General features: G+C 73.1%; 46 protein-coding genes and 1 tRNA gene. 19 read left to right on the top strand and 28 right to left on the bottom strand.

The genetic code is table 11. The features are described 5' to 3' along the window. Positions 1-78: 78 nt before the first annotated feature. Positions 79-1488 (bottom strand): choice-of-anchor A family protein, encoded by a 1410-nt coding sequence (locus ACFVHV_RS24530; protein ID WP_380353421.1) that lies wholly within the window; start codon positions 1486-1488, stop codon positions 79-81. Between the two features lie 300 nt (positions 1489-1788). Here ACFVHV_RS24530 and ACFVHV_RS24535 point away from each other — a divergent pair, with 300 nt between their 5' ends. The 3 genes from ACFVHV_RS24535 (at position 1789) to ACFVHV_RS24545 (ending at position 4192) form a co-directional block, all read left to right on the top strand. Next, positions 1789-2496 carry a 4'-phosphopantetheinyl transferase superfamily protein gene (locus tag ACFVHV_RS24535; protein WP_359907205.1) on the top strand — a complete coding sequence of 236 codons (708 nt, stop codon included), beginning with the start codon at positions 1789-1791 and terminating at the stop codon, positions 2494-2496. A 247-nt stretch (positions 2497-2743) separates the two neighbouring features. Next, on the top strand, positions 2744-3226 hold the full coding sequence (locus ACFVHV_RS24540; RefSeq protein WP_359907208.1) for a hypothetical protein: 483 nt from the start codon (positions 2744-2746) through the stop codon (positions 3224-3226). Positions 3227-3304: 78 nt separating this feature from the next. Next, the gene (locus tag ACFVHV_RS24545; protein ID WP_380353423.1) at positions 3305-4192 is read left to right on the top strand and encodes a helix-turn-helix domain-containing protein; all 888 of its coding nucleotides are present in this window, start codon (positions 3305-3307) and stop codon (positions 4190-4192) included. Between the two features lie 16 nt (positions 4193-4208). On the opposite strand, the gene ACFVHV_RS24550 is transcribed toward ACFVHV_RS24545, so the two are convergent. Beyond that, entirely contained in the window at positions 4209-4631 is a 423-nt protein-coding gene (locus ACFVHV_RS24550) for a hypothetical protein (RefSeq protein WP_380353480.1), read from the bottom strand. A gap of 155 nt (positions 4632-4786) precedes the next feature. Next, positions 4787-5779, bottom strand: coding sequence for an Lrp/AsnC family transcriptional regulator (locus tag ACFVHV_RS24555; RefSeq protein WP_380353425.1), 993 nt, complete (start codon positions 5777-5779; stop codon positions 4787-4789). Between the two features lie 226 nt (positions 5780-6005). On the opposite strand from ACFVHV_RS24555, the gene ACFVHV_RS24560 reads away from it, so the two are divergent. Then, positions 6006-6809: an inositol monophosphatase family protein gene (locus ACFVHV_RS24560; protein WP_359907219.1), complete on the top strand. Its 804-nt coding sequence runs from the start codon at positions 6006-6008 to the stop codon at positions 6807-6809. On the opposite strand, the gene ACFVHV_RS24565 is transcribed toward ACFVHV_RS24560, so the two are convergent. The 6 genes from ACFVHV_RS24565 to ACFVHV_RS24590 all read right to left on the bottom strand — a co-directional run bounded on the left by ACFVHV_RS24565 (position 6810) and on the right by ACFVHV_RS24590 (position 13908). Further along, on the bottom strand, positions 6810-7718 hold the full coding sequence (locus ACFVHV_RS24565) for an amidohydrolase family protein (protein WP_380353427.1): 909 nt from the start codon (positions 7716-7718) through the stop codon (positions 6810-6812). It lies immediately after the preceding gene. After that, positions 7715-9349 (bottom strand): acyl-CoA dehydrogenase family protein, encoded by a 1635-nt coding sequence (locus ACFVHV_RS24570; RefSeq protein ID WP_380353430.1) that lies wholly within the window; start codon positions 9347-9349, stop codon positions 7715-7717. Before ACFVHV_RS24570 ends, ACFVHV_RS24565 begins: the two co-directional genes overlap by 4 nt. Next, on the bottom strand, positions 9333-10067 hold the full coding sequence (locus ACFVHV_RS24575; RefSeq protein ID WP_380353432.1) for a TetR/AcrR family transcriptional regulator: 735 nt from the start codon (positions 10065-10067) through the stop codon (positions 9333-9335). The genes ACFVHV_RS24570 and ACFVHV_RS24575 overlap by 17 nt, the downstream gene beginning before the upstream one ends. Before the next feature lie 214 nt (positions 10068-10281). Further along, positions 10282-11802 carry a S28 family serine protease gene (locus ACFVHV_RS24580; RefSeq protein WP_359907227.1) on the bottom strand — a complete coding sequence of 507 codons (1521 nt, stop codon included), beginning with the start codon at positions 11800-11802 and terminating at the stop codon, positions 10282-10284. Between the two features lie 224 nt (positions 11803-12026). Continuing rightward, complete coding sequence (locus tag ACFVHV_RS24585) at positions 12027-12881, bottom strand: serine protease (protein ID WP_359907230.1); 855 nt, start codon at positions 12879-12881, stop codon at positions 12027-12029. A gap of 397 nt (positions 12882-13278) precedes the next feature. Further along, the gene (locus tag ACFVHV_RS24590; RefSeq protein ID WP_359907233.1) at positions 13279-13908 is read right to left on the bottom strand and encodes a TetR family transcriptional regulator; all 630 of its coding nucleotides are present in this window, start codon (positions 13906-13908) and stop codon (positions 13279-13281) included. 120 nt (positions 13909-14028) lie between these two features. Between ACFVHV_RS24590 and ACFVHV_RS24595 the strand changes: the two genes are divergently transcribed. The 3 genes from ACFVHV_RS24595 to ACFVHV_RS24605 all read left to right on the top strand — a co-directional run bounded on the left by ACFVHV_RS24595 (position 14029) and on the right by ACFVHV_RS24605 (position 15785). Next, positions 14029-14184, top strand: coding sequence for a hypothetical protein (locus ACFVHV_RS24595; RefSeq protein WP_224277104.1), 156 nt, complete (start codon positions 14029-14031; stop codon positions 14182-14184). 54 nt (positions 14185-14238) lie between these two features. After that, the gene (locus ACFVHV_RS24600) at positions 14239-14622 is read left to right on the top strand and encodes a DUF4190 domain-containing protein (protein ID WP_380353436.1); all 384 of its coding nucleotides are present in this window, start codon (positions 14239-14241) and stop codon (positions 14620-14622) included. A 347-nt stretch (positions 14623-14969) separates the two neighbouring features. Next, positions 14970-15785, top strand: coding sequence for a metallophosphoesterase family protein (locus tag ACFVHV_RS24605; protein ID WP_380353439.1), 816 nt, complete (start codon positions 14970-14972; stop codon positions 15783-15785). Between the two features lie 70 nt (positions 15786-15855). On the opposite strand, the gene ACFVHV_RS24610 is transcribed toward ACFVHV_RS24605, so the two are convergent. The 8 genes from ACFVHV_RS24610 to ACFVHV_RS24645 all read right to left on the bottom strand — a co-directional run bounded on the left by ACFVHV_RS24610 (position 15856) and on the right by ACFVHV_RS24645 (position 26037). Further along, positions 15856-18429 (bottom strand): ABC transporter permease, encoded by a 2574-nt coding sequence (locus tag ACFVHV_RS24610; protein WP_380353440.1) that lies wholly within the window; start codon positions 18427-18429, stop codon positions 15856-15858. Beyond that, positions 18426-19181 (bottom strand): ABC transporter ATP-binding protein, encoded by a 756-nt coding sequence (locus ACFVHV_RS24615; protein ID WP_359907244.1) that lies wholly within the window; start codon positions 19179-19181, stop codon positions 18426-18428. The genes ACFVHV_RS24610 and ACFVHV_RS24615 overlap by 4 nt, the downstream gene beginning before the upstream one ends. Then, positions 19178-19483 carry an SHOCT domain-containing protein gene (locus tag ACFVHV_RS24620; RefSeq protein WP_380353443.1) on the bottom strand — a complete coding sequence of 102 codons (306 nt, stop codon included), beginning with the start codon at positions 19481-19483 and terminating at the stop codon, positions 19178-19180. The genes ACFVHV_RS24615 and ACFVHV_RS24620 overlap by 4 nt, the downstream gene beginning before the upstream one ends. A gap of 269 nt (positions 19484-19752) precedes the next feature. Continuing rightward, positions 19753-20430 (bottom strand): response regulator transcription factor, encoded by a 678-nt coding sequence (locus ACFVHV_RS24625; protein WP_359907250.1) that lies wholly within the window; start codon positions 20428-20430, stop codon positions 19753-19755. Beyond that, positions 20427-21683 carry a sensor histidine kinase gene (locus ACFVHV_RS24630; RefSeq protein WP_359907252.1) on the bottom strand — a complete coding sequence of 419 codons (1257 nt, stop codon included), beginning with the start codon at positions 21681-21683 and terminating at the stop codon, positions 20427-20429. The genes ACFVHV_RS24625 and ACFVHV_RS24630 overlap by 4 nt, the downstream gene beginning before the upstream one ends. Positions 21684-21775: 92 nt before the next feature. After that, entirely contained in the window at positions 21776-24322 is a 2547-nt protein-coding gene (locus ACFVHV_RS24635; RefSeq protein ID WP_380353447.1) for an ATP-dependent Clp protease ATP-binding subunit, read from the bottom strand. Between the two features lie 249 nt (positions 24323-24571). Continuing rightward, complete coding sequence (locus tag ACFVHV_RS24640) at positions 24572-25276, bottom strand: VIT family protein (protein ID WP_359907257.1); 705 nt, start codon at positions 25274-25276, stop codon at positions 24572-24574. Between the two features lie 146 nt (positions 25277-25422). Then, positions 25423-26037 carry an HAD-IA family hydrolase gene (locus ACFVHV_RS24645; RefSeq protein ID WP_359907258.1) on the bottom strand — a complete coding sequence of 205 codons (615 nt, stop codon included), beginning with the start codon at positions 26035-26037 and terminating at the stop codon, positions 25423-25425. Positions 26038-26330: 293 nt separating this feature from the next. On the opposite strand from ACFVHV_RS24645, the gene ACFVHV_RS24650 reads away from it, so the two are divergent. Together ACFVHV_RS24650 and ACFVHV_RS24655 are read left to right on the top strand one after the other, a co-directional pair. Beyond that, positions 26331-26489, top strand: a complete 159-nt coding sequence (locus ACFVHV_RS24650; RefSeq protein WP_380353451.1) for a hypothetical protein — start codon at positions 26331-26333, stop codon at positions 26487-26489. 1008 nt (positions 26490-27497) lie between these two features. Continuing rightward, entirely contained in the window at positions 27498-28754 is a 1257-nt protein-coding gene (locus ACFVHV_RS24655) for a restriction endonuclease (protein WP_380353453.1), read from the top strand. 65 nt (positions 28755-28819) lie between these two features. Here the strand turns inward: ACFVHV_RS24655 and ACFVHV_RS24660 are convergent. Then, positions 28820-28891: transfer RNA gene (locus ACFVHV_RS24660), tRNA-Val, on the bottom strand. 172 nt (positions 28892-29063) lie between these two features. On the opposite strand from ACFVHV_RS24660, the gene ACFVHV_RS24665 reads away from it, so the two are divergent. Together ACFVHV_RS24665 and ACFVHV_RS24670 are read left to right on the top strand one after the other, a co-directional pair. Next, a complete protein-coding gene (locus ACFVHV_RS24665) occupies positions 29064-30473 on the top strand; it encodes a hypothetical protein (RefSeq protein WP_380353456.1) in 1410 nt (469 codons plus the stop codon). A gap of 103 nt (positions 30474-30576) precedes the next feature. Continuing rightward, complete coding sequence (locus tag ACFVHV_RS24670) at positions 30577-30801, top strand: zinc ribbon domain-containing protein (RefSeq protein ID WP_380353459.1); 225 nt, start codon at positions 30577-30579, stop codon at positions 30799-30801. Between the two features lie 16 nt (positions 30802-30817). Here ACFVHV_RS24670 and ACFVHV_RS24675 read toward each other — a convergent pair whose 3' ends face one another. From ACFVHV_RS24675 to ACFVHV_RS24685, 3 genes are all read right to left on the bottom strand, one after another. Further along, positions 30818-31651, bottom strand: coding sequence for an HAD family hydrolase (locus tag ACFVHV_RS24675; RefSeq protein ID WP_380353462.1), 834 nt, complete (start codon positions 31649-31651; stop codon positions 30818-30820). Next, on the bottom strand, positions 31651-34347 hold the full coding sequence (locus ACFVHV_RS24680) for a phosphoribosyltransferase (protein WP_380353465.1): 2697 nt from the start codon (positions 34345-34347) through the stop codon (positions 31651-31653). Before ACFVHV_RS24680 ends, ACFVHV_RS24675 begins: the two co-directional genes overlap by 1 nt. A 162-nt stretch (positions 34348-34509) precedes the next feature. Then, positions 34510-35775 (bottom strand): HpcH/HpaI aldolase/citrate lyase family protein, encoded by a 1266-nt coding sequence (locus tag ACFVHV_RS24685; protein WP_380353468.1) that lies wholly within the window; start codon positions 35773-35775, stop codon positions 34510-34512. Between the two features lie 356 nt (positions 35776-36131). Here ACFVHV_RS24685 and ACFVHV_RS24690 point away from each other — a divergent pair, with 356 nt between their 5' ends. Beyond that, a complete protein-coding gene (locus ACFVHV_RS24690) occupies positions 36132-37316 on the top strand; it encodes a TerD family protein (RefSeq protein WP_380353470.1) in 1185 nt (394 codons plus the stop codon). 138 nt (positions 37317-37454) lie between these two features. Here the strand turns inward: ACFVHV_RS24690 and ACFVHV_RS24695 are convergent, their stop codons facing one another. Then, entirely contained in the window at positions 37455-38195 is a 741-nt protein-coding gene (locus tag ACFVHV_RS24695; protein WP_359914470.1) for a Tellurium resistance, read from the bottom strand. A gap of 340 nt (positions 38196-38535) precedes the next feature. On the opposite strand from ACFVHV_RS24695, the gene ACFVHV_RS24700 reads away from it, so the two are divergent. Continuing rightward, positions 38536-39696: a DUF2637 domain-containing protein gene (locus ACFVHV_RS24700; RefSeq protein ID WP_359914472.1), complete on the top strand. Its 1161-nt coding sequence runs from the start codon at positions 38536-38538 to the stop codon at positions 39694-39696. A gap of 89 nt (positions 39697-39785) precedes the next feature. Here ACFVHV_RS24700 and ACFVHV_RS24705 read toward each other — a convergent pair whose 3' ends face one another. The 5 genes from ACFVHV_RS24705 to ACFVHV_RS24725 form a co-directional block, all read right to left on the bottom strand. Further along, on the bottom strand, positions 39786-40880 hold the full coding sequence (locus ACFVHV_RS24705; RefSeq protein ID WP_359914475.1) for a DUF475 domain-containing protein: 1095 nt from the start codon (positions 40878-40880) through the stop codon (positions 39786-39788). Positions 40881-41027: 147 nt separating this feature from the next. Beyond that, a complete protein-coding gene (locus ACFVHV_RS24710) occupies positions 41028-41606 on the bottom strand; it encodes a TerD family protein (protein WP_359914478.1) in 579 nt (192 codons plus the stop codon). Between the two features lie 227 nt (positions 41607-41833). Next, positions 41834-42409 carry a TerD family protein gene (locus tag ACFVHV_RS24715; protein ID WP_359915653.1) on the bottom strand — a complete coding sequence of 192 codons (576 nt, stop codon included), beginning with the start codon at positions 42407-42409 and terminating at the stop codon, positions 41834-41836. 231 nt (positions 42410-42640) lie between these two features. Beyond that, on the bottom strand, positions 42641-43099 hold the full coding sequence (locus ACFVHV_RS24720) for a peroxiredoxin (protein ID WP_359915651.1): 459 nt from the start codon (positions 43097-43099) through the stop codon (positions 42641-42643). Between the two features lie 133 nt (positions 43100-43232). Continuing rightward, positions 43233-43670, bottom strand: a complete 438-nt coding sequence (locus tag ACFVHV_RS24725) for a DUF3052 domain-containing protein (RefSeq protein ID WP_359913037.1) — start codon at positions 43668-43670, stop codon at positions 43233-43235. Positions 43671-44186: 516 nt separating this feature from the next. On the opposite strand from ACFVHV_RS24725, the gene aceE reads away from it, so the two are divergent. Further along, positions 44187-46937: a pyruvate dehydrogenase (acetyl-transferring), homodimeric type gene (gene aceE, locus ACFVHV_RS24730; protein ID WP_359913040.1), complete on the top strand. Its 2751-nt coding sequence runs from the start codon at positions 44187-44189 to the stop codon at positions 46935-46937. Positions 46938-47083: 146 nt separating this feature from the next. On the opposite strand, the gene ACFVHV_RS24735 is transcribed toward aceE, so the two are convergent. Further along, on the bottom strand, positions 47084-48682 hold the full coding sequence (locus tag ACFVHV_RS24735) for an MFS transporter (RefSeq protein WP_359913043.1): 1599 nt from the start codon (positions 48680-48682) through the stop codon (positions 47084-47086). Between the two features lie 217 nt (positions 48683-48899). On the opposite strand from ACFVHV_RS24735, the gene ACFVHV_RS24740 reads away from it, so the two are divergent. The 5 genes from ACFVHV_RS24740 to ACFVHV_RS24760 all read left to right on the top strand — a co-directional run bounded on the left by ACFVHV_RS24740 (position 48900) and on the right by ACFVHV_RS24760 (position 54276). Continuing rightward, positions 48900-49586 (top strand): TetR family transcriptional regulator, encoded by a 687-nt coding sequence (locus tag ACFVHV_RS24740; protein ID WP_359913046.1) that lies wholly within the window; start codon positions 48900-48902, stop codon positions 49584-49586. A 116-nt stretch (positions 49587-49702) separates the two neighbouring features. Continuing rightward, positions 49703-51016, top strand: coding sequence for a sensor histidine kinase (locus ACFVHV_RS24745; protein WP_380353476.1), 1314 nt, complete (start codon positions 49703-49705; stop codon positions 51014-51016). Beyond that, complete coding sequence (locus ACFVHV_RS24750) at positions 51013-51687, top strand: response regulator transcription factor (protein ID WP_359913052.1); 675 nt, start codon at positions 51013-51015, stop codon at positions 51685-51687. Before ACFVHV_RS24745 ends, ACFVHV_RS24750 begins: the two co-directional genes overlap by 4 nt. Positions 51688-51835: 148 nt before the next feature. Then, on the top strand, positions 51836-52960 hold the full coding sequence (locus ACFVHV_RS24755) for an alpha/beta hydrolase (protein ID WP_380353478.1): 1125 nt from the start codon (positions 51836-51838) through the stop codon (positions 52958-52960). Between the two features lie 26 nt (positions 52961-52986). Continuing rightward, on the top strand, positions 52987-54276 hold the full coding sequence (locus ACFVHV_RS24760) for an acyltransferase (RefSeq protein ID WP_359913058.1): 1290 nt from the start codon (positions 52987-52989) through the stop codon (positions 54274-54276). The last annotated feature ends 195 nt before the right edge of the window (positions 54277-54471 follow it).

The following is a 54471-nucleotide window of genomic DNA, read 5'->3' on the forward strand; positions in this document are numbered from 1 at the left end:
CGAGTCGACCCGGGCGGCCTGCGCCGCTGTTCGGCTGTTCGGCTGTTCGGCCCCTCAACTCCTCAGCCGTACGGACCGTCAGCCGTGGCGGCCGCGACGACGGCGGGCGGCCAGCACGGCCAGGCCGCCGAGGCCGAGCAGGCCGACGCCCGCCACGCCGAAGACCACCGGGGCGTTGCCCGCGCCGGTGGAGGGCAACTCACCGCCGCCACCGGGGTGGTGGCTGGTCGGCTGCCCGGTCGGACGGTGGCTGGTCGGGGCCGGACCGGCACTCGACGTCGTCGCACTGGCCGACGGCGAGGTGGGCGCGGGCGAGGTCGGCGACGGCGACGTGGGGATCGGAGAGGTCGGCGACGGCGACGTGGGGGACGGTGAGGTCGGCGACGGCGACGTCGGGCTCGGAGACGTCGGGGACGGCGAGGTCGGCGAGGGCGAAGGCGTCGGTGAGGTCGGCGACGGGCTGGGCGTCACGACGCAGTCCGGCAGGTCGCCGTCGAACGGGTAGCTGTGGATCTCGTAGCCGCCGGTGCCGGTGTGGATCAGGTTGCCCGCGAGGTACACCCGGCCGTTCATGCCCGGCTGGGCGATGGTCGTGGTGCCGCCGGGGTTGCCGGCCATGACCGAGCCCTGGAACTGGGCGCTGCCGAGGATCTGTGCCGAGGTCGCGGTCGGGAAGTTGTACATGAGCTTCGAGCGCATGTCGGTGGTCTGGTCGCCGGCCAGCCCGGTACCGGTGTAGGTGTTGATGATCGGGCTGTCCCCGAGCATGTTCACCACGACGGTGGCGCCGGCCGGGATGTTGTTGAAGACCAGGCCGATCTGCCCGCCGGACGGCGAGGCGAGGTTCTGGGCGACGTTGAAGACCTGCTTCATGCTGGTCCCGTCACCGGTGAAGGTCGCCTGACTGGAGGAGATGTCGACGGTGCCGGTCGCGGTGGCCCGGCCGACGCAGTCGGAGACCTCCTCGATCTGGGTCAGCACCGTCTGGTACGGCGCGGCGGCGTTCGGGTCCTGGATCGACTCGCCGGTGGGGTCGATGTTCACGGTGCCGGTGACGGAGCCCGCGTGCCGCAGGTTTCCGAAGGCCGGCCCGTGCGAGTCGCTGCCGCCGATCAGGATCGCGTTGCCGGTCACCACGTCGACGTTGCCGCCGGTGGTCACGAAGTCGCTGCCGTTCGGCGGCACCACGCGCGAACCGACACCGACGACGCCCATGTTGTAGATGCCGCCGCCGTTCTTGTCGACGGTCAGGTTCCCCAGCGCGACGATCTTGCCCTCGGCCTCCGCGGCCCGGCCGTTCACGGTGTAGTTGCCACCGGTGAAGACGTTGATGGTGGAGTCGCGGCCGGTGAAGTCGCCGTTGTTGGGCGGCGGCCAGGTGGCGGGGCAGTCGGGTCCCGTGCAGGCGCCCAGCGGCGGGGCCAGCGGAGCGGCCGAACCGACCGTCAGCACCGCGGCCAGCGGCAGCGCGGTGACGGCGGTCGCCACCGCGATCCTGACGGCCCGGCGCCCGCGCGTCGCCGGGGTTCTCACGGCGGTCGTTCTGTGATCCGGCGAACCGGTGGCCTGATCCATCGACAATTCCTCCGTGCACGAGAAAAGGGCGAGACCGGATGACCCGCCACGTTCCATACGATCTGCTGGCGATCCCATAGATCCGGGATATCCAATACCAAAACGGACTTATCGCAGCCTACAGACCCTCAGATCGGATCTGAAACTCATACGTACGGAGCAGGGATCCCCAGGGCGGGCGCCGACCGGCGGCGAGGGCCTAGGTTGGGAGGCATGACCACCGAGGCCCAGGAACAGAGCGCGCCGCTCGTCTCCGTCGCGTCCGCCGACGCCGTACTGCGGCACCCCGAGGCGGGCGAGCACCTGCTGACCGCCATGGAGCGGGAACGCGCCGCGCGCTTCCGGCACGAGTCCGGTCGGATCGACTTCACCGCCGGGCACCTGCTGGTCCGGCTCTGCGCCGCCCGGCTGCTCGACGTACCGGTGGCCGGCCTCGTCCTCGCCCAGCAGTGCCCGGACTGCGGGCTCGCCGACCACGGCAAGCCCTACCTGCCGGACCACCCCGGGGTGCACGTCAGCCTGTCGCACACCCGGGGCGTGGTCGCCGCCGGCGCCGGGTTCCAGCCGGTCGGGGTCGACGTCGAGCTGTCCGACCGGGGCGGCTCGCTGCGTTCGGTCGCCCGCCGGGTGCTGGCCCCGGCCGAGCTCGCCCTGGTCGAGGCCGACCCGGAGCCGGAGCAGGCCTTCCTGCGGCTCTGGGTGCGCAAGGAATCGCTGATCAAGATCGGACGGGCCACCCTGGACACCCTCGGCCGGGTCGACCTCTCCGCCCTGCCGCTGTCCGTCCCGCCGGGCCCGCCGCTGCGCAGCCGGTGGGAGGACCTGCACCTGCTCGACTGGACCGACCCGGAGCACGCCGCCGCCGTGGGCGCCGTCAGCACCGCCCCGCCCCGGATCGTGGAGCTCACGGCGGCGGGCTGAACGGCCGGGCCGGAGGGGGCTCGACGCCGGGCCGGGACGGGACAGGACGGGCGCCGGGACGGGACGGGACGGGACGGGCGCCGGGACGGGACGGGCGCCGGGACGAGTACCGGGCCGGAGCGGGCTCCCCGGCGCCCACCCGCGCGGTGGGCCGGGAAATAAGCGGTGTTAGCGTGCCTGGTCGTGGGCACGCCGAACGCGGGTGCCCGCCCACCAGCTGCCCACCGGATCCAAAGGGTGCCCCGCCATGGCCAAGTTCCTGCTGAGCCTGCACGTCCTCGTGTCGGTCCTGTTCATAGGCCCGGTCGCGGTGGCCGTCAGCATGTTCCCGCGCCGGGCGAAGGCCGCGCTGGCCGGAGGCCCGGACCGGGCCTCCGACGCCGGCGTGCTGCGCGTGCTGCACCGGATCACCCAGGTCTACGCGCTGCTCGGGGTCGCGGTGCCGGTGCTGGGCATCGGCCTGGCCCAGGTGATGGACGTCCTCGGGCAGTCCTGGGTGATCGTCTCGATGGTGCTGACCGCGATCGCCGCGCTCGCCCTGCTGCTCTTCGTGCTGCCCGGCCAGCAGGCCGCGGTGGACGCGCTCGAACTCGACCCGTCGGACGAGCAGCACACCAAGGCCGTCGGCGGCCTGAAGATGCTGCCGATGACCGCCGGGGTGTTCAACCTGCTGTGGGCCGTGGTCGTGGTGCTCATGGTCATCCGCCCGGGGTCGAGCACCGGCGTCTGAGGCCCTGCTCCCGCCGCGCCCTCCCGACCGTCGCGCCCCCTCCCGCCGACCGGGCCCGTTCGAGTACCGTCCTGGGCCATGACGATCATGGCGGGCATGGGCAGCCCGACGGGAACCGGCGTCGGCCCGCTGCTGCGCGGCTGGCGGGAACGACGGCAGCTCAGCCAACTGCAACTGGCACTGCGGGCGGACTCCTCGGCCCGCCACCTCAGCTTCGTCGAGAACGGCCGCTCCCGGCCGAGCCGCGAGCTGGTGCTGCGACTGGCCGAGCAGCTGGACGTCCCGGTGCGCGAGCGCAACACCCTGCTGCTGGCGGCCGGTTACGCCCCGCACTACCGCGAGACACCGCTGGACGACCCGTCGATGGCCGCGCTGCGCGGCGGGCTGGAACGGCTGCTGGCCGCCCACGACCCGTACCCGGCGGTCGTGGTCGACGGGTCCTTCCGGGTGCTGGCGGCCAACCGCTCGCTCGGGTTGCTCATCAACGGCGTCGCCCCTCACCTGCTGGAACCGCCGTTCAACGCGATCCGCGTCACCCTGCACCCCGACGGGCTGGCTCCGCGCATCGTCAACCTGCCGCAGTGGCGGCAGCACCTGCTGGAGCGGATGGAACGGCAGCTGGAGCTGGTCCGCGCCGAGCCGCTGCGCCGACTGTACGAGGAGGTCCGAAGCTACCCCGAACCGCCCGTCGAGGACCCGGCGGGTGGACCTGACGGGAACGGACCGGCCGGGAACGGTCCGGCCGCGGGCGGACCCGTCACGGGCGGACCGGCCGTCGACGGGTTCCCGTTCGCGCTGCCGATGCGGATCCGGCACGAGGGACGGGTGCTCTCCTTCCTCTCCACCATCGCGACCTTCAACACGCCGGTGGACGTCACCGTCTCCGAGCTGGCCATGGAGACCTTCCTCCCCGCCGACACGGAGACGGCACGGTTCCTGCAGGCCGCCGTCGGGCCCGAACGCTAGTCGTCGGGCCCGAACGCTAGGCCCGCTCGCGGGCCTCCCGCCGCAGGGCGGTGAACTGGAGGACGGCGAACAGGGCCACCGCCGCGGCCTGCACCGGGATCCAGACGGACCCGGCGGTGGTCGGCTCCAGCCACACCGCCATCGCGACCAGGCTGAGCACCACCCAGGCGAGGTTGACGTCGATCACGGTCCGCACCCCGAGCACCGGCGGCCGCCGGCGGGCGGCCAGCGCGCCGACCGCGAGCGCGTAGCCGAGGAGCAGCAGCCCGACATCGACCAGGGTGGTGCGGCCGGCGCCGAGCAGTTCGCCGAGCGGGCCGGAGAGGGCCAGGTAGGCCAGGCCGTTGCCGCCGGTGACCAGGGCGTCCAGGGCGAGGGCGCCGCGCACCGTCCGGGGCGAGAAGACGGAACCGGGCCTGGCGGGGGTGAGGGTGTTCACGTGGGCGGACACGGCGGATCGCCTCCTGTCGGGGGTGGGAGCCCGGGACCGTGGCGGCCGCACCGGGTGCCACCACCCTGCCCGGTGCGGCGGCGGGCGTCGATTACCCCGCGGGTAACGGCCGTCGCGTGCCCGGCGGGCATGTCAGACACGCCCTACGGCCTCCGGGGCGGCTGCCGGAGCAGCACGCCCGCCCGCTTCACCGCGCGGGCGGTGATGGTGGTCTCGGCGCGGGCGACGCCGAGCGGGCCGAGGACGTCGGTGAGGAAGCGGTACAGCTCGCCGTGGTCCGGGCAGAACACCGTGGCCAGCAGGTTGGCCGGACCGCTGGTGGCGAACACCCCGTGCACCTGCGGGTGGCGGGCCAGCGCCGCCCCGACCTCGGCGATCCGGCCGGGCGGCACGTCCAGCCAGAGGTTGGCGTCCACGGCCATGCCGAGCAGCCGCGGGTCCACGGTGGCGTGGGTGCGCAGCAGCCCCACCCCGTCGAGCCGGTGCAGCCGGCGGCGCACCGTGGACTCGGGCGCGCCGACGGCCGCGGCCAGCACGGCGTGGGACTGCCGGGCGTCCTCGCCCAGCCGCTCCAGCAGCGCGCGGTCGAGGCCGTCCAGCGGCGGGGGTGCGGCGGGGCGCGGGACGGCGGGCCGGGCGAGCGCCTCGGCCTCCTCCTCGGTCAGGTGCCCGGCCTGCCACTGCCCGGCGTCGGCGAAGGCGTGCAGCACCGCGTGGGTGGTGGTCTCGGTGACGGCGCCGGTCGCGGGCAGCTGCCCGTACAGCAGCCGGTCGCGGGAACCGGCGTCGGTGAGCATCACGGCGCCGACCTCGTGGCCGCCGAGCATCACGTCGACGAACGGGACGTCGGGGCGGTCGGCGAGGGCCTGGGCGATGGCGTCCACCCGGCCGCTCAGCACCCGGACCCGCAGCAGCAGCGCGCCCACGGCCGCGTCCTCGACGTCCGGCAGCCGGACCACCCGCAGCACCCCGGCCTGCCGCATCCGGCCCAGCCGGCGGGTGACCGTCCGCGCGGACACGCCCAGGACCTCGGCGATCCGGCCGGGCTCGGCCCGTCCGTCCACCTGGAGGGCGCACACCAGGCGGCGGTCGAGGACGTCCAGCACGCTGTCCGGATCGGCGGTGGAGAGGTCCATGGTGTCCGATCCCCGTCACTCTCGGCGGCTTCTGCGTCCTGTTCGGCAGCCCTGACGGTACTCCTTGTCCCGGGCGGCCGGAGCACACCGGCCCCGAGCCCCGGCCGGAAGCTCCGGTCGGAAGCTCCGCTCGGGCGCCGGCCCGGGGGCTCCGGTCGGGGCGCCGGCCCGGGGGCTCCGGTCGGGGCGCCGGCCCGGGGTGAGGAATCGAGGAGGAGGAGTCACCGTGACGAACGAACTGTGGACGCTGGCGGAGGGTGTGGAGGCCGCGGTGCGGGAGGTCGGTGCGGGGCTGGCCGCACGCCGGTCCGCCGACCCGGTCACCGCCCGGACCGCCGAGGAGGCGGCGGCCCGCTTCGCCGAGCTGGACGGCCCGGCCGCCGCCGTACTGCGGGAGCGGCTGACTGCGCTGCACCCGCAGGCCGGCTGGGTGCCCGAGGAACTGGACGGGTCGGTGCCCGCCGAGGGCGAGTGGTGGCTGTGCGACGCGACCGACGGCGCGGTGCAGTACCTGCTCGGGCAGCCGCACTGGGCGGTGACCGCCACGCTGGTCCGGGACGGCGCGGCGGTGCTGGCCGTGGTGCACGCCCCGGAACAGGACGGCCGCACCTACCGGGCGGTGCTCGGCGGCGGCGCCGAGCTGGACGGACGGCCGATCGCGCCCCTGGAGCGGGAGTTGGCCGTCACCGTCGCCGCCACCAGCCAGCCGCCCCGGGTGGCCGCCGACCCGGTGGCGCTGCGCCGGGCGGGCGAGTCGCTGTCCGCGATGGCGGGTGCCGTCCTGGCGGTGCGCAACCTCGGCCCCACCGCGCTCCAGGTGGCCCAGGTCGGCTCCGGCCACCTGGCGCTGTTCTGGGAGTACGGCCTCGACGCGGGCAACCTGCTGCCCGGCGCGCTGATCGCGCGCGAGGCGGGCGCCGCGGTGACGGACGCCGCCGGGTCGGCCTGGACGACCGGCTCCGACGGCTTCCTCGCCGCCGCGCCCGGGCTGCACGCCCGGGCGCTGGAACTGCTGCGGACGGTGCGGTGATCAGTCCTCGGGCTTGATGCCGAAGAGGGCGGCCGCGTTGTCGTGGCAGACCGCCCGCAGCCACTCCTCCCCCAGCCCCAGCCCGGCCAGCGCCTCCAGCTGGTGCACGTACCGGTACGGGATGTTGGGGAAGTCGCTGCCGAGCAGGACGCGCTCCCGGAGCCCGCGCAGGCGCGGCAGCTCCCCGCGCGGGAACGGGACGTCGGCCTCGGCGAAGTCGGTGAACGCGATGGTGGTGTCCAGCCGGACGGCCGGGTGGCGCTCGGCCAGGTCGAGGAAGCCGCGGTACTCGGGCATCCCGAGGTGGGCGACCACCAGGACCAGACCGGGGTGCCGCTCCAGCACCGCGCCGATCGGGCCGGGGCCGGTGAACCTGCCCGGCACCGGCCCGGACCCGCAGTGGGTGACCACCGGGGTGCCGGTCTCGGCGAGCAGCCCCCAGACCTCGTCCAGCAGCGGATCCGCCGGATCGTAGCCGCCGACCTGGAGGTGCGCCTTGAACACCCGGGCACCGTCCTCGATCGCCCGGGCCACGTAGCCGGGCGCCCCGGGCTCGGGGAAGAAGGTCGCGGTGTGCAGGCACTCCGGGGTGCGGGCGGCGAATTCGGCGGCCCAGGCGTTCAGCCAGCCCGCCATGCCGGGCTTGTGCGGGTAGAGCATGGACGTGAACGCCCGGACGCCGAAGTCCCGCAGCCGGCGGACCCGTTGTTCCTCCGCCTCGCGGTAGGTGATCGGCCAGGGCCGGTTCACCAGCGGACCGGCCGCGTCGAAGTACGCCCACACCTTGTCGAGGACGTTCTTCGGCATGAAGTGGGTGTGCACGTCGATCAGCCCGGGCAGGCCGAGCTCCTGCCAGAACCGCCGTACGCCGTCCGCTTCCTGACCGCCCGCCCGGTCCTGACCGCTCACACGATCACCGGGCGGGCGCGGTCGATGATCGCCGCGGTGTCGACCCCGGCCGGCAGGGTGCCGAAGGCCGCGCCGTGGTCGCCGCCCAGCCGGCTCGCGCAGAACGCGTCGGCCACCGCAGGGCTGCCGTACCGGACCAGCAGCGAGCCCTGGAACGCCAGCGCCATCGACTCGACCAGCCGGCGGGTGCGGTACTCCAGGTCGCCCAGGTCGGTCAGCTCCTTGCGCAGCGCGGCGACGGCCGCGTCCAGCCGGCGGTCCGCGCCCGCCGCGGCGTCGAGTTCGCCCAGGAAGGCCTCGACGCTCTCCGGACGCTTGGCCATGGCACGCAGCGCGTCCAGGGCGGCGACGTTGCCGGAGCCCTCCCAGATCGACACCAGCGGCGCCTCCCGGTAGAGCCGGGGCATCCCGGACTCCTCGACGTAGCCGTTGCCGCCCAGGCACTCCAGCGCCTCGGCGGAGTGCGCCGGACCGCGCTTGCACACCCAGTACTTGGCCACCGCCAGGCCCAGCCGCCGGACCAGCGCCTCGTTCCCGTCCCCGGCGAGGGTCAGGTCGGTGGCCCGGGCGAGCCGCATGGCCGTGATCGTGGCCGCCTCGGACTCCACCACCAGGTCGGCGAGCACGTTGCGCATCAGCGGCTGGTCGACCAGCGCCTTGCCGAACGCCCGCCGGTGCAGGGCGTGGTGGACCGCCCGGGTGGCGCCGTAGCGCATGCCGGAGGCCGCGCCGATGGTGCAGTCCAGCCGGGTCATGTTGACCATCTCGATGATGGTCGGGACGCCCCGGCCCTCCTCGCCGACCAGCAGGCCGACCGCGCCGTCGTACTCCAGCTCGGCCGAGGCGTTGGACTTGTTGCCGAGCTTGTCCTTGAGCCGCATCAGCTGGAGGCGGTTGCGGCTGCCGTCCGGCAGGACGCGCGGCAGCACGAAGCAGCTGAGGCCGCCCGGGGCCTGGGCGAGGGTCAGGAAGAGGTCGGACATCGGCGCCGAGGTGAACCACTTGTGGCCGGTGAGCCGGTAGGTGCCGTCGGCGTGCGGAACGGCGGTGGTGGTGTTGGTGCGGACGTCCGAGCCGCCCTGCTTCTCCGTCATCGACATGCCGGCGATCAGCCCTCGCTTGGTGCGCGGCTCGCGCAGCCCGAAGTCGTACTCCCGCGCGGCCAGCAGCGGCTCCAGCTCGGCGGCCAGCGCCGGGTTGGCGCGCAGCGCCGGGACGGCGGCGTAGGTCATCGAGACCGGGCAGGTGTGACCGGCCTCGACCTGGCCCCAGACGAAGAACCTGGCGGCACGGGCGGAGTGGGCACCGGGGCGCTCGTCGCGCCAGGGCGCGGCGTGCAGGCCGTACGAGACGGCGGTGCGCATCAGCTCGTGCCAGGCCGGGTGGAACTCGACCTCGTCGATGCGGTGGCCGAAGCGGTCGTGGGTGCGCAGCACCGGCGGGTTCTCGTTGGCCAGCCGGCCCCACTCGGCGGCCTGCTCGGAACCGGCCAGCCGGCCCAGCTCGCGCAGCTCGGGCTCGGCCCAGCCGGCGTCGGCCCGCCGGAGGGCATCGAGCAGGGTGGGGTCGGCGGCGGTGTCGTGGCCGTACGGCAGGGGCACCTGGTTGGTGACCTCATGCGTCGCTGTCATCGCGTCCTCCCAGGGCACGCAGGGTGAAGGAGACCAGGGCGGGGACCACCGCGGCGCTGTCGCTCCTGATGGCGCCGCCGGCGGTGCTGCTGGTGGTGGTACTGCTGCTTTGGGTGCTGCTGCTGGTGGTGGTGCTGCTGCTTGTGGTGCCGTCGCCGCGCTCGGGCGGCCCGGCGGCGGCGACCGGTGCGGCCGCGAGCGGGCCGGCCAGGGCCTCGCCGACCGCGCCGACCAGGGCGGCGGCGGTCAGCACCGGATCCTGCTCGGGCAGTTCGCCGCTCGCCACGGCGGCGGCGATCTCGGTGGCGATCACGTCCCGGAACGCCCGCCGGAAGACCAGGCGCTCCTCGTCCACGACCGCGTCGGCCGGCTCGACCAGCAGCGCGTACGCCAGCCGGGGCGCGCGCAGGGCACGGGCGGCGAAGGTCTCGACCACGGCGGCGATCCGCTGCCGCGGGGTGTCCCGGAGGGCGACGGCGGCGTTGACCGCGTCGATCTCGTGCGTGACCACCCGCCGGAAGAGCTGCACCGACAGCTCGGCCTTGCCGGAGAAGTGCTGGTAGAGGCTGCCGGTGGCGATCCCGGCGCGATCCGCCACGGCGGCCATCGTGCAGCCGCCGTAGCCGCGCTCGGCGAGCAGGCCGACCGCCGACTGGAGCACCGCTTCCCGCTGGGCGTCCAGGCGGGCTTGTACGGCGGGCGTGCGTCGGTAGGCCATGGAAGTATTGAAGCACTGATTCACTGCTTCGGGGAGGGGGCCGGCCAGGCCGTTCCCGGGCCCCGTTTCCCGCCCCGCGTCTCAGCCTCGCTTCCCGGCCCCGCGTCTCAGCCTCGCGTCCGCGCTTCCGGGACGACGCGAGGAGGCCGCCCCCTGGTACGCGGGGGGCGGCCTCCTCCTCGTGCTTCGTGGCGCGGCCTACTGCGCGCGAGCGCTACAGCGGGCGGCGCTCCTGCTCCAGCCGCTGGCCCTCGACGTCGAGCGGGCCGAACTCCGCGCCCGCCTGCGGCGACTTGGCGAGCGAACGGGCGGCGTCGGGGTCACCCAGGCCCGCCCACTCCAGCACCTTGGCGGTGGCCTCCGCCGACTGCGCGGCCGGCAGCTGCTCGATCTTCGAGCCGTGGTTGCCACCGGGCACGGTGTAGACGTAGCTGTCCTCGCTGCCCCGGCCGAGACGGAACGGCTTGGCGCCCCACGGGTCGTTGCCGCCGTAGACGTACATGATCCGCTCGCCCTCGCGCTTCACCCAGCGGTCGATGTCGGGCATCGCGTTCGGGTTGAAGACGGTCGGGATCTCCTTCGGCACGTAGCTGCGGACCGAGTAGAGCTCCTTGTAGTCGTAGTGCAGCACGCCATTGAGGTGCGAGACGTCGAAGAACGGCGCACCGAGCTCGGTCGCGGCCTGGTAGTAGTACGCGGTGTACTTCGCCAGCGACTGGTCGCTGTTGCCGGTGATGCCGGACTGCGAGTCGAACCAGGCGTACAGCTCGTCGTCGGTCGCGGTGGCGGCCACCGGGACCTTGGCGCAGTCGGCCTCCAGGCTGTACTGCCAGAACGCCCAGACCACGTCCAGCACGCCGGCCTCGTACGCACGGTCCGGGGTGCCGAGGGTATTGAAGGTGGACCCGGCCGCCGTGTTGTCGGCGACGAAGCGGGCCTCCAGACGGTCGCGGCGCACCAGCAGCTCACGCTGGGCGGCGTTCAGCCTGGCCCGGCACTCGGGGGTGCCGACGGTCCGGAAGAACTCGCTGTACGCCGCGTAGTCGTTGACGTTCGTGTTGTTCGGCGCGACGTAGGCGATCGTGCCGGCAACGTCGTCCGGGTAGAAGCGGCGGTAGAAGGTGGAGGACATGCCGCCCTTGCTGGCGCCGGTGGACAGCCACTCCTCCTGGTAGATCCGCTTGAGCGCGGTCACCAGCCGGTGCGAGTCCGCGGCACCCTGGCGGATGCCGGCCTTGGACCAGTCCGCCGGGTTCGGGCGGGAGGGGGTGAAGAACCGGTACTCGATGGACACCTGGTTGCCGTCCACCAGCCGGGTCGGCTCGGTGCGGGACGGGTTGGTGCCCAGGGTGTAGCCGTTGGTGTAGAAGACGGTCGGGCGGTCGTAGCCGCGGTGCAGCAGGCTGAAGCGCTGCTGGAAGGTGCCCAGCCAGGGCCGGTTGTGGTCGATCGGCTGGGTGTACGTGGCGATGAAGTAGCGGTGACCGGTGGTGGTCGGCTTCTCCTCGGTGATGGTCACCCCGGGGATCGCCGCCAGACGGTCCTTGATGTCGGCGGTCGGGTCGTCGGCGGGGCTCCGGCCGTGGCGGGACCCATTGCCCTGGCCGTCCTGCGCCCCCTGGGCACCCTGCGCGCCCTGGCTGTCGGCGGCGGACGCCGGGCTCGCCAGGCCGCCGAACGCGAGCAGCGGTATCAGCAGGGCCGACACCATCAGCCTTCTCACGGTGGTGGTCATCAACTCTCCATCTGTTCAACTGACATGAATGCCGCCTGCCGGTGCGGCCGTGCGGCGCGGGTCGCGCTGGTCGTGCTGGTCGTGCTGGTCGTGCTGGTTGTGCTGGTTGTACGGATAGTGCAGGTGGTGCGGTGGCCGACCGATGGACGGCCGAATGGGCCACCCGCCGTTCGCGGATGGCCCATCGGGAGAAACGTGCTGGTCAGCGGGGTTGTCCTGACTGCCTACGGGCGGGGCAGGGTGCAGCCGGGGAGGGTGAGGTCGAAGCGGTTGCCGGCGGCGAAGCAGGCCGGGATCCCGTAGGTCTCCTGGGCGTAGCCGATGCCAGGACGAACCGTCACGGCACCGTTCTGGTCGACCTCACAGGGGTTGTCCAGGGTGCAGGTCTCGCCGCTCTCGTTGATCGTGTTGTTGACGGCGACCACCTGGCCGGTCGAGGCGTCGACCACCGGCGAGCCGGAGGTGCCGCCGATCACGTTGCAGGTGGAGGTGTAGCGGACCGAGTCCTTGAAGGTCCAGTCGGCTTCCTTCAGTCGGTAGGCGAAGCCGTCGACCGAGCAGGAGTAGATCTTCTTCCAGTAGCCGGAGACGACCCGGATCGAGGTGCCCTGGACCGGGTGGGTGGCGGCGAGGGTCAACGGGGCTATCCCGTACCGGGACTGGATCGACGCGTAGGTGGTGTTCAGCTGGTAGATCGACACGTCGGTGTCGGTCATCGCGCCGTAGACGATCTTGGTCGCACGCAGCGTGGCCGCGCTGCCGCCGCTCGCGTTGAGCAGGGTGAAGCTCCGACTGGAGGACCGGTTGAGGACGACCTCGCCCGGACCGGGCATACCGGTCTCCAGGCAGTGGCCGTTGGAGAGCACGAGGGCCGGGTCGCTCGCGGCCGAACCGGGCATCCGCACCAGCGAGCCGGAGCAGTTGCTGAGCGCGACCGTCCCGGCGAAGGTGACGGCGGCGACAGGCTTGGCGGCGGGCTTGGCGGCCGTGGCTGCGGCCTGAGCCGGAACGGCTCCGACGAAGGCGGTGGCCCCGGCGACCAGGAGTGTGGCAACCGTGCCTATGAGCGGCTTCTTCATGAGAGACCTCTCGGTGTGGGGGAGGGTCCACGGGTGGGGGTCCACCAAAGCTGTCGCGGACATGACCCACTGTCAAGAGTCAAAGCAACACCAAGAACCTCCCAAGACGCATTGGCCGGTTACCGCCGCCGCTCGGCACGCGACTCCGCACGCGACTGGGCACGCGGTCCGGAGCGCGGGCCGGAGTACGAACCGGGGGTGCGGACCGGGGGTGCGGACCGGCACGCAGTCCGGGACGCAGGCCGAATCGCGGCCGGATCCACAGCCGGCTCAAGGGCCGCGCGAGCCGGTCGCGGGCCGGCCGAGCCGGAACGCCGCCGGATCCACACCCCACCGCGGGCCGGCCGCACGCCGGCCACGCGTCCCCGCCGGCCGGTCAACTGCCGTGCCCGTACGGTCAACCCGCCTGCCAGCGCTCCCGGCCGAGGCTGATCAGGCGCAGCTGGAAGCGCGCGGTGGCGGCGATCCGCTGCTCCCGCGCCGGGTCCGTCTCCAGCGCCTCCAGGAAGGCGGCGGCCGTGGAGACCATGTGGTCGACGTACAGCTCGGCGAGCATCCGCAGGTCCCGCTCGCTCCACCCCCGTGACTCCGGCTGCGGCGCCAGGGCGGCTCCCACTTCGGCGGCGAAGCGGCCGAGTTCGGCATCGATCGCCTCCCGCACCTGCCGGACCCCGCCGTGCCGCTCACGCGCCAGGAAGCGGACGTGCCCCCGGTGCTCGCGGACGTGTCGTTCGATCACGTCCACCGCACGGTCGATCAGCTCCTCGGCACCACCGGCCTCGGCGAGCACCGCACGGATCATGATGTGCAGGCTGGCCAGCGACTCCTCGACCAGTGCCACCCCGAGGGCCGCGAGGTCCGGGAAGTGCCGGTAGAAGGCGGCCGGGGAGAGCCCCGCCTCGCGGGTGACCTCGCGAACGCCCAGGCTCGCCAGGTTCTGATCGGCCAACAGGTGCAGTCCGGCGTCCAGCAAGGCCCGCCGACTCTGCTGCTTCTGGGCCTGCCTGGCCCCAACGGTGTGACTCACGCCATTCAGTAAACAATCGTTTGCTGAACTTGGCCAGCCGAGCGTACAGTGGAACCGAAGTCAGTGAACACTTGTCAACCGAAATCGGCGCAGTCCCAGCCGCAGCCGAAGGAGCCAGTCGTGATCCTGTTCTCCGCCCTGGTCGCCATGGGTGTCCTGATCGGCACCGCCGCCCACACCTCGCTCCCGGTCTTCCTCGCCGCCTCCGCCGGCATCACCGCCTGGCTGCTCGCCTTCGGCGCCCGCGAGGGCATCGCCCGCCTCCGGCACCGCTGACCCGGCCGCTCCGCGGACCGCACCCGCGGCCACTCCACAGAGAGGACCCGCACCATGAGCACCGTCACCGACCACCCGGCCGCCTCGATTCCGGCCACCGTCCGGCGGATCGTCAGCCGCCCGGCGAGCCGCGGCCAGGCGACCGACCGCCAGGCGGACATCCGCCGGACGACCGACCGTCAGGAACCGAACCGCCAGGGAACCGTCGAGGCCGACGGCCTCGCCATCGCCTCCTTCCTCCTCGGCCTGCCCGGTCTGCTGCTGTTCAACATCGTCCTCGGGCCGATCGCCATCACCCTGGCCACCCTGGCGCTGGTCCGCGGCACCAGCCGGCGCGGCCGCGCCCTCCTGGGCCTGACCCTCGGCATCGCCTCACTGGCGATCCTCGCCGTCACCCTCGTCACCTCCCACGGGGTGCTCATCGACATCGGCTCCTGAATCCGGCCCAACTCCCCTTCCGCTCCTGGCTCCTGTACTCGCCCCTTGCTGCTCTCCGTTCCCGATCCACCCTTCGCCCTTGATGCGCCCAGCGATCAACCCAGCGATCAACCCGGTGATGCGCCCAGCGATGCGCCGACGGTTCTCGTGGCGGCTCACTCGGCGGATCCCGACGGCCGGAGCGACTGTTCGAACGACTGATCCCGTCAACCCGCCCCGTTCCCCCGGCCCGCCCCGTAGGGTGGGCCCCATCGGCCGGACGACCTCAGGGGGCAGGAGTGACTACGGAGAACCGCAGCGACACACAGCCGGAACGACCCACCCCAACGGGTGGACGGCTGCTCGCCGTGAGCGATCTGCACATCTCCTACCAGGAGAACCGCGACCTGGTGGAGAAGCTCCAGCCCTCCCATCCCGGCGACTGGCTGCTCGTCGCCGGTGACGTCGCCGAGCTCACCACCAGCATCGAGTGGGCCCTCGGCCTGCTCGCCGAGCGCTTCGCCCGCGTGGTGTGGGTGCCCGGCAACCACGAGCTGTGGACCCACCCCGAGGACCCGGTCCAGCTGCGCGGGGTGGCCCGCTACGAGCACCTGGTGGAACGCTGCCGCCGGCTCGGTGTGGTGACCCCCGAGGACCCGTACCCGGTCTGGGAGGGCCCCGGCGGTCCGGTCCGCATCGTCCCGCTCTTCCTCCTCTACGACTACACCTTCCGTGCGCCGGGCACGACCACCAAGGAGGCCTCCCTCGCGGCCGCCTACGAGACCGGCGTCGTCTGCGCGGACGAGCGGATGCTCTACCCGGACCCGTTCCCGGACCGCGACTCCTGGTGCCGCGAGCGCGTCCGGCTGACGGAGAAGCGGCTGGCCGCCTGCGACCCGGACGTCCCGCTGGTCTTCGTCAACCACTACCCGCTGGTCCGCCAGCCCACCGATGTCCTCTGGTACCCCGAGTTCGCCCAGTGGTGCGGGACCGAGCTGACCGCCGACTGGCACACCCGGTTCAACACCGCGGCGATGATCTACGGCCACCTCCACATCCCGCGCCGGACCACCTACGACGGCGTCCCGTTCACGGAGGTCTCGCTCGGCTACCCGCGCGAGTGGCGCAAGCGCGGACTGCCGAACCCCCTGCTGCGGGAGGTCTTCCCGCAGACGGCGGACTGAGCATCCGGTTCGGCCGCTCCCACCTCCTTCTCCACCGCACCCGCTCTGCCAGGTCCCGTTCCACCGCCTCCTACTCCGTCGCGATCGCCCGCAGGATGTCCAGCCGCGCCGCCCGGCCCGCCGGGCGGAGTCCGGCCACCGCGCCCGCCAGCAGCCCGGCCACCAGGACCACGGCCAGCTGGAGGGGCGGTATCGCGAACGATCCCGTCCCGGCGCTGTCCGAGGCCCGCACCAGGGCCCAGCCGAGGAAGGCTCCGAGCCCCAGACCGCCGACCGTCCCGAAGGCCGCCACCAGCACCGACTCCCAGCGCACCATGCCGCGCAGCTGGGCGCCGCTCTGACCGACCGCCCGCAGCAGCCCCAGCTCCCTGGTCCGCTCGTGCACCGCCAGCGTCAGGGTGTTGGTGATGCCCAGCAGCGCGATCAGCACCGCCAGCGCCAGCAGCGCGTAGACCACCGAGAGCATCGTGTCGACGCCGGAGGCCGCGCTCTTGGCGTACTCGGCGCGGTCCTGCACCTGCGGGCTGCCGTACGGGACCAACGCCCGTTCCACCGCCGCCTTGCCCGCGGCGGCCGGCACGCCGTCGCGCAGCCCGACCGCGACCATGGTGTCCGCGTCCTGCCCCCGGTGCGGGGCCCAGGCCTGTCGGGTGATCAGGTAGTCCCCGGCCAGGCTGCCGCCCTCGTACAGGGCACGGATCGTGAACGGACCGCTCGCACCGTCGGTGAAGCCCACGGTGACGGACTGTCCGAGGCGCCAGCCGTGCTGCTGCGCCTCGCTGCGGGAGACCGCCAGCCCGTCCGTACCGAGCGCGGCCAGCGAGCCGTCGACCCGGCCGAGGTCCACGATTCCGGACAACCGGGCCGGGTCGGTCACGTCCAGCGTCCGGCCGTGCCCGTCGATCCGGGCCACGCCACGGCCGAGCCCGACCGTCTGCCGCACCTCGGGCAGGGCGGCCAGGGTGTCCGCCACCTTGGGGCTGATCCCGCTGCCGCCGGCCCCGAACGAGGCGGTGGTGACGGCGAGATCGCCCGCGAAGGACCTGCTCACCGTGGAGTCCAGGGTGGCCTTGATCGAGGCGCCGAAGACGGTGAACAGCGTGACCACCGCGACCCCGATCATCAGGGCGCTCGCGGTGGCCGCCGTCCGGCGCGGGTTGCGGGCCGCGTTGCGCCGGGCGAGCACCCCGGAGACCCCGCGCAGCCTGGGCAGCGGCGCGCCCAGCGTCCGCACCGCGAGGGCCGCGGCGACCGGGCCGAGCACCACCATGCCGGCCAGTACCGCCAGGGCCCCGACGGCCGTCAGCAGCACGGACGGGCCGTCCGTCGCCCCGAGGACGGCCACCGGCACTCCCCCGGTCAGCAGCAGGCCGCCGAGCACCACCCGGACGGCGCCCGAGCGCCCCTGCGCCGCCCGGTCGACCCCGGTCTCCCGCAGGGCCGCGAGCGGAGCCGTCCGCCCGGCCCGGACGGCCGGCAGCAGCGCGGATCCCACCGCGACCAGCGTGCCGACCAGCAGCGGCAGCAGGACGGCGGCCGTGCCGATCACCATGCCGCCGGTCGGCAGGGCGAAGCCGAGTGCGGAGAAGAGCGCCTTGAGTCCGGCGGCCACCCCGATCCCGCCCAGCAGCCCGCCCAGCGAGGCCAGCAGGCCGACCGCCAGCGCCTCCGCCAGGGTCGCCCCGAGCACCTGGCCGCGCACCGCCCCGAGTGCCCGCAGCAGCGCGTTCTCCCTGGTCCGCTGGGCGACCACGATGGCGAAGGTGTTGTGGATGGTGAACGTCGCCACCAGCAGTGCGATCCCGGCGAAGACCAGCAGCAGCGTGGTGAACATGGTCAGGAACCGCCCGGACACCAGTTGGGTGGACTCCTGGGTGGCCGCCGCGCCGGTGATCGCCTGGACGCCTGCTGGCAGCTGCGGGGTGATCCGGTCGACCAGCTCCCGCTGGGAGACCCCGCCCGCGGCGCGGACCTGGATCGAGCCGGCCTGCCCCTCTCCCTTGGGCGTGAGGTACCGCTCGGCGTCCGCGAAGGTCATCGCGGTGAAGGTGCTCGGCCCCATGCCGTCCGCGTCCGCCCCGAAGGTGGCGATGCCGACGACGGTGACCGGCACCGGATCGGGGGTGCGCAGCACGGTGGTCGAGCCGACGCGCAGCCCGCCCGACTTCGCCGCGCCCCGGTTCACCACCACCTCGCCCGGGGCGGCCGGCGCCCGGCCCTCGGCCAGCCGGTACGGATTGAGCCGGCCGTCGACCAGCCAGTTGCCCGCCAGGGTGGGCGGGCCCTGACCGCCGATCGGCTTGCCGTTGCTCCCGATGAGCTGGCCCGCACCCTGGACGGACGGCTCCGCGGCCGCCACCCCCGGCACGGTGCGCAGCCGGTCGGCGAGCGTCACCGCCACCGGTGCCCGCACCCCGCCGACCGTGCCCGCCGAGTCCAGCACGTCGGTGCTGCGGACCACGACGTCGGTGCCGGCGTTGGCGTCGGCGAAGAGGGTGTCGAAGTTGGCCCGCAGGGTGTCGCCGAGCACCATCGTGCCGGTCAGGAAGCTCACCCCGAGGAAGATGGACAGGAGGGTGCCGGCCAGCCGCCGTTTGTGGGCGCGCAGCGAGCGCAGGCTGAGCCGGAGGGGAACGGCGTTCACGACCGCCCCCGTTCGAAGGCCTTCATCCGGTCCAGCACCAGGGCGGAGGTGGGCTGCCGCATCCGGTCCACCAGCCGTCCGTCGGCGAGGAAGAGCGCCTCGTCGGCCCAGCCGGCGGCCGTCGGGTCGTGGGTGACCATGACCACGGCCCGGCCCATCTCGTCCACCGCCCGGCGCAACAGGCCGAGCACCTCGCCGCCGCTGCGGGAGTCGAGGTTGCCCGTCGGCTCGTCGGCGAAGACCACCCGGGGCCGCCCGGCCAGCGCCCGGGCCACCGCGACCCGCTGCTGCTGGCCGCCGGAGAGCTCGCTCGGACGGTGCCGCAGCCGGTCGCCGAGTCCGACCACGTCGACCAGCGTCGCCAGCCAGGCCTGGTCCGGGGCGGCCCCGGCCAGGTCGAGCGGGAGGGTGATGTTCTCCAGGACGGTGAGCGTGGGCACCAGGTTGAACGCCTGGAACACGAAGCCGATCCGCTCCCGGCGCAGCAGCGTGAGCCGCCGGTCGTTGAGCGGGCCGAGTTCGGTGTCGCCGATCCAGGCGCTGCCGGCGGTGAGCCTGTCCAGCCCGGCCGCGCAGTGCATCAGGGTGGACTTGCCCGAGCCGGACGGGCCCATGATCGCGGTGAACCGCCCGGCCGGGAACTCCACCGTCACGTGGTCCAGCGCGCGGACCTCGGTGCCGCCGACGCCGTAGACCTTCACGGCGTCGGCGACCCGGGCGGCGGTGCCCCGTACGACGTCCAGGGTGGTCACCTGGCGCCACCTCCCTTGGCGTCGTCCCGCGGCGACTCGCTGAGCACGGCCCGCTTGGCGCGGTACTCCTCGGCGTCGATGTCCCCCTCCGCGTAGCGCCGGCCCAGGACGGCCAGCGGATGCTCCGCCGCGGCTCCGGCTCCGGCTCCAACCCCGTACCCGTACCCGAACCCGCAGCCGTGCCGCCGCCAGACCGTGCGGCGCAGCACCGCGATCACCAGGACCACCACGGCGATCCAGATCAATGGGATCAGCAGGATCCATGGGCCGGGGCCGTGCCAGTCGGCCAGCTGGGTGTACATGGTGGTTCAACTCCTCGGTGGTGGGCCTCCAGGACCTCGGGTGGTTCCCGAGGTGACTGGAGCGTCCCGCAGCGAGGTCTCATCACGCGTCCTACCAGCAGCGGCAGTTGGGATACTCCCGGGAGAGTAGGAACCACCCGCGACACGCGGGGCCGGAAGCAGCCGCGCGACGGCGACGCCTCCGGCGCACCCGCCCCGTGGACCGCGACCGCCCATGGACCAACCACCCGTGGGCCAACCGCCCATGGACCGCAACCGCCAGGAGCGGATCAGCCCAGCCAGCCCGGCCGCACCAGCCCCGACTCGTAGGCCAGCACCACCAGTTGCGCCCGGTCCCGCACGCCGAGCTTCACCATCGCCCGGCTGACGTGCGTCTTCGCCGTCAGCGGGCTGACCACCAGCCGCCGGGCGATCTCCTCGTTGGACAGCCCCATCCCGACCAGGGCCAGCACCTCGCGCTCCCGCTCGGTCAGCATCGAGATGTCCGAGAGCCCCTCCGGCACGGCCTCGGGCGCCTTCGACCGGGCGGCGAACTCGCCGATCAGCCGCCTGGTGACGCCCGGCGAGAGCAGCGCGTCCCCCGCGACGGCGACCCGGATCGCCCGCAGCAGTTCGGCCGGCTCGGTGTCCTTGACCAGGAAGCCCGCGGCCCCCGAGCGCAGCGCCTCGAACACGTACTCGTCCAGCTCGAAGGTGGTCAGCACGACCACCCGCACGGGGGACAGCGCCGGGTCCTCGGCGATCCTCCTGGTCGCCTCCAGCCCGTCCATCCGGGGCATCCGGATGTCCATCAGCACGACGTCCGGGACGAGTTCACGGGCGAGCCGCAGCGCGGCCTCGCCGTCGTCCGCCTCGCCGACCACCGTCAGGTCGTCCTGGAGGTCCAGCAGGGCCCGGAAGCCCGCCCTGACCAGCAGCTGGTCATCCGCCAGCAGTACCCGAATCAATCGCTCTCCGCCTTCGGTGTCGGCAGCTCCGCCCGGACCCGGAAGCCGCCGTCGGGCAGCGGCCCCGCGGCGATGGTGCCACCGAACGCCGCCGCGCGTTCCCGCATCCCGACCAGCCCGCTGCCCGACCCGCCCGCGTCCGCGAGCACCGCCGGCCCCGGGTCCTCCACCCGGACCACCAGCACGGCCGGGTCCGTCCAGTCCAGCACCACGACCGCCTGGCGGGCCGCCGAGTGCCGGACCACGTTGGTGAGCGCCTCCTGGACGATTCGGAAGGCGGTGAGGTCGACGGCGGCGGACAGCGCGCGCCGCTCGCCGCGCTCCTGCACCTCCGCCGCCAGGCCCACCCGGTCCGCCTGCTCGGTGAGTTCGTCCAGCCGGTCCAGCCCCGGGGCCGGTCCGCGCGGCGCCGCCCCGGGCCCGCGCAGCGTCGCGAGCACCTGGCGGACCTCGCCGAGCGCCTCCTTGCTGGTCGACTTAATGGTGACCAGCGCGCCGCGGGCCTCCTCCGGCCGACGGTCGAGCAGCGCCAGCGCGACCCCGGCCTGGATGCTGATCAGCGACAGGCTGTGCGCCAGGATGTCGTGCAGCTCCCGGGCCATCCTGAGCCGTTCCTCGTTGGCCCGGCGCTCCTCCAACTGCTGCTGGTAGGCCCGGTGGGCGGCGATCCGCTCGCGCCGGAACCGGACCAGCTCGCCCCCCGCCATCACCAGCAGCAGCCAGGCCAGCAGCCCCAGCTCCTGCAGCCAGACGCTGCCGGACGGCGGGGCCGCGCGCTGCCAGCCCTGCGGCAGGACGAAGGTGCCGAGCAGGTGCACCAGGTAGACGCCCCCCGCACCGGCCCAGGCCGCCCGGCGATGGCCGGAGCCGATCGCCACGCAGCAGGCGATCAGCCAGCTCACGAAGGCCGGCCCGTACGGGTACCCGGCGGCCAGGTACCCGGCGGTGACCACCGAGGTGCCGGCCACCACCGCGACCGGCCGGCGCTCGCGCAGCACCAGCAGCGCCGGCCCGAGCAGCAGCAGGAGGTAGCCGAAGGCGTCCAGCGGGGCCCGCCCGTGCTGGTTGTGCCCGGCGAAGGTCGAGCCGACCACCTGGAGCACCGCGACCGCCGCGGCCGTCCCGAGCGGGTAGCCCGCCTTGGCCGCGCGCACCCACGGCGGGCGCCACGGCTCGGGCGGCTCCTCCGGCGGCTGCGCCGGTGGCCGCTCCACCGAGGGCGGCTCGGTCGGCGGGGACGTGGGCGGCATCATGCCCACAAGCTAGACCGCGACGCGTCCCCGCGCGTCCTCCAGCAGTGGCGTTCGGGCGTACTCCCGCTGGAGTACGCCCGCCCCGGTCGTCCTCAGTCCCCCGCGGCGGCCGAGCCGGCCCGGGCCTTCGCCTCCGCCTCCTCGAAGGTCGCCGACGCCTCCGGCCGCGCCAGCGTCACCACCAGCTCCCCGTCGCTCACGTCCGCGATCAGCGTGTCCCCCTCCCGCACCGAACCGTCCAGCAGCAGGTTGGAGATCCGGTTGTCCAACTCCGACTGGATCGTCCGGCGCAGCGGCCGGGCCCCGAACTCCGGCTGGTAGCCCCGGTTGACCAGGTACTCCTTGGCCGTCCCGGTGACGTCCAGCTCGACGTCCTGGGCCCGCAGCCGGCGCCGGCTGCGGTCCAGCAGCAGGTCCACCACCGAGAGCAGGTCCTTCCGGGTGAGCGCGTGGAAGACGATCACCTCGTCGATCCGGTTGAGGAACTCCGGCCGGAACTGCTGCCTCAGGTCGCGCATCAGGTCGTCACGGATCTCGTCCACGTTCCCCGCATGGTCGAGGATCCGCTGGGAGCCGATGTTGCTGGTCATGATCACCACGGTGTTGCGGAAGTCGACCGTACGCCCCTGGGAGTCGGTCAGCCGCCCGTCGTCCAACACCTGGAGCAGCAGGTTGAAGACGTCCGGGTGCGCCTTCTCCACCTCGTCGAAGAGCAGCACGCTGTACGGCTTGCGGCGCACCGCCTCGGTCAGCTGCCCGGCCTCCTCGTAACCGACGTACCCGGGCGGGGAGCCGACCAGCCGGGAGACGGTGTGCTTCTCCTGGAACTCGCTCATGTCGAAGCGGATCATCCGGTCCGGGTCGCCGAACAGCAGCGCCGCCAACGCCTTCGCCAGCTCGGTCTTGCCGACGCCGGTCGGCCCGAGGAAGAGGAAGGAACCGGTCGGACGGTCCGGGTCACCCATCCCGGCCCGGCCGCGCCGCACCGCCTGGGCGACGGCCGTGACCGCCTCGTCCTGGCCGATCACCTTCTCGTGCAGGTGCTCCTCCAGCTTGAGCAGCCGCTCCTTCTCGGTCGCGTTCAACTCCGCGACCGGGATGCCGGTCCGGGAGGAGAGCACCTGCGCAATGTCGTCGGCCGTCACATCGACGACCTCCTCGCGGGACTCGGCCATCGCCGCCAGTTCGTCCTCGGTCTGCCGCAGCTCGGTCTTCAGGTTGGCGGCCCGGACGAACTCCTCGTCCGCGACGGCCTCGTCCAGCTCCCGCTTCAGCTTGGTGATCCGGTCCTGCACCCCGGTCGCCTCGGTCGACCCGCTCAGGCTGCGCAGCCGGACCCGCGCGCCGGCCTGGTCCAACAGGTCGATCGCCTTGTCGGGTAGGAAACGGTCGCTGACGTACCGGTCGGAGAGCGTCGCCGCCGCGTCCAGCGCCTCGTCGGTGAACCGCACCTGGTGGTGCGCCTCGTACGCGTCGCGCAGCCCGTGGAGGATCTCGACGGTCTCCTCGACGCTCGGCTCGGGCACCAGCACCGGCTGGAAGCGGCGCTCCAGCGCGGCGTCCTTCTCCACGTGCTTGCGGTACTCGTCCAGCGTGGTCGCGCCGACCACGCTCAACTCGCCGCGCGCGAGCGCCGGTTTGAGGATGTTGCCGGCGTCCATCGAGCCCTCGCCACCACCGCCCGCGCCGACCACGGTGTGCAGCTCGTCCAGGAACAGGATCACGCTCTTCTCGGCCGCGGTGACCTCGTCGATCACGTTCTTCAGCCGCTCCTCGAACTCGCCCCGGTACTTGGAACCCGCCACCAGCGCGGTCAGGTCGAGGGTGACCACCCGCTTCTCCCTGAGGCTCTGCGGCACGTCCCCGGAGACGATCCGCTGGGCCAGGCCCTCGACGATCGCCGTCTTGCCGACGCCCGGCTCACCGATCAGCACCGGATTGTTCTTGGTCCGCCGGGAGAGGATCTCGACGGTCTGCTCGATCTCCTCGGCCCGCCCCACCACCGGGTCCAACCGGCCCGAACGCGCCTCCTCGGTGAGGTCGCGCCCGTACTCGTCCAGCGTCGGCGTCTCGCTCGGGCGGGCACCCGTACTGCTGCGCTCGCCGCCGGTGCCGCGCCCCTCCAGCACCGACTTCAGCGCCCCCTGCGAGGGCGCCGCGTTGCGCAGCGCCACCCCGGCCCCCGAGCGCTCCTGGTCGAGCAGCGCGCCGAGGATGTGCTCCGGGCCGATGTACGAGGCGCCCGCCGCCTGCGACTGGGCGTGCGCGGCGAGCAGCGCGCGCTTGGCCGAGGGGGTGAGCGCCGGCCGGCCGTCCACCGCCTCGGCATCGCCCGCGGGCAGGGCGTGCTCCAGGTCCCCGGAGAGCCGGTCCGGATCGATACCGGCCCGTTCCAGCATCCGGCGCGAGGGTTCCACCCGGGTGGCCGCCCAGGCCAGGTGCGCGGTGTCGAGGTCACTGGAGCCGTCCTCGGCCGCCCGCCGCGCGGCCAGCGCGAGCAACTCCTGCGAGGACTCGCTGAGCAACCGCCCGATCGGCACCCGCTGCACGGCGGGCGGGGAAGCCAGCGGGCTCATCCCGAAGAACCGGCTGAGCAGATCGGAGAACGGATCGTTCGATCCGAACGGGGGCACGGTCACGGCGCTTCACCTCTCCCAAGCGGTTTGCAGCCACACAAACACAGGCCGCGGCACCTCGCCTGTCGAGCCGGACGGCGCCGCCAACCGGCGAGCCCGGGCCTCGCCGCCGGGCGGGTCGTGCGGGCGGACATGCGGGCGGACGGACGGGCGGACGGACGTGCGGCCGGTCGTGCGGGCGGGCGGACGTACGGGCGGCGGACGTACGGGCGGGCCCGACACGGAACCGTTCACGGGGCCGGGAACGCGCGTTCACCCGATGACCTGATCCAGCAGCACACCGCCGCTGTACGTCACCCCCATCGCCAGCAGCCCGCCCACGACATTGCGCATGATCGCCCGCCCCGGCCCCGCCCCGCCCAACCGGGCGCTCGTCCAGCCCGACACGGTCAGCGCGACCACCACCGCCACCACCGTCACCATCAGCCGCCACGACTCCGGCGGCAGCAGCACCGCCAGCAGCGGCACCAGCGCACCCAGCGTGAACGCCGCCGCGCTCGCCAGCGCCGCCTCCCAGGGGTTGGTCAACACGTCCGGGTCGATGCCCAGTTCGGTCTGCGCGTGGGCGGCCAGCGCGTCCCGCTCGGTCAGCGCCGTCGCCACCTCCCGGGCCAGGCCGTCCTCCAGCCCGCTGCCCCGGTAGTAGTCGGTCAGCTCGTCGAGCTCCCCCTCCGGATCCTCCGCGAGCTCCCGCCGCTCCTGCGCCAACGCGGCCCGCTCGGTGTCCCGCTGGGTGCTGACCGAGACGTACTCGCCCGCCGCCATCGACATCGCCCCCGCCAGCAGCCCGGCCACCCCCGCCGCGAGCAGCGCCGTCCGGGAGCCCTCCGCGCCCGCCACACCGGTTACGAGGCCGGCCGTCGACACCACGCCGTCATTGGCCCCCAGTACGGCCGCGCGCAGCCAGTTCAAGCGCGAGGAAAGCTCCGCCCGCGACTCCCCGACCTGCTCAGCCATCCGCCACCGCTCTCAGGGGTCCGCCCGGTCCCCCCGATCCTCGCCCGCCACCCCCACCCCCGCCACCCGCGGTACCCCCGCCCCCGGCACCCGGCACCCGGCACCTCAACGGCGGCCCCCACGACACCTGCTGACCCGCTGACCCGCTACCCCAGTACCGGCGCCAGCGCCCGCCGCAGGTCCTCCGGTCCCCGGTAGCGCACCCCGGTCATGCCCAGCGCCACCGCCGCGTCCACGTTCTCCTGCCGGTCGTCCACGAACAGGCACCGCTCCGGCACCACCCCGGCCCGTTCGGCGGCGATCTCGTAGATCCGCCGGTCCGGCTTGGCGCTGCCCACCCGGGAGCTGTTCACCACGGCGTCCGCCAGGTCCGTCAGCCCCAGCAGCGCCAGGTCCTCGTCCAGCCACGCCGTCGCATTGGTCACCAGCACCACCCGGCAGTGCTCCCGCACCTGCCGCAACAGCCCCACCACCGCCTCGTCCGCCCGGAACGGCGAGTTCGCGAACGCCTCCGCCAGCCCGCGCGCCTGCGCGCCCGTCACCCGCCCGGCCAGCCCCCGCGCGATCGACTCCACCCACTCCGCCTTCCCGATCCGCCCCAGCAGCAGCGGCAGGTCGTTCTCCGGTGCGAACCCGACCTCCGCCGTACTCCCCTCACCCACCCCCGCCGCCCGCTCCAACGCCGCCACCTCGGCCCCGTCGAAGAACCGGATCACCCCGTCCACATCGCACAGCACCGCATCGAACGCCCTGGTCAACATCCCCCCTCCCTACCACCCCGGCCCACCACCGCCACCCGGCAGCCCCCACCCCCGACCGGCGAAGGGCCCCAGGCCCGGCGCACCGCCAGGACCCGGAAACGGCCGAGGAGCCGGCCCAGGTGCGCCACCCGCCCCGACCTGCACCCCACCCGACCTGCCAACTCCCCGACCGCCGCGCCGAGCGCCGCGCCTGGGTCCTGGAAGGTCCCGGCTTCGGCCATCGCCGAGTTCATCACCACTCGTACCGTCCAGCCGGTCACCGTCCGGCGCGGACAGCTCAGGAGGGCTGCCTGATGGCGAACATCGAGGGAACCCGCCGCCGCTTCGACTCCGCCCGCCAACTGCCCTCCGGCCGCTGGCAGATCCACTACCCGGACTCAGTCACCGGACTGATGCACAAGGGTGAGGTGACCTACCCGACCAAGACCGATGCCGAGGCTGCGCTCACCTGACCGGGGCGGACACCAGGCACGACAAGTAAGCCGATCCGGACTCCGGGAAGGTCAAGTTGGTCGGCTTCGCCACCGCCTGGTTGCGGGACCGCAAGCTGGAGGAGAGCACACACGAGCGGTACACGATCACGCACCGCCAGTACATCCAGCTCTGATTGGGCCACCGGATGATCTCCGAGACCACGTCGGCGAGTGTCCTCACCCGGCGATCGAACCTCCTCCACGACGGCGCGGACGAGCCTTCCGTCGTCAAGGCGCACCAACTGCTGCGGGCCATCATGAAAACCGCCGTGGACGTGAGCTGTTCCAGCACAACCCGTGCCGCGCCACGGGGGCGGATACCTGCGACGTACGGGAGCGCCCAGTCCTCACGGTCACCGAGGTCGTCACCGCCGACGCGATCAGTCCACACTGGCGGGCCCTGGCGCTGCTGACCGTGTTCCCGACGCTCCGCTTCGGCAAGCCGGCTACGCTCCCCCGGCGGGACGTCGAACTGGTGAACCGGCTCGTCCGGGTGCAGCGCAACCGGGCGGAGCTCAACCGCGGTCGGCTCTACGGCAAGGCGTCGAAGAGCCGTGCGGGCTTCCGCCCCATCGCTTTCCTGCCGGGATCGTGGGCGACCCGGAACACCACCTCGACCGATTCGCCGACCCCTGCTCGGGCGGGCACACCTCATCGGGCCCCGCCGCGGCAAGCTCCGCCGAAGAAGCCTCCGGGACGACTGGATCAAGGCCCGCACTGCTACTGAGGTGAGCGAGGATGCCCACTTCCACGACCTCTGTGCACCGGAAACACCCTCGCCTCGCAGAACGGGGCCGACACCCGGGAGCTCAGGACCAGAACGGGCCACAGCAGCACCCGGGCCGCGCAGATCTACCGGCACATGACCGGCTGCACTACTCCTTGCCAGGACCGGCGATTACCCCGGTGACCTCATGTGATCACGCTCGCGAGAGACTTCGATTCGCACATACGTACTGCAAGCTCAGCAGAACGGAGCCTGATCACGTGCCCGCCTCCGCCATACCCTCGCCCCAGACCGAACAACCTGCCGCTACTTTCGCGGATCTGTCCGGGGTCGACCTCCATCTTGATGCGTTCTACCCCGGCGGCACGAGGGGCAACAGCTCAGATGACCCGATCAACAGGCTCGTCCCGGGGGTCGGCAACCAGGGCGGCTTCAGGCCCGCCGGCTCGCCACAGGAACAGTCCGTACGCCTTGCAGTCCTCTACACGACCGGCCGGCAGCCTGACTGGCCAGATGCTCTCGACCCTCAGACTGGCGGCTTCACCTACTTCGGCGACAACCGGACCCCCGGCCACGAGATGCACAAGACTCCACGCCGCGGGAACCTCCTACTGCGCGATGTCTTCGCTGCGTCGCACGAGGGGCCTGACGCCCGCCGCCGAATACCTCCGTTCCTGCTCTTCGAGAAGGCTGGCGCCACCGGCCGCGGCGTCCGGTTCCGCGGCCTGCTCGCACCCGGCGGCCCTGCCCTGACCTCGGACGATGAGCTGGCCGCAATCTGGCGCACCACCAACGGCCGACGGTTCCAGAACTACCGGGCGCGTTTCACCGTGCTCGACCAGGCTGTGATCCCGCGTACCTGGATTGAGCATGTGCTGAACGGCGGTGACGCCCTGGAAGGCGGCTGCCCAGAGGCTTGGCGGACATGGGTCGAGACCCGTTCCTACATGGCACTCGCAGCTCCCGCCACAACCGTCATCCGCAGCCAGGCAGAGCAGTTGCCGCACGACCTGGAGTCCCAGGAGATCTTGGCTGCTGTGCGGGAGCACTTCCGCGGCCGGGAACACGACTTCGAGCCGTGCGCTGTGGAGCTCTGGCGCCTGCTCGCGCCGGCGACCGGGCAGGTTGAGGTGACCCGCCGGAGCCGCGACGGGGGCCGGGATGCGGTCGGCCAGTACCATCTGGGCCCTCCCGCGGACCGGATCGCAATCGACTTCGCACTTGAAGCCAAGTGCAAATCGCCGGATCAGTCGGTCGGGGTCAAGGAGGGGAGTCGATTGATCTCCCGGCTCCGGCATCGGAACTTCGGAGTCCTCGTCACGACATCGTTCTTCAACCGGCAGATGCAGGAGGAGATCCGTGACGATCAGCACCCGGTGATTCTTATCTGTGGCCGTGACATCGTCGACCTGCTTCGGCAGCACGGCTACACGTCCAAGGCTGCTGTCGAGTCCTGGCTGGCTCAGCGCTTCCCTGCACCGGGGGTATCCGGCACGCAGGTGGCCCGGGACGAGTAGGAGCCCAGAAACGATCAAGGGCCAGTTCGAGAGGATTCTGCCTCCGAACTGGCCCTTCCGTGCCGTGGGCGCGGACGGTTTCGAACCGCCGACATCTGCTTTGTAAGAGCAGCGCTCTACCACTGAGCTACGCGCCCCCTGCCGTATGCCCGGTGGGCGTACGACGAGTGCCTAGGGTACCTGGTCCCGGGAGGTGGTGTGGGCCGGGTGTCCGGTGGGGTGGCGGGTGGGCGGGGGTGCGGCGGGGTGCGGGGCCGTGAGGTGGATGGGGTGGGAGGGGGTGCCGGGCCGGTGGGGGGATCGGGGAGAATGGAGGCCGGATCAGCGGGTCGGAGCAGGGAGCGCGCAGTGACGGTGGCCGGCGGGAGCGGGCGGGGGCGGCGTCGGGCGGGGAGTGCGCTGGCCGACGCGTTGGTGTTGCCGGTGGTGCTGGCGGGTGCGCTGGGGGCGGTCGGGCTGGCCTCGGCCGGGACCGGCGGCTGGTGGGGCCGGCGCGGCGGCGGTGAGGGCGGACGGGCACAGGCCCGGGAGGCCCGGGCGGCGGCCCAGGAGGCGTTCTACGAGCTGGAGGAGACCCAGCGCGAGGTGCAGCTCGCGGTGGAGACGGTCCGCGCGGCGGAGGAGGGACAGGCGGCGCAGCGCGCGCTGGCCGACCTGGCGGCGATCTCCGGCCGGGTCGACCAGGTCACCGTGAACTACCTCGCCGCGCTCGACGCCCACAACCTGGACAGCGAGACCCTGGACGCGGGCACGGCCGCGCAGGCCAAGCGCCAGTTGGAGGACGTGAAGGGCCAGCTGGGCTCGGCCCGGGCGGAGCTGAACGACTTCCTGCGCCGGCTGCAGCCGACCGTCCAGCACGCCGAGCAGCAGCTGATGCGGGTCACCCCGGCGGTCGAGCAGGCCAAGCGCGCGCTGCTCGCGGCCACCACCGCGCTGGACGAGGCGCGCGGCGCCGGCCTGCGGGCGGACGACCTGGCGGCCCGGCTGGCCGAGCTGGCGCCCGAGCTCGGCCGGCTGAACGAGGGCCCGGCACGGCACGGGGTCGCGGACACCCTGCGGCGCGCGGACGACGTGAAGCACCGCGCCGAGGCGATCGCCGCCGACGCCGGGCAGTTGCCGGAGCGGGCGCGGGAGATCGACCGGCGGGTGGCGAGCCTGCGGACCCGCATCCAGGCACTGGAGACCAAGGCCGCGACGGTCGAGCCCGCTCTGAGCGAGCTGCGCCGCCGGTTCAGCACCGCCTGCTGGCAGGACCTCCAGCGGGTGTCGGACCAGGTCGCGGAGACCGGCCGCGCCGCCGAGCGCAAGCTCGCCGAGGCCGCCCGGGCGCGGGACGAGCAGCGCTGGGCGGACGCCACCGCCGCGATCGGGACGGTCCGCGCGCTGCTGGAGACCGCCGACGGCTCGGTGTCCGCGGTGAACGACCGGCTGCGGCAGCTGAACGAGGTGCAGCACGACCCCAACCGGGAGATCGAGCGCGCCCGTTTCGCGATCCGGGACGCGCAGCGGCTGGCGATGGCCGGGCGCAGCGCGCCGGACCCGCGGCACGCCGCCCCGCTGGACGAGGCGGTGGCCCGGCTGGACCGCGCGGTGGCCGCGCTGGAGGCGGCGGGCCGGCACCCCGACTACTGGCACTTCCTGACCGAGCTCGCGGGCGTGCGGGACACGGCGGCGCGGGTGATCGAGCTGATCCGCGGGGACCTCGGCGGTCACCGGTAGGACCGGTAGGACCGGGAACGCCGGTGGCACCGGTAGGACCAGGAGGACCAGTGGCGCCGGAACAGGGCTCCCGGCAGCCACCCCCGCTGGGTACGCTGCCGGTATGCCACGCTACGACTTCCGCTGCCGCTCCTGCGGCGCCACCTTCGAGCTCCGCCGCCCGATGGCCCAGGCCAACGACCCCGCCGTCTGCCCGCAGGGCCACGAGGACACCGTGAAGCTGCTGTCCACCGTCGCCGTCACGGGTGGCGCGGCCGCCGCCCAGCAGGCCCCCGCCGCCGGGGGCGGGGGCGGGGGCGGTTGCTGCGGGGGCGGTTGCTGCGGCTGACCGGGGCCGGTCCCGGTCAGACCCCGACCGGCAGGGCGGACGCTCCGGCGAGGAACCGCCGGACGATCTCCTCCCCCGCCGTCACCCCCACCTCCGTCAGGGCGGTGACGCCGGGGGCCGTCCAGCCGCTGTCGGCGAGTTCGCCGTGCCCCGGACGCCAGCCCGCGTCCGCCGCGAGCAGCAGGTCCGCGTCGAGCAGTGAGTCCCCGGCCGCCAGCACCGTGTCGGCGCCGGCGCGCCGGACGACCTCGGCCAGCGCGGCGCTCTTGGTGAGCGGCGCGGGCACCGCGTACACCTTGCGCCCCTGCAGGGAGACCGTCCAGCCGCGTTCGGCGCACCAGCCGGTCAGCTCGTCGAGCCAGCCCTCCGGCAGCGCGGCGCGCTCGACCACCAGGTAGGCGAACAGCTCGTCGGCGACCCGCCGCTTGTGCGTCCACTCCGGGTCGGCGCAGAGGGCGAGCCGCCGGGTCACCTCCTCCAGCGGGGCCGAGCCGGCCGCTATCCGCGTGGTGATCTCGGCCCGCCAGTCACGATCCGGCACGCCGTCCACCAGCAGTTGCCCGCCGTTGGCGCAGATCGCGTACGCGGGGACCCAGTCCGGTGTCGGGCCGGGCAGGTTGACCCGCCCGTACTGCTCCGGTGTCCGGGTGGTGGCCGGGACGAAGCAGACCTCCCGGGCGAGGTCGGCGAGCAGCCCGGCGGCCCGCTCGGTCATGAAGGACAGCGGCCGCCCCTGGTACACCTCGACGCAGAGCAGCCGCGGCGCGAGCCGGTCGGGCTCGGCCAGGGCCATGGCCCGTTCGGAGTAGATCAGCGTCCGGTCGAGGTCGCTGGCCACCAGAACACCCATCAGGAATCCCTCCCCGTAGTCTCGGTCGCGACGCGCCCATCGGTGAAGGCACGCCGGTCGGTCGCGGCACGCCGGTCGGTCACGGCGCTCCCGTCGGCGCCGGGGCGCACGTCGGTGCCGGGGTGCCCGTCGGTACCGCGGTGCCCGTCGGTCACGGCACGCCCGTCGTCCCCGGTCGCCCCGCGGCTGTAGCGGGGGTGGATCAGGCCGACGCAGGTGTACGGCAAGCCGTCCACCTCCTCGACCTCGACTCCGCGCTGGGCGGCGAGCAGCCGGACGTGGTCGAGGTCCGCGCCGGCGCCGCGCCGGGCGAGGATCCGCCAGGGAACGCGCCGCAGCAGCACCCGCGTCGTCTCGCCGACGCCGGGCTTGACCAGGTTGACGTTGTCGATGCCGTACTCGGCGCTGATCCGCTCGACCGCGGCCCAGCCGGCCCAGTCGGGCGCCCGCTGCGGGTCGTCGGCGAGCCGGCCGGCACCCTCGGCCACCGCGGCACGGACCTCGCCGAAGCGGGCGGCCACCGCGTCCAGGAAGGCCGCAGAGACGTCGCTCCCAGCCAGTTCGGCGTAGTGCTTGGCGCCGTGGAAGTCGTCCGGCCCGATCAGCCCGGCCCGCAGCACGGTGCGCGAGACCAGCCCGGAGACGGTGGAGTTGAGGCAGGCGGACGGGATCAGGAAGTCGTCCCGGGTGCCGTACGTCCGCACGCAGCGGCCCGGGTCGGCCAGCACCGCGAGGTCCGGGTCGAAGTCGGTGCCGGCCAGCGCGCCGGCCAGTTCGCGGGTGATCGCGCCCTTGCCGGTCCAGCCGTCGACGAACACCACGTCCTGCGCGCGGTGGTGGGCCGCCAGGTACCGCAGCGCGACCGGGTCGATGCCGCGGCCGCGCACGATCGAGACCGCGTAGTGCGGGACGGACAGGCCGTGCGCGAAGGCCAGCCAGCGCCGGACCAGGATGCCGACGGGCGTGCCGGCGCGGGCCAGCGAGGCGAGCACCAGCCCGGGGCCGCGCTCGCGCAGCAGCGTCTCGGCGACGGTGCCGACGGCGAGCGCGATCCGGGCGGCGGAGCCGCGCAGTGCCTGCTGGAACAGCTCCTGGTACTCGGGGCTGGGCTGGTACTCGACCGGCAGCGACTCGGCGTAGTGCGCGCCGCCGTTCTGGACGGCCTCCTCGCGCTCCTCGGTGGGGGCTTCGAGCGCGACCCCGGAGAGGTCCTTGAGCAGCCAGGCCACCTCCTCGGCCGGGTACGAGGAGAACGCCGGCCCGTACAGCGGCACGGGCAGCGTCGACGACGGCAACGGCGACGTCAAAGGCAACAGCGACGGCGAAACGGACCGCGGAACGGACCGCGGAACGGGCCCAGCCGTCGCGGACGTCGCGGACGTCGCGGACGGCCCAGCCAGCGCGGCACCCCCGGCCACCGGCCGGTGCGAGGGCAGCACGGCGAGCACCACCCGGTCGGTCACCTGCCGCAGCTGGCCGAGCAGCGCCCGCTCGCCCTCGTGCAGCGCCGGGGTGTCGGCCATGTCGTCCACCACCAGCACCACCGCGTCGAAGCGCCGCGCCGGGTCGCTGCCGGGGGCGACGTTGTACGCGTAGCGCTCGGGCGAGCCGCCGTCCTGCGGGTCGTCGTGGGCGGGGAAGGCGAGCCGGGTGCGGATGGCGTAGCCGGGGTCGTCCACCGCCAGGACGGGCGAGCGGGTGGTGGTGGAGAACCGGACGCGGTTGCCGCCGAGCCGTTCGTCGAGGGCGTCGGCCAGGCGCAGCGGCGCGTACATCAGCTCCTCGAAGCCGAGCACCAGCACCCGCCGTGCCCCTGCGGGCAGGGCCTCGGCCAGCTGTCCGGCGAGTCGGGGCAGTGCGGCGTCCAGCCGGGCGCGGTCGCGGGCGGTGAAGCCGTGCCGGCCGCCGTCCGGGAGTCCGGTGGGCCAGTCCAGCTCGATCCGGGCCAGCGGCGCCGCGGGGGCCGCCGGTGGCACTTCCTCCGGTGCCGCCGCGGCGATCAGCCGCTCGGCCCGGGCCACGACGTCCTCGGGCAGCTCGACGGTCCCGCTCGCGGTGGCCACCAGGTCCAGCCGGACGCCGAGTTCGGCGGCGGCCTCGTCGAGCCGGCGCCGGTCGGCCGCGGAGCGCAGGTCCACCAGGGCGACCACCACGTAGTGGCCGCGGGGGTGGCGGGCGTGCAGGTCGCGGATGGTGTTGAGCACCGTGCGGCCGGTGGAGAACTCGTCGTCCACCAGCACCAGCGGCCCGTCCCCGGCGAGGAGTGCGGGGTCGGCGGGGAGCAGCAGGTGCGAGGTGGCGTGCGAGTGCTCCTCCTCGAAGCCGCCGACCGGGGCCAGGCCGGGCACCGCTCGGCGGGTGGAGTGCAGGTAGGGGGCGTCCAGGCCGTCGGCGACGCTGTGGCCGAGGCCGGTGGCCGTCTCCGCGTAGCCGAGCACGACGGCGCGCGCGGTGGCCGCGGCGCCGAGCAGTTCGCGGACCCGGCGGCCGAGTTCGAGCCCGGTGCCGTGGACCACCGAGGGCCGCTGCGGCACGTGCTTGCCGAGCACGTTGGAGACCAGCAGGTGGGCGCGCTTGGGGTTTCCCGAGCGCAGCGCCAGGCCGACGAGTTCGGGGAGGCGCTCGGATCCGGTCAGCGCGATCCCGGCCCGGTCGGCGACCCAACGGCCGGTCCACGTCTGCGGTGTTGCTGTCACTGCTGGTCCTGCCTTCGATGGTGCGCTGGTGCGTTCGTGCGTTCGTGCGTTGGTACGTCGGTGCGTTGGTGCGTCGGTGCGTCGGTGCCCGCCGCTCACGGATCCGTCATATCCCCGCCGGGGGAACCGGAGGGAACGGCTCGGGTTCGGTCGCGGAAACAGTCAGCCGCACAGGCAGGCCGACAGCAGTTCCGCGAAGCTCACGTCCTCCCGGGCCACCCCGAACACCTCCGCCCGCAGCAGCACCCGCTCCGCCCAGGCCCGGTGCGGCCGGGCCTCGTTCATCTTGTTGGTGTACGCCGAGCGCAGTACCCCGCCGCCGTCATGCTCCTGCCGGAGGATGTCCCGGGCGTCGCAGTACTCCTCGTGCGTGACCACGGAGAGGGCGTGCACGGCCGGCACATGGCTGGGGTGGATGCAGGTCTTGCCGAGCAGGCCGTTGGCCCGGTCGAGTTCGACCTCCCGGATCAGTCCGTCCAGGTCGTGTTCGATGATCCGTCGGCGGACCTCCTCCCCGGAGGCCCGCAGTGCCCCGGCGGTCCCGGCAGTCCCGACAGCTCCGGCAGTCCCGGCGGTCCCGGCCGCAGCCCCGGCCGCGACGGAGACGGACGCCCCCGCGAACGGGGTCCGGCGCAGCTGCGGCTTGAACATCCGCTCCTGCACCGGGAAGTACTCCCAGACCGGTCCGGTGACGGTGTACCCGGTGCCGTCCGCCCGGCCGAGCACGTTGACCACGTCCCCGATCACCGACGCGACCAGCGCCACGTCGTACGCGGTGAGGTCGGGCGAGCGCCGCAGGCCGTACGCGGAGCAGAGGTCGGTGACGCCGAGCCGGACGGCGAGCACCCGCTCGCGGTGGCCGGCGAGCAGGTCGGCGATGCCGAAGAGCTGGTCCCGCCTGGTCTCCAGGTGGGCGAGTTCGGGCGACTCCAGGACGGGCATGGCGAACAGCCGCCGCCCGGTCGCGGCCTCGGCGGCGGCCAGCGCGGCCAGGTACTCGCCACCGTTCTCGGGGGTGAACTTCGGCAGCACGAAGCCGCTCAGCAGTTCGACGGCCGGTCCGAGGCGCCGGGCCAGGTCGAGGATCTGGGCGGCGGTGCGGACCCTGATGAAGAGCAGGGGGTGGCTCTGTGCACAGGAGGTGAAATCCTTGACCAGGTCATTCAGTTGCTCGACCAGGTTCCGCTCGCCCGCGTCCACCTCGTGGTCGGCGATCGCGTCCTCCAGGCAGAGCACCATCGACACCACGCCCCGACCAGCGAGTTTGCGGATGTCGGCGGCCAGGGCGGGTCGGGTGGCCGGGCTGTAGAGGGTGCCGCCGAGGGCGGTGGCGAGCACCGTCGGCTCGCTCCGCACGTCGAACGGGCGCGGCTGTTCCAGGAAGAGCCGGCCGCGTACGTCCTCGGCGAGGTGGCCGAAATGGCGCAAGGTGCTCTCCTCCAGGAAGTGGACCGGCCCCTGACCGGTTGCCGACGACACCCTGGTCAACCGGCCGACCGGGCGCCTTGGTTCCCGGGGCGCCTCCGCCGGGCGCCCCTGCGTCGAAACCCCGGGGACCTTTCGACCGCCCATCGTACGGACGGGATCCGGCCGGTCCCGGTTCCCCGGCACTGAACTCCCGGAACATCCCGGTCCACTTGGACGATCATGGGCGGAACGGCGGCGAACCCCGGAAACGACGGCGGCAAACCTCGGAAAGCGCAAGTCTTGGCAAAGTCCGACCCGGCACGGACCGGTCCGGTCACGTTGTCCGAAGGGGTGGCGAACAGGCAGGATGGTCGGCTATGACGCACGTGATGGCCAAGGGCGCCAACATCGCACTGCCGGCGGCGGCGGTCCGCGCCGTGCTGCGCTGGAGCGCCACGCCCGGTGCGCCGGACGTGGACGCGTCGGCGCTGCTGCTCGGCGCCTCCGGCAAGGTCCGCTCGGACGCCGACTTCGTCTTCTACAACCAGCCCCGCCACCCCTCCGGCCTGGTCCGCCACCTGCCCAAGCAGCAGACCTCCGGCGGCGCCGAGATCATCGACACGATCGAGGTCGAGCTGGGCAAGCTGCCCACCGAGGTGGACCGGGTGGTGCTGGCCGGCTCCTCCGAGGGCGGACCGTTCCGCGCGGTGCCGGGGCTGCGCCTGCTGCTCTTCGACGCCACGGCCGGCGAGGGCGTGCCCGCGCTCGCCGAGTTCGGGATCGACGACGCCGAGAACGTCACCGCCCTGGTCGCCGGCGAGCTGTACCGCCGGTCCGGGTCCTGGAAGTTCCGGGCGATCGGCCAGGGCTACACCTCCGGGCTGATCGGTCTCGCCACCGACTTCGGCATCATGGTGGACGACGAGGCGGAGGCCGACCAGGTGCCCGCCCAGGTGCCCGTGTCCACCACCCCGTCCGGCACTCTCGACCCGCGCAGCACCGCGATGCCGGACCCGCGCTCGACCACCCCCGAGCCGGGCACCTTCACGCTGGCCCCGGCCGTCCCGCTGTCGCCGCCGGCCCAGCCGCCCGCCCCGGCCCAGCCGCCCACCCAGCCACCGGCCACCGCCCCGGCCCCGGCCACCGCCGCCGCGAGCGCCTCGCCCGCACCGGCGACCCCGCCGCCGCCCGCGGCCCCGCCGACCATGCCCCCGCCGCCCACCGCGCCCCCGGGCCACCAGCCCGGCACCGGCTACGGCTACCCCCAGCAGACCGGCCCGGCGTACGGCCACCCCCAGCAGCAGCCCGCCGGCGGCTACGGCTACCCGCAGCCGGGCACCGGCCAGCAGCTGTACCAGCAGCAGCCGGGCGGTTACGGCTATCCCCAGCCGAACCAGCCCGTCCCGCCGCAGCAGCAGCGCCCCGCCGGCTACGGCTACCCGCAGCCCGGCACCGGCCAGCAGCCGCCCGTCCCGCCGCAGCCGCCGACGGCCCAGCCCCCGGCCTCCACCGGCGAGGAGTTCGCGCTGCCCCCGCAGGGCCCGCAGTTCCAGCCCCGCTGACGCCCCCGGCGGGGCCGCCCGACAGCCCCGGCCCCGCCGAGACCCGGACCCGGCCCCGCGCGACCCCGGCCCCGCCGGAACCGCCGAGCCGCGGCCCCGGCCCGGCACCACCACCGAACCGCCGACCGCCGACCGCCGTCAGTCGCTCTTGTACCCGCGCTGCCACTGCATCCCGAAGCCGTACAGCCGGTCGATGTCCGCCTGGAACCCGTTGACGTACCGCACCTCGCGGCGCACCGTCAGCTGGTTGTCCCCCGAGTTCTCGATCAGCACCACCGCGCAGGAGCGCGCCGCCCGGGCCCGCTCCTCCAGCTTGATCTCGATCCGCGGCCCGGTCTGCGGCACGATCGTGACCACCGCGTGCGACTGCTCGAAGGCCGGCGTGCCGTCGTAGATGTAGACGAAGATCAGCAGCCGCTTGAACTTGTCCTTCTTCTCCAGGTTGACGTACATCGTCTCGCCGGACGGCGCCCCGTACTGGTCGTCGCCGCTGAGCTTGATGTACGGCGCGTTCTGGAGGTCTCCGAAGAGCCCGCCGAGCGGCTGCACCACGCCGGTGCTCCCGTCGGAGAGCTCGTACATGCAGGCCAGGTCGAGGTCGACGTTCGTCGGCTCGGTGCCCTGCGGCGAGTCCGGGTCCTGCGGCCGCAGGATCCGCGGGCTGAAGAACCGCTTCACGGACTCCCGGGTGCTCGGCCGGGCGGCGCCTCCGGCGCTCATCGTCCAGTGCAGGTTGACGTAGAGGTAGCCGGTGGTGGCGGCCGACCCGGTGATCGCGTGCTGCGGGGCCGACTTGGTGAGTATGACCTTGTGCTGACCGCCGGGGTTGTCGAAGGTGTAGCTCTTGTCCCCGCGCAGGTACTCCCAGATCGAGACCATGCAGTCCTCTCCCCCTGCTCCCGCCAGGCGTTCTGACGGTCCGCCGACCAATGATCGGGCATCGGCCCGGCCGTCGGATACCCAGTCCGCCCCCTCCTCTACCCAACCGGGCCCGACCGGCGGGTCGATTGGCGGGAGGAAGCCGCCCTCCCGTAACATGCCGCCCCTTCGGACGCGATATCGTCTAGCCGCACAGGTGTCCCGTCCGCCCCTGCGCGGGCGCGGCGGGCCCGTCGTGCGGCGACGAACGAACCGTCAGGCAGCTCCCGCTCGGCGGGCCCTGACCGCCTGTGTCGCGCTGTGATCCTGTCCCCTGCGGAAACCCGAGGCCCGACCCGCAATGAACCTGACCTCCATACAGCTGGTCTGGACCGTCGTCGGCGGCGCAGCCCTGCTGTTCGTCGCCGTCCTGATGGCGACGCTGCGATTCAAGAGCTCGAAGAAGGACGAGTCCGGCGACTCCTGGGAGCGCAGCGAGGAGCGCCGTCGGCGCAAGGAGATGATCTACGGCATCTCCTCGTACACGCTGCTGTTCTGCTGCGCCGGTGTCGCGGCCGCCCTCTCCTTCCACGGCCTGGTCGGCTTCGGCAAGGAGAACCTGGGTCTGTCCGGCGGCTGGGAGTACCTCGTCCCGTTCGGTCTGGACGGCGCCGCGATGTTCTGCTCGGTGCTCGCCGTCCGCGAGGCCAGCCACGGTGACGCCGCGCTCGGTTCGCGCCTGCTGGTCTGGGTGTTCGCGATCGCCTCGGCCTGGTTCAACTGGGTGCACGCCCCGCGCGGCGTGTCGCACGACGGCGCCCCGCAGTTCTTCTCCGGCATGTCGATCTCGGCGGCGATCCTGTTCGACCGGGCGCTGAAGCAGACCCGCAAGGCCGCGCTGCGGGAGCAGGGCCTGGTGCCGCGCCCGCTGCCGCAGATCCGCATCGTCCGCTGGCTGCGCGCCCCGCGCGAGACCTACGCGGCCTGGTCGCTGATGCTGCTGGAGAACGTCCGCAGCCTGGACGAGGCGGTCGACGAGGTGCGCGAGGAGCGCCAGGCGAAGCTGGACGCCAAGGCCCGCGCCCGTACGGCCGACCGCCGCGAGCGGGCCGAGCTGAAGGCCATCTCCCGGCAGGGCGGCATGCTCGCCCGGACCCGCGGCGGCCGCCAGGTTCCCGCCCTCACGGCTGCCGGAGACGGCCCGAGCGCTACGGAGCCTGCCCTAGCCGCGGGATCCGACGCCACCACCTCGACCTCGGCCTCGCTCCTGTCCGGCGACTCGCCGGAGCCGGCCGCGCTGGACGCCGGCCGCCGCCCCCGCGCCGCCGTCGGCTCCTCGTACTCGTCCTCCTCGTACTCGTCCTCCTACTCCTCGTCCTCGTACTCGTCGTCCTCCTCCGGCACCGGGTCGTCCCGCAGCGGCTCGGCCATCGACCTGACGGCCGACGACGACACCCTGTCGATGCCGAAGCTGGACTCGCTGGAGCGCAAGCTGCGCGCGATCGAGCAGCAGCTCGGCTGACCCCGGCACCCCGCGGCCACGGTCGCGGACCACGAGGAACGGCCGCCCCCGGGAAATCCCGGAGGCGGCCGTTTCGCTTGCCCTGCGGACTACTTTCCGGTGCCGACCAGCTCCGGTTCCTCGTCCGCGCCCTCGCGCCGGTTGCGCAGGATCGACGAGCCGAGCGCCAGCCCGATGAAGGCGACGCCGATCAGCCCGGTGACGATCTCCGGGATGTGGTACTTGATCCCGATCAGCAGGATCGCCGCCAGCGCGCCGATGGCGTAGTGCGCGCCGTGCTCCAGGTAGACGTAGTCGTCCAGGGTGCCCTTGCGGACCAGGAAGACGGTCAGCGAGCGGATGTACATCGCGCCGATGCCGAGGCCCAGGGTGATCTGGAAGATGTCGCTGGAGATGGCGAACGCGCCGACCACGCCGTCGAAGGAGAACGAGGCGTCCAGGACCTCCAGGTAGAGGAAGAGGAAGAACGCGGCCTTGCCGCCGACCTGGACGATCGACTTGCCGGCCTTCTCCGCCTCCTCCTCGCGCTCCTCCTCGGCCTCCAGCCCCGACTCGAAGATCGAGGAGAGGCCGTTGACGGCGAGGTAGGTGACCAGGCCGAGGACACCGGCGAGCAGAACGGTTTCCGCGTGCTCCCCGGCGAAGAAGTTGGAGGCGAGCAGCAGGGCGACCAGGGCGACGACGGTGGAGAAGGCCTCCAGCTTGCCGACCTTCTCCAGCGGGCGCTCGATCCAGGCCAGCCAGTTGTAGTCCTTCTCCTCGAAGATGAAGTCGAGGAAGATCATCAGCAGGAAGACGCCGCCGAAGGCCGCGATGGCCGGGTTGGCCGCTTCCAGGTACTGGCCGTAGGTGAGGCCCTCGTAGGTCTTCTCGGAGTGCAGCGCGAGGTCGATGACCGTCGTGGGGCTGAGCTTCGCGGTGAGGCCGACGACCAGCAGCGGGAAGACCAGGCGCATGCCGAAGACCGCGATGAGGACACCGACGGTCAGGAAGATCTTCTGCCAGTACGGGTTCATCCGCTTCAACACCGTGGCGTTGACCACCGCGTTGTCGAACGACAGGGAGATCTCCAGGATGGAGAGCATCAGCACGATGCCGAAGCCTTGGGCTCCCCAGAGCAGGCCGGCCGCGATCAGGCCGATGACGGTGATCGCGAACGACCAGCCGAATGTGCGGAGGAACACGGGAGTTGGCTACCTTTCGGGTTCTGGCCGTGCCGGGGGCGGCCTCGTCCCCGAGACGTCCTGACCGGGCCCGGCCCGGTCAGGTCACCCCCGCACTGCCCTCTGTTCTCATGATCGGGTCGGGTACGACAAGTCCGATTTCCGCCTTTACTGTACGTTCACGCCGAAGTCGAGCGCGATGCCACGCAGGCCGGAGGCGTACCCCTGACCCACTGCGCGGAACTTCCACTCGCCCGCGTAGCGGTACAGCTCACCGAAGATCATCGCGGTCTCGCTGGACGCGTCCTCGGACAGGTCGTAGCGGGCGATCTCCTGGCCGTCGACCGAGTTGACGACCCGGATGTAGGCGTTGCGGACCTGACCGAAGTTCTGGAGCCGCGCCTCGGCCTCGTAGATCGAGACCGCGAAGATCACCTTGTCGGCCTGCGCCGGGACGAGGTCCAGGCTGACCAGGACCACCTCGTCGTCACCCGTTTCGTCGCCGCCGGTGAGGTTGTCGCCCTGGTGCTCCACCGAGCCCTCGGGGCTCTTGAGGTTGTTGTAGAAGACGAAGTACTCGTCACCGAGCACTCGCCCGCCACCGCAGATCAGGGCGCTAGCGTCGAGGTCGAACGGGGCGCCCGTGGTCGAACGGGCGGACCAGCCGAGGCCGATCTGGACCTGCGTCAGGTTCGGCGCGGCCTTGGTGAGCGAGACGTTGCCACCCTTGGCGAGCGTGACCACCATGACGTTCTTCCTCCCTTGCTTCTCCCGGGGCGCCATCCAGGTGTAGTCCCCCGCGGCCCCGGCCGACCGGTTCTGGTCGGCTGAACTTCCTGAACTCACATCCTCGCAGTGCGAGGAACCGCCTCGGCACCGGGCCGGACGAAGCCGGGGCGGCCCCGGACCTCGGAGGTCCGGGGCCGCCCCGGGAGAACGGCGCGCAGCCCGCGCCGCAGGGCGCCGGCGCGGGCTCAGACGTTGACGCCGAAGTCCTGCGCGATGCCGCGCAGACCGGAGGCGTAGCCCTGGCCGATGGCGCGGAACTTCCACTCCACGCCGTTGCGGTACAGCTCGCCGAAGACCATCGCGGTCTCGGTGGAGGCGTCCTCGGAGAGGTCGTAGCGGGCCAGCTCCGTGTTGTCGGCCTGGTTCACCACGCGGATGAACGCGTTGCGCACCTGGCCGAAGTTCTGGCCGCGGGTCTCGGCGTCGTAGATCGACACCGGGAAGACGATCTTCTCGACGTCCACCGGCACGCCGGCCAGGTTGACCTTGATCGCCTCGTCGTCGCCCTCGCCCTCGCCGGTCAGGTTGTCACCGGTGTGCTCGACCGAGCCGTCCGGGCTCTTCAGGTTGTTGAAGAACACGAAGTTGCCGTCCGAGGTGACCTTGCCCTGGGCGTTGCACAGCAGGGCGCTGGCGTCCAGGTCGAAGTCCGCGCCGGTGGTGGTCCGGACGTCCCAGCCCAGGCCGACGACCACGGCGGTGAGGCCGGGTGCCTCCTTGGTGAGCGAGACGTTGCCGCCCTTGCTGAGGCTGACTCCCACTAGTCCTCCAAGAATCGGGAGGCACGTCCAGTGGTGCCCCCGGTGGTGCGGTCCGGGGCGGCGGGAGGCCCATCGGCTCCCGCATCCCACCCCGCCAACGGCCCGAGCGTAGTACGGGGTTCCCGTCCGCACCCCTGATCAGGCCGGACACGGCCCCGGGGCACTCGGCCGGCGGGTGCCCCGGGGCGCTCACGACCCGGCCGAGGCGCGTGCGGGGCCCGTACGGGGGTCTCAGAGCGCCGCGAGGACCTTCAGGTACTCCTGCTCGTCCCGGGCGTCCGGGAGGCCGTTGACGACGCTCCAGCGCACCGTGCCCGTGGTGTCGATCACGAAGGTGCCGCGCAGCGGGCAGCCCCGCTCCTCGTCGAGGACGCCGTAGGCCCGGGTGACCTCGCCGTGCGGCCAGAAGTCGGCCAGCAGCGGGAACTCCAGGCCCTCCCGGTCGGCGAAGACCCGCTGGGAGAACTGCGAGTCGCAGGAGAGGCCGAGCACCTGCACGGTGTCGTTCTGCAGGCCCGCCAGCTCCCGCTGGATCGCGCCCAGCTCGCCCGTGCACACACCGGTGAAGGCGAACGGGTAGAAGACCAGGACGACGTTCCGCCGGCCGCGGAAGTCGGAGAGCCGGACGGCCTCGCCGTGCTGGTTGTTGAGCTCGAAGTCCGGAGCCGGGGTGCCGACCTCGATGGCCATGAGCGGGACCTTTCTGACGCGACCGCGCCGCGCGGCGGGCGCGGCGGGCCACATCCTCGCATTCGTTTACGGCCGTTGCGCCGAACGGATGAGGCGGGTGGCCGCGGCCCGCCGCACGTGCTTCGGAGACCGCTCAGCGCTTGGCGCCCTTCGCCGTGGACTTGGTCGCGAGCCTGGTGGCCGCCCAGTCCTTGACGATGTTGATCGAGCTGGTCTGGGAGAGGCCCGCGGTCTTGGCCGCGTCGCTGATGTCGGAGGCCTCGATGTGGCCGTCCCGCCCGGTCTTGGGCGTCATCAGCCAGATCAGGCCGCCTTCAGCGAGGTACTCCAGCGCGTCGACGAGGGCGTCGGTGAGGTCCCCGTCGTCGTCGCGGTGCCACAGCAGAACGGCGTCGGCGACGTCGTCGTAGTCCTCGTCGACGAGATCCGTCCCGATGAGCTCCTCGATTCCCTCGCGGAGCTCCTGGTCAGTGTCGTCGTCGTACCCCAGCTCCTGGATGATCTGGCCCTCTTCGAAGCCGAGACGGGTCGCCGGGTTGGACTTGTCCGCGGGGTCCGCGGTCGCGCTCACGGGAATAACCTCCAGTATTCGGCCCGGCATCCATGCCGGGGCTGTGGCCGTAGTCCACACGGGCGCGGCGGTTCGCGCAAGTACCCGACCCCCGATCCCCTCCAAAGGTTGACGTGTCGCAGGGGGACACGCCGCGCGAGGTGGCGGGAATCACACCGATTTGCCCTTTTCTGCATGGTCCAAGGATGCTTCGGGTGGTCCCGGCCCACAGGCCGTACGCACGCCCGAGATGCGAACGGCATTCGGGTCCGCGCGTGCGCGGGCGTAGAGTCTCCTGTTGGCCCTCACCCCGGCCGCCCGCCATCGGGTGGACGGGACACCAGGTCGGACCACCTCTTTTCGTAACACCCGGGGGTGTGCGGAGCGGACGAAGACGCCCGCACCGCACGCCGCCAGACCGGGCCGCCCGCCGGGCGGACCGGTTACCGATCGGTAGAGATGACGGATCTCCGAGCGCGGTAGCACGATGGAGGCGGCGCGACACACCTCAGTTTCGACCGACAGTGAAGGAACAGCGTGGCTTCCGGATCCGATCGCAACCCGATCATCATTGGCGGCCTTCCGAGTCAGGTCCCGGACTTCGATCCCGAGGAGACCGCGGAATGGCTGGAGTCGCTCGATGCGGCCATCGACGAGCGGGGGCGTGAGCGTGCCCGTTACCTGATGCTGCGGCTGATCGAGCGCGCCCGCGAGAAGCGTGTCGCCGTGCCCGAGATGCGCAGCACGGACTACGTCAACACCATCGCGACCAAGGACGAACCGTTCTTCCCCGGCAACGAGGAGATCGAGCGGAAGATCCTCAACGCGACCCGGTGGAACGCGGCCGTCATGGTCTCCCGGGCGCAGCGCCCGGGCATCGGCGTCGGTGGCCACATCGCCACCTTCGCCTCCTCCGCGTCTCTGTACGACGTCGGCTTCAACTACTTCTTCCGCGGCAAGGACGGCGAGGGCGAGTCCGGGGACCAGGTCTTCTTCCAGGGCCACGCCTCCCCCGGCATCTACGCCCGCGCCTTCCTGCTGGACCGGCTCACCGAGCAGCAGCTCGACGCGTTCCGCCAGGAGAAGTCGAAGGCCCCGTACGGCCTCTCCAGCTACCCGCACCCGCGGCTGATGCCGGACTTCTGGGAGTTCCCGACCGTCTCGATGGGCCTCGGCCCGCTCGGCGCGATCTACCAGGCCCGGATGAACCGCTACCTGGAGCACCGCGGGATCAAGGACACCTCCGACTCGCAGGTCTACGCCTTCCTCGGCGACGGCGAGATGGACGAGCCCGAGTCGCTCGGCCAGCTGTCGCTGGCCGCCCGCGAGGGCCTGGACAACCTGACCTTCGTGGTCAACTGCAACCTGCAGCGCCTGGACGGCCCGGTCCGCGGCAACGGCAAGATCATCCAGGAGCTGGAGTCCCAGTTCCGGGGCGCCGGCTGGAACGTGATCAAGCTGGTCTGGGACCGCAGCTGGGACCCGCTGCTCGCGCAGGACCGCGACGGCGTCCTGGTCAACAAGCTGAACACCACGGTGGACGGCCAGTTCCAGACCTACGCCACCGAGACCGGCCAGTACATCCGCGAGCACTTCTTCGGCGGCGACCTGCGCCTGCGCGCCATGGTCGAGAACATGACCGACCAGCAGATCCAGCACCTGGGTCGCGGCGGCCACGACCACAAGAAGATCTACGCGGCGTTCAAGGCGGCCCGCGAGCACAAGGGCCAGCCGACGGTCATCCTCGCCCAGACGGTCAAGGGCTGGACGCTGGGCCCCAACTTCGAGGGCCGCAACGCCACCCACCAGATGAAGAAGCTGACGGTCGAGGACCTGAAGCGCTTCCGCGACCGGCTGCACCTGCCGATCACCGACAAGCAGCTGGAGGAGGGCTACCCGCCCTACTACCACCCGGGTCGCGACTCGGAGGAGATCCAGTACATGCACGACCGCCGGGAGGAGCTGGGCGGCTACGTGCCGACCCGCAAGGTCCGCCCGCGGAAGCTGGAGCTGCCCGGCGACGACGCGTACAAGGCGGTCAAGAAGGGTTCCGGCAACCAGACCATCGCCACCACCATGGCGTTCGTCCGGGTGCTCAAGGACCTCATGCGGGACAAGGGCATCGGCAACCGCTTCGTGCCGATCGCGCCGGACGAGTACCGCACCTTCGGCATGGACTCGCTCTTCCCGTCGGCGAAGATCTACAACCCGCTCGGCCAGACCTACGAGTCGGTCGACCGGGACCTCCTCCTCGCCTACAAGGAGTCGCCGACCGGCCAGATGCTGCACGACGGCATCTCCGAGGCGGGCTGCACCGCCTCGCTGATCGCCGCCGGCTCCTCCTACGCCACCCACGGCGAGCCGCTGATCCCGGTGTACGTCTTCTACTCGATGTTCGGGTTCCAGCGCACCGGCGACCAGTTCTGGCAGATGGCCGACCAGCTGGCCCGCGGCTTCGTGATCGGCGCCACCGCCGGCCGCACCACGCTGACCGGTGAGGGCCTGCAGCACGCCGACGGCCACTCGCACCTGCTGGCCTCGACCAACCCGGGTGTCGTCGCGTACGACCCGGCGTACGGCTTCGAGATCGCGCACATCGTCCAGGACGGTCTGCGGCGGATGTACGGCTCCAGCGCCGAGCACCCGCACGGCGAGGACGTGTTCTACTACATGACCGTCTACAACGAGCCGATCAAGATGCCGGCCGAGCCCGAGAACGTGGACGTCGAGGGCATCCTCAAGGGTCTGCACAAGTACGCGCCGGGCACCGCCGGCCAGATCCCGGCCCAGATCCTCGCCTCCGGCGTGGCCGTGCCGTGGGCCCTGGAGGCCCAGCGCATCCTCGCCGAGGAGTGGAACGTCAAGGCCGACGTCTGGTCCGCGACCTCCTGGAACGAGCTGCGCCGCGACGCGGTGGAGGCCGAGGAGTTCAACCTGCTGCACCCCGAGGAGCAGCAGCGCGTGCCGTACGTCACCCAGAAGCTCCAGGGTGCCGAGGGCCCGGTCGTCGCGGTGTCCGACTGGATGCGCGCGGTGCCGGACCAGATCGCCCGCTGGGTGCCGGGTCAGTACCAGTCGCTGGGCGCCGACGGCTTCGGCTTCGCCGACACCCGTGGCGCGGCCCGTCGCTTCTTCCACATCGACGCGCAGTCGGTCGTCCTGGGGGTGCTCACCGAGCTCGCCAAGCAGGGCAAGATCGACCGCTCGGCGCTGAAGGACGCGATCGACCGCTACCAGCTGCTGGACGTGGCCGCGGCCGACCCGGGTGCCGCCGGCGGCGAGGCCTGATCAGCCCGTAGGCACTGAGGGGCCGGACTCCCGTCGGGGGTCCGGCCCTTCGGCGTTCGCCGCGGCGCGGCCTTCCGTCCGGTCCCCGGAGCAGCACGACGGCCCCGGACTCCGACGAGTCCGGGGCCGTGGCGCGGCGGGGCCGGTCAGATGTGCACGGCCGGGCCCGCGTCGGTGGCGCCGCGGCGGGTGAGCAGGCCGAGCACGGCGGCGCCGAAGGCCACCACGGCGGCCACCGCGAAGGCCAGCGACATGCCGCTCACGAAGGACTCGTGGACGGCGCCGGCCATCGCGTCCACCGCCTGCTGCGGGGTGCCGGCCGGGGCCGGCGGGGCGATGCCCAGCTGGGCGGCCTGCTTGAGGCCCTCGCCCGCCTCGCCCTCCACCGGCGGCAGACCGGCCTTGGCCCAGTTGCCCGGCAGGACGTCGCCGACCTTGGCGGCCATCAGCGCGCCCAGCACCGCGGTGCCGAGGCTGCCGCCGACCTGCATCGCGGCCTGCTGGAGGCCGCCGGCCACGCCGGACAGCTCCAGCGGGGCGTTGCCGACGATCACCTCGGTGGCGCCGACCATGACCGGGCTGATGCCCAGGCCCATCAGGACGAACCAGAGCGACATCACGCCGTTGCCGGAGCCGGTGTCCAGGGTGGACATGCCGAACATCGCGGTGGTGGTGATCAGCATGCCGGCCACGATCGGGATGCGCGGGCCCAGCTTGCCGATCGCCAGGCCGGCCAGCGGCGAGCCGATGATCATCATGCCGGTCATCGGCAGCAGGTGGACGCCGGCCTCGACCGGCTTCATCCCGTGGACGTTCTGGAGGTAGAAGGTCACGAAGAAGATCGCGCCGAAGAACGCGAAGGCCATCAGCACCATCAGCAGGACGCCCGCCGACAGCGGCACCGAGCGGAACAGGCCGAGCGGGATCAGCGGCTCGCGGGCCTTGCCCTGCCAGAGCGCGAACAGCACCATCAGGACCACCGCGCCGATCAGGAACAGCAGCGTCCGACCGTCGCCCCAGCCCCACTCGGGGGCCTTGATGATGCCGAAGACCAGCGCGAACATCCCCACCGAGAGCAGCGCGATGCCGGGCAGGTCGAAGGACTTGGCGGCGTTCTCGGCCCGGACGTCCTTGAGGATCCACACGCCCAGCGCCAGCGCGACCAGGCCGACCGGGATGTTGATGAAGAACACCGACTCCCAGTTGACGTGCTCGACCAGCAGGCCGCCGACGATCGGTCCGGCCGCGGTGGAGGCGCCGATCACGCCGCCCCAGATGCCGATCGCCATGTTGAGCTTCTCGGCCGGGAAGGCCCCGCGCAGCAGGCCCAGCGCGGCCGGCTGGAGCAGCGCGCCGAACAGGCCCTGGAGCACCCGGAAGGCGATCACGGTCTGGATGTTGCCGGCGAAGCCGATCGCGGCCGAGGTGACGGCGAAGCCCGCCGCGCCGACCAGGAAGGTGGTCTTGTGGCCGAAGCGGTCACCGATCTTGCCGGCGGTGATCAGGAAGACCGCCAGGGCCAGCAGGTAGCCGCTGGTGACCCACTGGATCTCGGAGGGCGCCGCGTGCAGCTTCTCCTGGATCACCGGGTTGGCGATGGCGACGATCGTGCCGTCCAGCGCGACCATCATGACGCCGACCGCGACGGTCAGCAGGGTCAGCCAGGGGTGTCCCTTGAGACCGCCCCCCGACGGTGGGTTCGGCGGCGCGTCCGCCTCGGAGTTCTTCACGACGGACTGACTCATCTGGGCCCTCCGGGGGCGTGGCTCGGTGCGGGACATGGGCGTGGCGCCCCGGCCCACCCGTCCCCACAGGTGCCCCGGCCCGACGGGCGCCACCCCGGCAGATTATGTCAGCCTCTGACATTCGGCAAACAGTGACTTCTGACCATCACTGCCATTTGTCAGAGCGCTAAAGTTGTGGTCCCACCCGCCACACCCAGCGCTCCGGAAGGCCCCCGCCATGGCCGCTCACACCCCCCGCACCACCGGCACCCCGGCGGGCCCCGAACGCGCGCCGGGCCTGCGCGAGCGCAAGAAGCAGCAGACCCGCTACGCCCTGATCCAGGCCGCCCACCTGCTCTTCCTCAGGCAGGGCTTCGCCCACACGACCGTCGACGAGATCGCCTCCGCCGTCGACGTCTCCCAGCGCACCTTCTTCCGCTACTTCGCCAACAAGGACGAGGTCGCGCTCGCCGTGATGGCCGTGGCCGAGGACTACTTCATCGAGTGCCTGCGCCACCGCCCGGCCGAGGAGACCCCGCTCCAGGCCCTGCGCGCCGCGATCGTCAAGGCCTGGCGCGACCTCGGCAGCGAGGAGTCCGCCGGCCCCGGTTCGATCCACAGCGCCCTGGAGCTCATGCGGATGATCGAGGAGACGCCCCCGCTGCTCGCCGCCCAACTGCGCCGGGTCACCGAACAGGAGCGCCTGGTGGTCCAGGTGCTCGCCGAACGCGAGGGCCTGGACCCGGCCGAGGACCTGCGCCCCGCCGTGCTCGCCGCCGTCTTCGGCAGCCTGCTGCGCTCGGCCCACCTGTCCTGGAGCGCCGAGCACGCACCGGCCGGCCCCGAGGGCATGGTCGCGGTGATCGAGCGCTACTTCGACCAGCTCGGCCCGGCCCTGGCCGGCCACTGGCGCAGCCCCGCGTAGCACCCGGCGCCGCACCCGGGTCATACCGGGGTATCACCCGGTACCCCGGTAGCCCCGCGGAAGTTCGCGCTCCAGTGCGACGACCCGCACGGCCCGCCCTCCTAGGCTGGCCCACGATGAAAACGCCCACCGAAGCCGACGCCCGCGCGTTCGCACTGCGCCAACTGCGCTCCCTGCGGCACCACCTGACCACCCCGAGCGAGGACGCGACCCCGCTGCTCGGCGACTCCCGGCGGCGCTGGGTGCGCCGACTGCCGTACATCGTCGTGATCGCCCTGCAGGGCTCGCTGATCCCCACCGGCATCGCCAACCTGGTCGGTTTCTACGACCTGGTGCTGCCGGTGGCCGCCGCGCTCACCATCGCCCAGACCACGCCGCTGTTCCTCGCCGTCACCCGGCCGCTGACCGCCTGGTGGATCAGCGCCGCCGCCATGGTCGCCACCGCCAGCATCACCGCCCGCCACGACCAGCTGATGGGCAGTTGGCCGTGGACGGCCCCGATGATCATCGCCTACGTCTTCCTGCTGCTCGCCCTCGCGCTGCGGGAGAGCCGGGCCACCGTGGTCTCGGTCTGGGTGGCCACCGTGCTGCTCACCGCGCTCACCACCACCCTCGGCCTGCCCCGCTCCGGCGACGGCACCACCGTGCTGCTGATCGCACTCAGCGGCGCCGCGCTGCTGCTCGGCTGGGCCGTCCGGGACCGCGCCGTGGCCCGCCGGCTGCTCACCGAGCAGGAGCACATCAGCGAGGCCGAACGCGAACGCCGCACCCTGCTGGAGGAACGCGCCCGGATCGCAAGGGAGTTGCACGACGTGGTGGCGCACCACATGTCGGTCATCGCGGTGCAGGCGGCCAGCGCGCCGTACCGGATCACCGGGGTGCCGGACGAGGCCGCCGAGGAGTTCACCGCGATAGCCGGCACCGCCCGCGAGTCACTGGCCGAGATGCGCCGGCTGCTCGGCGTGCTGCGCAGCGAGGAGTCCGGCGGGGAGAAGGCACCGCAGCCCGGGGTCGGCCAACTCGCCCAGCTGGTCGAGACGGTGGGCCGGGCCGGGGTGCCGGCCGAGCTGACGGTGGAGCCGGACCTGGTGGACCTGGTGCCGCAGGCCGTCGGCCTGTCCACGTACCGGATCGTGCAGGAGGCGCTGGCCAACGTGGTGCGGCACGCCCCCGGCGCGCGGACCTGGGTGTCGCTGACCGCGGACGGCCCGGCACTGCTGGTGACGGTGGTCAACGCGCCCCCGCCGGAGCGCACCGAGTCGCTGGAGGCCTCGGTCGAGGGCACCGGGCAGGGGCTGGTCGGAATGCGTGAACGCGTCCGGCTGGTCGATGGCAGGCTGGACACCGGCCCGCTGCCGGACGGCGGCTTCAAGGTGGCCGCCGTCCTGCCCCTCGACCCTCCAGACACCCCCCGGGAGACCACCGCATGACCATCCGCGTGATCATCGTCGACGACCAGGCCATGGTGCGCGCGGGCTTCGCGGCCCTGCTCAACGCCCAGAGCGACATCGACGTGGTGGGGGACGCGGCGGACGGCGCCCAGGCCCTGGAGGTCAACGGCCGCACCCACCCGGACCTGGTGCTGATGGACGTCCGGATGCCCGTCATGGACGGCCTGGAGGCGGCCCGGCGGCTGCTCGACCCGGCCGTGCCGGGCGCCCACCGGCCCAAGGTGCTGATGCTGACCACCTTCGACGTGGACGACTACGTGTACGAGGCGCTGCGCGCCGGGGCCAGCGGCTTCCTGCTCAAGGACGCCCCGCCGGCCGACCTGATCGCCGCGGTCCGGGTGGTCGCGGCCGGCGAGGCGCTCCTCGCCCCCTCGGTGACCCGCCGGCTGATCGAGGACTTCGCCCGCACCCGCCCGGCCAAGCGCCACGACCCCAAGGTACGGCTCAACGGCCTGACCCCGCGCGAGACCGAAGTGCTGGAGCTGATCGCCCGCGGCCTGTCCAACCAGGAGATAGCCGCCAAGCTGGTGCTCGCCGAGCAGACCGTCAAGACCCACATCGGGCGCATCCTCGCCAAGCTCGGCCTGCGCGACCGCGCCCAGGCGGTCGTCCTGGCCTACGAGTCCGGCCTGGTGACCCCAGGTCAGTAGGAGCAGCCGTTCGCCCCCTCTGATACCCGGGTAGCACCCGGGAGTTGGCCCCGCGGTGTGACGTCCGCGGGGCCGTCGCGTTCCTACCTTCCTCCCCATCGGACGCCGAACGGATTCGGCGGCCGAACGGACGAGGGAGGGCAAGGACATGCGCAGGTTTCGGGCCGGACGGGCGATCGCCGCCACCGCGGTGGCGCTGGCGGTCGTACTCGGCGCGGGCGGCTGGGCCGCCGACACCCAGACCGCGGTCACCGGCCCGCCGCCCGGCAGCGCCGCCTGGACGGCCGACTCCTCGCTCGGCCGGCGGCTGCCCGACCCGGCCACCACCACCCCGGCCGGCGTCGCCGCGTTCTTCGCCGGACTCGCCCCGGCCGCGCAGGACGCCCTGGCCGTCCGGCACCCGCTGGTGGTCGGCAACCTGGACGGCGCCCCGGTCGCCCTCCGCTACCGGGCCAACGCCCTGGCCCTGACCGCCGAGCGCACCCGCGAACTCGCCCGGGCCACCGACCCCGCCCTCACCCCGCAGGACCACGAGGCCGCCAGCACCCGCGCCGAGCGCTACCGCGCCCTGCTGGACGGCGGCCGGCGGATCCTCGCCTTCGACCCGCGCGGCCGCGGCCAGGTCGCCGAGGTGTACGGCGACCTCGCCACCGCCCGCCGCACCGCCGTGATCGTCCCCGGCTCGGACATCGACCTGCTCCGCTTCGACCGCGCGTCCGGCCCGTACGGCACCCCCGCCGGCATGGCCCGCGCGCTGCTGGACGCCACCGACGGGCGGACCGCCGTGATCGCCTGGGCCGGCTACACCACCCCGCTCGGCCTCGGCCCGGACGCCGCCACCGAGGACCTGGCCCGGGCCGGCGCCCCCCGCCTCACCCGGCTGCTCGACGGACTCGCCGTCACCACCCGCCCGCAGGCCCCGCCCACCGTGTTCTGCCACAGCTACGGCTCGGTCGTCTGCGGCCTGGCCCGCCCCACCCCCGCGCAGGCCTCCGGCGTGGTGGTGCTCGGCTCGCCCGGCATGGGCATCGGCTCGGCCGCCGACCTCGACCCGGGCGTCCCGCTCTGGGCCACCGCCCGCAACGACTCCGACTGGATCGGCGACGTGCCCAACGTCCGGCTGTTCGGCCTCGGCCACGGCGCCGACCCGACCGCCCCCGGCTTCGGCGCCCGCCCGCTGCCCGCCACCGGATCCCACGGCCACGACGGCTACTTCGCCCCCGGCACCGCCTCCCTCGCCGCCTACGCCGCCGTCGCGCTCGGCCGCGCCTGACCGCCCGCACCGGAAGGAGCACCACCATGGCCAGCACCCTCGCCCCCCGGCCCCGCACCGCGGAGCCCCGCACGCCCCGGCCCCGCACCCCCCGGCCGCTCACCGCGCTGCGCCGCGCCGCCGCGCGGGTCGACGCGAAGACCCCGGCCCACCGCGACCGCGCCCTGGACGGGCTGCGCGCCCTCGCCCTGCTCGCCGTACCGGTCGGCCACTGGATGCTCGGCGGCCTCACCCGCTCCCCCGACGGCGCCCTGCACAACACCAGCCCGCTCTCCACCCTCGGCTTCTTCGCCCCGCTCAGCTGGGTGCTCCAGATGCTCGGGGTGTTCTTCCTGGTCGGCGGCCACTCCTCGGTCCGCTCGCTGGAGCGGGCCCGGGCCAGGGGCGTGACGTACGGCGGCTGGCTGCGGGCCCGTACCGTCCGGCTGCTGCGCCCGGTGCTCGGGGTGACGGCCGTCTGGGCGGCGCTGGTCCCGCTGCTGCCCGCGCTCGGCGTCCCCGCGGACACCCTGCGCACCGGTGCCACCCTGGTGGTGCAGCCGCTCTGGTACATCGGGGTCTACCTGGGGCTGACCGCGCTCACCCCGCTCTGCGTGGCCGCCGGGCGCCGGCTGGGCGGCTGGTCCGCGGGCCTGCTGGTGGCCTCGGTCGCCGCCGTCGACCTGCTGCGGTACGGGCCGTGGGCCGGGGCGGTGCCGTCCTGGGTCGCGCTGCTGAACATCCTGCCGGGCTGGCTGTTCGGCTACCAGCTGGGCGTGCTCTGGGCGCAGGGCCGGCTCGGCCGCCCGGCGGCCCGGCTGCTGCTGCTCGGCGGCGGGGCGCTGTTCGCCGCGCTGCTGCTGGTCTTCCACTACCCGGCCAGCATGGTCGGCGTGCCCGGGGCCGCGCGCACCAACTCGCACCCGCCGTCCCTGCTGGTGCTCGCCCTGGCGGCGTTCCAGTGCGGCGCCGCGGTGCTGCTGCGGGAGCGGCTGGGCCGGCTGCTGACCCGCCGTCCGCTGCTCTGGCTGCCGGTCGTGGTGGTCAACCTGTCGGCGATGACGATCTTCTGCTGGCACCAGAGCGCGATGCTCGCGGTCGCCGTGCCGGGCGCGGCCGGGCTGGGTGCCGTCCCGGGGCTGACCACCGCGCCGGACTCGCTCGGCTGGGTGGCCGCCAGGCTGGCGCTGCTGCCGCTGTTCGCCGCCGTGCTGGTGGCGCTCGGCTGGTTCACCCGCCGGTTCGACGGCCCGTGGACGGCCTTCTCGCGGGGCGGCAAGGCGGTGGCCGGCGCCGCGGCGGCGCTCTTCGCGGCGTACGCGCTGGGCGTGGTGTGACGGCCCACCGGGTGCGGGCCGCTCCGGGCGGCGGAGCACGGCGTGCCGCAGGGGCGCGGGCCGATCGGCCCGCGCCCCAGCGGCACGCAGTCGGTGTCCTGCCCAACCCAGCCGCCAATGTGACCGTCGACGAGTTCCGCAACATGGCGCAGGCCCAGCCGGAACCCGCCCCGGAGCCGACCAGGGACAAAGAGA

Source organism: Kitasatospora sp. NPDC127116 (assembly GCF_042677365.1).
GTDB classification, from domain to species: domain Bacteria; phylum Actinomycetota; class Actinomycetes; order Streptomycetales; family Streptomycetaceae; genus Kitasatospora; species Kitasatospora lactacystinica.

Bases quoted from the DNA above. Each gene is read 5' to 3' on its own strand.
- ACFVHV_RS24535 (WP_359907205.1), top strand. From the start codon at position 1,789: ATGACCACCGAGGCCCAGGAACAGAGCGCGCCGCTCGTCTCCGTCGCG.
- ACFVHV_RS24540 (WP_359907208.1), top strand. From the start codon at position 2,744: ATGGCCAAGTTCCTGCTGAGCCTGCACGTCCTCGTGTCGGTCCTGTTC.
- ACFVHV_RS24545 (WP_380353423.1), top strand. From the start codon at position 3,305: ATGACGATCATGGCGGGCATGGGCAGCCCGACGGGAACCGGCGTCGGC.
- ACFVHV_RS24555 (WP_380353425.1), bottom strand. From the start codon at position 5,779: ATGGACCTCTCCACCGCCGATCCGGACAGCGTGCTGGACGTCCTCGAC.
- ACFVHV_RS24570 (WP_380353430.1), bottom strand. From the start codon at position 9,349: ATGACAGCGACGCATGAGGTCACCAACCAGGTGCCCCTGCCGTACGGC.
- ACFVHV_RS24575 (WP_380353432.1), bottom strand. From the start codon at position 10,067: ATGGCCTACCGACGCACGCCCGCCGTACAAGCCCGCCTGGACGCCCAG.
- ACFVHV_RS24580 (WP_359907227.1), bottom strand. From the start codon at position 11,802: ATGACCACCACCGTGAGAAGGCTGATGGTGTCGGCCCTGCTGATACCG.
- ACFVHV_RS24585 (WP_359907230.1), bottom strand. From the start codon at position 12,881: ATGAAGAAGCCGCTCATAGGCACGGTTGCCACACTCCTGGTCGCCGGG.
- ACFVHV_RS24600 (WP_380353436.1), top strand. From the start codon at position 14,239: ATGAGCACCGTCACCGACCACCCGGCCGCCTCGATTCCGGCCACCGTC.
- ACFVHV_RS24620 (WP_380353443.1), bottom strand. From the start codon at position 19,483: ATGTACACCCAGCTGGCCGACTGGCACGGCCCCGGCCCATGGATCCTG.
- ACFVHV_RS24630 (WP_359907252.1), bottom strand. From the start codon at position 21,683: ATGATGCCGCCCACGTCCCCGCCGACCGAGCCGCCCTCGGTGGAGCGG.
- ACFVHV_RS24640 (WP_359907257.1), bottom strand. From the start codon at position 25,276: ATGGCTGAGCAGGTCGGGGAGTCGCGGGCGGAGCTTTCCTCGCGCTTG.
- ACFVHV_RS24645 (WP_359907258.1), bottom strand. From the start codon at position 26,037: ATGTTGACCAGGGCGTTCGATGCGGTGCTGTGCGATGTGGACGGGGTG.
- ACFVHV_RS24650 (WP_380353451.1), top strand. From the start codon at position 26,331: ATGGCGAACATCGAGGGAACCCGCCGCCGCTTCGACTCCGCCCGCCAA.
- ACFVHV_RS24665 (WP_380353456.1), top strand. From the start codon at position 29,064: ATGGAGGCCGGATCAGCGGGTCGGAGCAGGGAGCGCGCAGTGACGGTG.
- ACFVHV_RS24670 (WP_380353459.1), top strand. From the start codon at position 30,577: ATGCCACGCTACGACTTCCGCTGCCGCTCCTGCGGCGCCACCTTCGAG.
- ACFVHV_RS24675 (WP_380353462.1), bottom strand. From the start codon at position 31,651: ATGGGTGTTCTGGTGGCCAGCGACCTCGACCGGACGCTGATCTACTCC.
- ACFVHV_RS24690 (WP_380353470.1), top strand. From the start codon at position 36,132: ATGACGCACGTGATGGCCAAGGGCGCCAACATCGCACTGCCGGCGGCG.
- ACFVHV_RS24695 (WP_359914470.1), bottom strand. From the start codon at position 38,195: ATGGTCTCGATCTGGGAGTACCTGCGCGGGGACAAGAGCTACACCTTC.
- ACFVHV_RS24700 (WP_359914472.1), top strand. From the start codon at position 38,536: ATGAACCTGACCTCCATACAGCTGGTCTGGACCGTCGTCGGCGGCGCA.
- ACFVHV_RS24710 (WP_359914478.1), bottom strand. From the start codon at position 41,606: ATGGTGGTCACGCTCGCCAAGGGTGGCAACGTCTCGCTCACCAAGGCC.
- ACFVHV_RS24720 (WP_359915651.1), bottom strand. From the start codon at position 43,099: ATGGCCATCGAGGTCGGCACCCCGGCTCCGGACTTCGAGCTCAACAAC.
- ACFVHV_RS24735 (WP_359913043.1), bottom strand. From the start codon at position 48,682: ATGAGTCAGTCCGTCGTGAAGAACTCCGAGGCGGACGCGCCGCCGAAC.
- ACFVHV_RS24740 (WP_359913046.1), top strand. From the start codon at position 48,900: ATGGCCGCTCACACCCCCCGCACCACCGGCACCCCGGCGGGCCCCGAA.
- ACFVHV_RS24745 (WP_380353476.1), top strand. From the start codon at position 49,703: ATGAAAACGCCCACCGAAGCCGACGCCCGCGCGTTCGCACTGCGCCAA.
- ACFVHV_RS24750 (WP_359913052.1), top strand. From the start codon at position 51,013: ATGACCATCCGCGTGATCATCGTCGACGACCAGGCCATGGTGCGCGCG.
- ACFVHV_RS24755 (WP_380353478.1), top strand. From the start codon at position 51,836: ATGCGCAGGTTTCGGGCCGGACGGGCGATCGCCGCCACCGCGGTGGCG.
- ACFVHV_RS24760 (WP_359913058.1), top strand. From the start codon at position 52,987: ATGGCCAGCACCCTCGCCCCCCGGCCCCGCACCGCGGAGCCCCGCACG.